General features: G+C 59.9%; 56 protein-coding genes and 1 tRNA gene (2 of these 57 cut by a window edge). 32 read left to right on the top strand and 25 right to left on the bottom strand.

The window, feature by feature from the left end; genetic code table 11:
* The 3 genes from ACEWPJ_RS12835 to lpdA form a co-directional block, all read left to right on the top strand.
* Nucleotides 1-6: the final stretch of a L,D-transpeptidase family protein gene (locus tag ACEWPJ_RS12835; RefSeq protein WP_416513495.1), read on the top strand. Its footprint begins 537 nt before the window's first position; only the last 6 of its 543 coding nucleotides appear in the window; the start codon falls outside the window, past its left edge; its stop codon occupies nt 4-6.
* Between the two features lie 9 nt (nt 7-15).
* Nucleotides 16-426, top strand: coding sequence for an MAPEG family protein (locus ACEWPJ_RS12840; RefSeq protein ID WP_416513496.1), 411 nt, complete (start codon nt 16-18; stop codon nt 424-426).
* A 183-nt stretch (nt 427-609) separates the two neighbouring features.
* Entirely contained in the window at nt 610-1,998 is a 1,389-nt protein-coding gene (lpdA, locus tag ACEWPJ_RS12845) for a dihydrolipoyl dehydrogenase (protein WP_416513497.1), read from the top strand.
* Between the two features lie 19 nt (nt 1,999-2,017).
* On the opposite strand, the gene ACEWPJ_RS12850 is transcribed toward lpdA, so the two are convergent.
* The 3 genes from ACEWPJ_RS12850 to ACEWPJ_RS12860 are packed head-to-tail and all read right to left on the bottom strand — an operon-like array spanning nt 2,018 to nt 3,879.
* Complete coding sequence (locus ACEWPJ_RS12850; protein WP_416513498.1) at nt 2,018-2,503, bottom strand: GNAT family N-acetyltransferase; 486 nt, start codon at nt 2,501-2,503, stop codon at nt 2,018-2,020.
* Between the two features lie 9 nt (nt 2,504-2,512).
* On the bottom strand, nt 2,513-3,163 hold the full coding sequence (locus ACEWPJ_RS12855) for a GntR family transcriptional regulator (RefSeq protein WP_416513499.1): 651 nt from the start codon (nt 3,161-3,163) through the stop codon (nt 2,513-2,515).
* Nucleotides 3,164-3,195: 32 nt separating this feature from the next.
* The gene (locus ACEWPJ_RS12860) at nt 3,196-3,879 is read right to left on the bottom strand and encodes a M48 family metallopeptidase (RefSeq protein WP_416513500.1); all 684 of its coding nucleotides are present in this window, start codon (nt 3,877-3,879) and stop codon (nt 3,196-3,198) included.
* Between the two features lie 170 nt (nt 3,880-4,049).
* Between ACEWPJ_RS12860 and ACEWPJ_RS12865 the strand changes: the two genes are divergently transcribed.
* Nucleotides 4,050-4,367: a TIGR02300 family protein gene (locus ACEWPJ_RS12865; RefSeq protein ID WP_416513501.1), complete on the top strand. Its 318-nt coding sequence runs from the start codon at nt 4,050-4,052 to the stop codon at nt 4,365-4,367.
* 75 nt (nt 4,368-4,442) lie between these two features.
* Nucleotides 4,443-4,518: transfer RNA gene (locus ACEWPJ_RS12870), tRNA-Ala, on the top strand.
* A gap of 133 nt (nt 4,519-4,651) precedes the next feature.
* On the opposite strand, the gene ACEWPJ_RS12875 is transcribed toward ACEWPJ_RS12870, so the two are convergent.
* Nucleotides 4,652-5,203, bottom strand: a complete 552-nt coding sequence (locus tag ACEWPJ_RS12875) for a PRC-barrel domain-containing protein (RefSeq protein ID WP_416513502.1) — start codon at nt 5,201-5,203, stop codon at nt 4,652-4,654.
* A 359-nt stretch (nt 5,204-5,562) separates the two neighbouring features.
* Between ACEWPJ_RS12875 and ACEWPJ_RS12880 the strand changes: the two genes are divergently transcribed.
* The 11 genes from ACEWPJ_RS12880 to ACEWPJ_RS12930 all read left to right on the top strand — a co-directional run bounded on the left by ACEWPJ_RS12880 (nt 5,563) and on the right by ACEWPJ_RS12930 (nt 16,001).
* Complete coding sequence (locus tag ACEWPJ_RS12880) at nt 5,563-6,462, top strand: LysR family transcriptional regulator (RefSeq protein ID WP_416513503.1); 900 nt, start codon at nt 5,563-5,565, stop codon at nt 6,460-6,462.
* A gap of 77 nt (nt 6,463-6,539) precedes the next feature.
* On the top strand, nt 6,540-7,388 hold the full coding sequence (locus ACEWPJ_RS12885; RefSeq protein ID WP_416513504.1) for a putative hydro-lyase: 849 nt from the start codon (nt 6,540-6,542) through the stop codon (nt 7,386-7,388).
* Nucleotides 7,385-8,422 carry a TRAP transporter substrate-binding protein gene (locus ACEWPJ_RS12890; RefSeq protein ID WP_416513505.1) on the top strand — a complete coding sequence of 346 codons (1,038 nt, stop codon included), beginning with the start codon at nt 7,385-7,387 and terminating at the stop codon, nt 8,420-8,422. The genes ACEWPJ_RS12885 and ACEWPJ_RS12890 overlap by 4 nt, the downstream gene beginning before the upstream one ends.
* 25 nt (nt 8,423-8,447) lie before the next feature.
* Entirely contained in the window at nt 8,448-8,996 is a 549-nt protein-coding gene (locus ACEWPJ_RS12895; RefSeq protein ID WP_416513506.1) for a TRAP transporter small permease subunit, read from the top strand.
* Nucleotides 8,993-10,276, top strand: a complete 1,284-nt coding sequence (locus tag ACEWPJ_RS12900) for a TRAP transporter large permease (protein WP_416513507.1) — start codon at nt 8,993-8,995, stop codon at nt 10,274-10,276. Before ACEWPJ_RS12895 ends, ACEWPJ_RS12900 begins: the two co-directional genes overlap by 4 nt.
* Nucleotides 10,273-11,019, top strand: a complete 747-nt coding sequence (locus tag ACEWPJ_RS12905) for a 5-oxoprolinase subunit B family protein (protein WP_416513508.1) — start codon at nt 10,273-10,275, stop codon at nt 11,017-11,019. The genes ACEWPJ_RS12900 and ACEWPJ_RS12905 overlap by 4 nt, the downstream gene beginning before the upstream one ends.
* Nucleotides 11,016-12,056, top strand: coding sequence for a biotin-dependent carboxyltransferase family protein (locus tag ACEWPJ_RS12910; RefSeq protein WP_416513509.1), 1,041 nt, complete (start codon nt 11,016-11,018; stop codon nt 12,054-12,056). The genes ACEWPJ_RS12905 and ACEWPJ_RS12910 overlap by 4 nt, the downstream gene beginning before the upstream one ends.
* Before the next feature lie 118 nt (nt 12,057-12,174).
* Nucleotides 12,175-13,038: an FAD binding domain-containing protein gene (locus ACEWPJ_RS12915; protein ID WP_416513510.1), complete on the top strand. Its 864-nt coding sequence runs from the start codon at nt 12,175-12,177 to the stop codon at nt 13,036-13,038.
* A complete protein-coding gene (locus ACEWPJ_RS12920; RefSeq protein WP_416513511.1) occupies nt 13,035-13,511 on the top strand; it encodes a (2Fe-2S)-binding protein in 477 nt (158 codons plus the stop codon). Before ACEWPJ_RS12915 ends, ACEWPJ_RS12920 begins: the two co-directional genes overlap by 4 nt.
* A gap of 1 nt (nt 13,512) precedes the next feature.
* On the top strand, nt 13,513-15,753 hold the full coding sequence (locus ACEWPJ_RS12925) for a xanthine dehydrogenase family protein molybdopterin-binding subunit (RefSeq protein ID WP_416513512.1): 2,241 nt from the start codon (nt 13,513-13,515) through the stop codon (nt 15,751-15,753).
* Between the two features lie 2 nt (nt 15,754-15,755).
* Nucleotides 15,756-16,001 (top strand): MoaD/ThiS family protein, encoded by a 246-nt coding sequence (locus ACEWPJ_RS12930; protein ID WP_416513513.1) that lies wholly within the window; start codon nt 15,756-15,758, stop codon nt 15,999-16,001.
* Between the two features lie 64 nt (nt 16,002-16,065).
* Here the strand turns inward: ACEWPJ_RS12930 and ACEWPJ_RS12935 are convergent, their stop codons facing one another.
* Nucleotides 16,066-16,251, bottom strand: coding sequence for a Flp family type IVb pilin (locus ACEWPJ_RS12935; protein ID WP_416513090.1), 186 nt, complete (start codon nt 16,249-16,251; stop codon nt 16,066-16,068).
* Nucleotides 16,252-16,291: 40 nt separating this feature from the next.
* Nucleotides 16,292-16,483, bottom strand: a complete 192-nt coding sequence (locus ACEWPJ_RS12940) for a Flp family type IVb pilin (RefSeq protein ID WP_416513514.1) — start codon at nt 16,481-16,483, stop codon at nt 16,292-16,294.
* 633 nt (nt 16,484-17,116) lie between these two features.
* Between ACEWPJ_RS12940 and ACEWPJ_RS12945 the strand changes: the two genes are divergently transcribed.
* Complete coding sequence (locus ACEWPJ_RS12945; protein WP_416513515.1) at nt 17,117-17,689, top strand: Hint domain-containing protein; 573 nt, start codon at nt 17,117-17,119, stop codon at nt 17,687-17,689.
* A 1-nt stretch (nt 17,690) separates the two neighbouring features.
* On the opposite strand, the gene ACEWPJ_RS12950 is transcribed toward ACEWPJ_RS12945, so the two are convergent.
* The 5 genes from ACEWPJ_RS12950 to ACEWPJ_RS12970 all read right to left on the bottom strand — a co-directional run bounded on the left by ACEWPJ_RS12950 (nt 17,691) and on the right by ACEWPJ_RS12970 (nt 23,322).
* Nucleotides 17,691-19,445, bottom strand: a complete 1,755-nt coding sequence (locus ACEWPJ_RS12950; RefSeq protein ID WP_416513516.1) for an AMP-binding protein — start codon at nt 19,443-19,445, stop codon at nt 17,691-17,693.
* A complete protein-coding gene (locus ACEWPJ_RS12955) occupies nt 19,438-20,244 on the bottom strand; it encodes a thioesterase domain-containing protein (RefSeq protein WP_416513517.1) in 807 nt (268 codons plus the stop codon). The genes ACEWPJ_RS12950 and ACEWPJ_RS12955 overlap by 8 nt, the downstream gene beginning before the upstream one ends.
* Complete coding sequence (locus tag ACEWPJ_RS12960; RefSeq protein WP_416513518.1) at nt 20,241-21,887, bottom strand: gamma-glutamyltransferase family protein; 1,647 nt, start codon at nt 21,885-21,887, stop codon at nt 20,241-20,243. Before ACEWPJ_RS12960 ends, ACEWPJ_RS12955 begins: the two co-directional genes overlap by 4 nt.
* Nucleotides 21,887-22,957, bottom strand: a complete 1,071-nt coding sequence (locus ACEWPJ_RS12965) for a ketopantoate reductase family protein (RefSeq protein ID WP_416513519.1) — start codon at nt 22,955-22,957, stop codon at nt 21,887-21,889. The genes ACEWPJ_RS12960 and ACEWPJ_RS12965 overlap by 1 nt, the downstream gene beginning before the upstream one ends.
* Nucleotides 22,958-23,124: 167 nt before the next feature.
* Nucleotides 23,125-23,322 (bottom strand): hypothetical protein, encoded by a 198-nt coding sequence (locus ACEWPJ_RS12970; protein ID WP_416513520.1) that lies wholly within the window; start codon nt 23,320-23,322, stop codon nt 23,125-23,127.
* Between the two features lie 171 nt (nt 23,323-23,493).
* Here ACEWPJ_RS12970 and ggt point away from each other — a divergent pair, with 171 nt between their 5' ends.
* The gene (gene ggt, locus ACEWPJ_RS12975) at nt 23,494-25,281 is read left to right on the top strand and encodes a gamma-glutamyltransferase (RefSeq protein WP_416513521.1); all 1,788 of its coding nucleotides are present in this window, start codon (nt 23,494-23,496) and stop codon (nt 25,279-25,281) included.
* An 18-nt stretch (nt 25,282-25,299) separates the two neighbouring features.
* On the opposite strand, the gene ACEWPJ_RS12980 is transcribed toward ggt, so the two are convergent.
* The 3 genes from ACEWPJ_RS12980 to ACEWPJ_RS12990 form a co-directional block, all read right to left on the bottom strand.
* Complete coding sequence (locus ACEWPJ_RS12980; RefSeq protein WP_416513522.1) at nt 25,300-26,007, bottom strand: DUF2161 domain-containing phosphodiesterase; 708 nt, start codon at nt 26,005-26,007, stop codon at nt 25,300-25,302.
* Nucleotides 26,008-26,082: 75 nt separating this feature from the next.
* Nucleotides 26,083-26,613, bottom strand: coding sequence for a hypothetical protein (locus ACEWPJ_RS12985; protein ID WP_416513523.1), 531 nt, complete (start codon nt 26,611-26,613; stop codon nt 26,083-26,085).
* 23 nt (nt 26,614-26,636) lie between these two features.
* Nucleotides 26,637-27,980: a hypothetical protein gene (locus ACEWPJ_RS12990; protein WP_416513524.1), complete on the bottom strand. Its 1,344-nt coding sequence runs from the start codon at nt 27,978-27,980 to the stop codon at nt 26,637-26,639.
* Between the two features lie 75 nt (nt 27,981-28,055).
* Between ACEWPJ_RS12990 and ACEWPJ_RS12995 the strand changes: the two genes are divergently transcribed.
* Nucleotides 28,056-28,712 carry a GntR family transcriptional regulator gene (locus tag ACEWPJ_RS12995; RefSeq protein WP_416513525.1) on the top strand — a complete coding sequence of 219 codons (657 nt, stop codon included), beginning with the start codon at nt 28,056-28,058 and terminating at the stop codon, nt 28,710-28,712.
* Here ACEWPJ_RS12995 and ACEWPJ_RS13000 read toward each other — a convergent pair.
* Nucleotides 28,709-29,455 carry a metallophosphoesterase gene (locus tag ACEWPJ_RS13000; protein WP_416513526.1) on the bottom strand — a complete coding sequence of 249 codons (747 nt, stop codon included), beginning with the start codon at nt 29,453-29,455 and terminating at the stop codon, nt 28,709-28,711. The genes ACEWPJ_RS12995 and ACEWPJ_RS13000 overlap by 4 nt on opposite strands.
* 136 nt (nt 29,456-29,591) lie before the next feature.
* Here ACEWPJ_RS13000 and ACEWPJ_RS13005 point away from each other — a divergent pair, with 136 nt between their 5' ends.
* A complete protein-coding gene (locus ACEWPJ_RS13005) occupies nt 29,592-30,254 on the top strand; it encodes a sugar transferase (RefSeq protein ID WP_416513527.1) in 663 nt (220 codons plus the stop codon).
* On the opposite strand, the gene ACEWPJ_RS13010 is transcribed toward ACEWPJ_RS13005, so the two are convergent.
* A complete protein-coding gene (locus ACEWPJ_RS13010; RefSeq protein ID WP_416513528.1) occupies nt 30,251-32,224 on the bottom strand; it encodes a polysaccharide biosynthesis tyrosine autokinase in 1,974 nt (657 codons plus the stop codon). The two genes, ACEWPJ_RS13005 and ACEWPJ_RS13010, sit on opposite strands and share 4 nt — an antisense overlap.
* Before the next feature lie 207 nt (nt 32,225-32,431).
* Here ACEWPJ_RS13010 and ACEWPJ_RS13015 point away from each other — a divergent pair, with 207 nt between their 5' ends.
* From ACEWPJ_RS13015 to ACEWPJ_RS13065, 11 genes are all read left to right on the top strand, one after another.
* On the top strand, nt 32,432-33,691 hold the full coding sequence (locus ACEWPJ_RS13015) for an O-antigen ligase family protein (protein WP_416513529.1): 1,260 nt from the start codon (nt 32,432-32,434) through the stop codon (nt 33,689-33,691).
* Entirely contained in the window at nt 33,684-34,949 is a 1,266-nt protein-coding gene (locus ACEWPJ_RS13020; protein ID WP_416513530.1) for a lipopolysaccharide biosynthesis protein, read from the top strand. Before ACEWPJ_RS13015 ends, ACEWPJ_RS13020 begins: the two co-directional genes overlap by 8 nt.
* Nucleotides 34,946-35,710, top strand: a complete 765-nt coding sequence (locus tag ACEWPJ_RS13025) for a class I SAM-dependent methyltransferase (RefSeq protein WP_416513531.1) — start codon at nt 34,946-34,948, stop codon at nt 35,708-35,710. Before ACEWPJ_RS13020 ends, ACEWPJ_RS13025 begins: the two co-directional genes overlap by 4 nt.
* Complete coding sequence (locus ACEWPJ_RS13030) at nt 35,703-36,842, top strand: glycosyltransferase family 4 protein (RefSeq protein ID WP_416513532.1); 1,140 nt, start codon at nt 35,703-35,705, stop codon at nt 36,840-36,842. Before ACEWPJ_RS13025 ends, ACEWPJ_RS13030 begins: the two co-directional genes overlap by 8 nt.
* Complete coding sequence (locus ACEWPJ_RS13035) at nt 36,835-37,992, top strand: glycosyltransferase (RefSeq protein ID WP_416513533.1); 1,158 nt, start codon at nt 36,835-36,837, stop codon at nt 37,990-37,992. The genes ACEWPJ_RS13030 and ACEWPJ_RS13035 overlap by 8 nt, the downstream gene beginning before the upstream one ends.
* Nucleotides 37,989-38,786 (top strand): glycosyltransferase family 2 protein, encoded by a 798-nt coding sequence (locus tag ACEWPJ_RS13040; RefSeq protein ID WP_416513534.1) that lies wholly within the window; start codon nt 37,989-37,991, stop codon nt 38,784-38,786. Before ACEWPJ_RS13035 ends, ACEWPJ_RS13040 begins: the two co-directional genes overlap by 4 nt.
* A 196-nt stretch (nt 38,787-38,982) precedes the next feature.
* A complete protein-coding gene (locus ACEWPJ_RS13045; protein WP_416513535.1) occupies nt 38,983-40,398 on the top strand; it encodes a mannose-1-phosphate guanylyltransferase/mannose-6-phosphate isomerase in 1,416 nt (471 codons plus the stop codon).
* 122 nt (nt 40,399-40,520) lie between these two features.
* Nucleotides 40,521-42,632: a YjbH domain-containing protein gene (locus tag ACEWPJ_RS13050; RefSeq protein WP_416513536.1), complete on the top strand. Its 2,112-nt coding sequence runs from the start codon at nt 40,521-40,523 to the stop codon at nt 42,630-42,632.
* Nucleotides 42,629-43,222 (top strand): YjbF family lipoprotein, encoded by a 594-nt coding sequence (locus ACEWPJ_RS13055; RefSeq protein ID WP_416513537.1) that lies wholly within the window; start codon nt 42,629-42,631, stop codon nt 43,220-43,222. Before ACEWPJ_RS13050 ends, ACEWPJ_RS13055 begins: the two co-directional genes overlap by 4 nt.
* 31 nt (nt 43,223-43,253) lie before the next feature.
* A complete protein-coding gene (locus ACEWPJ_RS13060; RefSeq protein WP_416513538.1) occupies nt 43,254-44,609 on the top strand; it encodes a polysaccharide biosynthesis/export family protein in 1,356 nt (451 codons plus the stop codon).
* Between the two features lie 60 nt (nt 44,610-44,669).
* Nucleotides 44,670-44,936 carry a hypothetical protein gene (locus ACEWPJ_RS13065; RefSeq protein WP_416513539.1) on the top strand — a complete coding sequence of 89 codons (267 nt, stop codon included), beginning with the start codon at nt 44,670-44,672 and terminating at the stop codon, nt 44,934-44,936.
* A gap of 20 nt (nt 44,937-44,956) precedes the next feature.
* Here ACEWPJ_RS13065 and ACEWPJ_RS13070 read toward each other — a convergent pair whose 3' ends face one another.
* From ACEWPJ_RS13070 to ACEWPJ_RS13085, 4 genes are all read right to left on the bottom strand, one after another.
* Nucleotides 44,957-45,811: an ABC transporter permease gene (locus tag ACEWPJ_RS13070; RefSeq protein WP_416513540.1), complete on the bottom strand. Its 855-nt coding sequence runs from the start codon at nt 45,809-45,811 to the stop codon at nt 44,957-44,959.
* A gap of 4 nt (nt 45,812-45,815) precedes the next feature.
* The gene (locus ACEWPJ_RS13075) at nt 45,816-47,378 is read right to left on the bottom strand and encodes an ABC transporter permease (RefSeq protein ID WP_416513541.1); all 1,563 of its coding nucleotides are present in this window, start codon (nt 47,376-47,378) and stop codon (nt 45,816-45,818) included.
* Nucleotides 47,379-47,465: 87 nt separating this feature from the next.
* Complete coding sequence (locus ACEWPJ_RS13080; protein WP_416513542.1) at nt 47,466-48,572, bottom strand: extracellular solute-binding protein; 1,107 nt, start codon at nt 48,570-48,572, stop codon at nt 47,466-47,468.
* A gap of 115 nt (nt 48,573-48,687) precedes the next feature.
* Entirely contained in the window at nt 48,688-49,788 is a 1,101-nt protein-coding gene (locus ACEWPJ_RS13085; RefSeq protein ID WP_416513543.1) for an ABC transporter ATP-binding protein, read from the bottom strand.
* A gap of 317 nt (nt 49,789-50,105) precedes the next feature.
* On the opposite strand from ACEWPJ_RS13085, the gene ACEWPJ_RS13090 reads away from it, so the two are divergent.
* A complete protein-coding gene (locus tag ACEWPJ_RS13090; protein WP_416513544.1) occupies nt 50,106-51,710 on the top strand; it encodes an ABC transporter substrate-binding protein in 1,605 nt (534 codons plus the stop codon).
* A 52-nt stretch (nt 51,711-51,762) separates the two neighbouring features.
* Here the strand turns inward: ACEWPJ_RS13090 and ACEWPJ_RS13095 are convergent, their stop codons facing one another.
* The 5 genes in view from ACEWPJ_RS13095 to ACEWPJ_RS13115 are tightly spaced (each overlapping or abutting the next) and all read right to left on the bottom strand, a layout consistent with a single transcriptional unit that may run on beyond the window.
* Entirely contained in the window at nt 51,763-52,485 is a 723-nt protein-coding gene (locus ACEWPJ_RS13095) for an SDR family NAD(P)-dependent oxidoreductase (protein ID WP_416513545.1), read from the bottom strand.
* Nucleotides 52,478-53,035: a DUF3833 domain-containing protein gene (locus ACEWPJ_RS13100; protein ID WP_416513546.1), complete on the bottom strand. Its 558-nt coding sequence runs from the start codon at nt 53,033-53,035 to the stop codon at nt 52,478-52,480. The genes ACEWPJ_RS13095 and ACEWPJ_RS13100 overlap by 8 nt, the downstream gene beginning before the upstream one ends.
* Entirely contained in the window at nt 53,028-54,185 is a 1,158-nt protein-coding gene (locus ACEWPJ_RS13105; protein ID WP_416513547.1) for a class I SAM-dependent methyltransferase, read from the bottom strand. The genes ACEWPJ_RS13100 and ACEWPJ_RS13105 overlap by 8 nt, the downstream gene beginning before the upstream one ends.
* On the bottom strand, nt 54,185-54,940 hold the full coding sequence (locus tag ACEWPJ_RS13110) for a DUF1365 domain-containing protein (RefSeq protein WP_416513548.1): 756 nt from the start codon (nt 54,938-54,940) through the stop codon (nt 54,185-54,187). Before ACEWPJ_RS13110 ends, ACEWPJ_RS13105 begins: the two co-directional genes overlap by 1 nt.
* Nucleotides 54,937-55,774, bottom strand: partial view of an NAD(P)/FAD-dependent oxidoreductase gene (locus ACEWPJ_RS13115; RefSeq protein ID WP_416513549.1) — the 3' portion only. It continues 443 nt past the right edge of the window; only the last 838 of its 1,281 coding nucleotides appear in the window; the start codon falls outside the window, past its right edge; it ends in the stop codon at nt 54,937-54,939. The genes ACEWPJ_RS13110 and ACEWPJ_RS13115 overlap by 4 nt, the downstream gene beginning before the upstream one ends.

The following is a 55,774-nucleotide window of genomic DNA, read 5'->3' on the forward strand; positions in this document are numbered from 1 at the left end:
AGTTGAGGTAGTCCAATGACCCCAGAACTCACCGCCCTCACGCTCGCAGCCCTTCTTCAAGTGATCCAGTATGTGCTGGTCATCGTTCCGGCCAATCTCGAACTCGGCACCGCCAAGACGCTCAGCCCGCGCGATCCCGAGCGGATGGGCGGTCGGATCGAGGATCTGGTGAGCATTCCGACAGCCCGCCTTTACCGCGCGCTCAACAATCACTTCGAAGGTCTGGCGCTCTTCACGATCGCGGTGGTCGTCATCACCCTTTCTGACCAGTCGACCTGGTTCACCACGACCTGCGCCTTCACCTATCTCGCCGCGCGGGTGCTCTACATTCCGGCCTATGCGCTTGGCTGGCGTCCGTGGCGTTCACTCATCTGGCTCGCCGGCTTCGTCTCGACGACCTTGATGCTTCTTGCCGCGCTGATCTGATCCATGCCACCAGTTTCCGAAAATATCCTCGGGGTGAATTGCGACGCAGGCGCAAGAGGGGCAGACAGCCCCTCAACCCGCTGGCAGAACGCAGTGGAACCCGATAAGACTTGGCAAAACACTGGCGATACGCGATCCGAACGCGAACCATAGACCCGAATTTCTGACCTGAGGGAGTCACCCATGGCACAATATGACGTCATCGTAATCGGCAGCGGCCCCGGCGGCTATGTCTGCGCCATTCGCTGCGCCCAACTCGGGCTGAAGACCGCATGCGTGGAAGGCCGCGACACCCTCGGCGGCACCTGCCTGAACGTCGGCTGTATCCCGTCAAAGGCGCTGCTCCACGCCTCGCACATGTTGCACGAGGCGGAGCATAATTTCACCAAGATGGGCCTCAAGGGCAAATCGCCCTCTGTCGACTGGAAAACGATGCTGGCCTACAAGGATGACGTCATCGGCCAGAACACCAAGGGCATCGAATTTCTGTTCAAAAAAAACAAGGTGGACTGGCTGAAAGGTTGGGGTTCCATCCCCGAGGCGGGCAAGGTCAAGGTCGGTGATGAGGTCCATGAGGCCAAGAACATCGTCATCGCGACCGGGTCCGAAGCGTCCTCCCTCCCCGGTGTGGAGGTAGACGAAAAGGTAGTCGTGACGTCGACCGGCGCGCTTGAACTTGGCAAGGTGCCAAAGTCGATGGTTGTTATCGGCGCGGGCGTGATCGGCCTTGAAATGGGCTCCGTCTATGCCCGCCTCGGCACTGAGGTCACGGTCGTCGAATACCTCGACCAGATCACCCCCGGCATGGACGGCGAAATCGCCAAAACCTTCCAGCGTACCCTCAAGAAACAGGGGCTCACCTTCGTCATGGGCGCCGCTGTTCAAGGCGTCGAAGCGCTGAAAACCAAGGCCAAAGTCACCTACAAGACCAAGAAAAAGGACGAAGAGGTGACGATCGACGCCGACATCGTCCTCGTCGCGACCGGTCGCAAACCATACACGGACGGCCTCGGCCTGAAAGACCTTGGCGTTGAGGTATCGGACCGCGGTATGGTCAAAACAGACGATCACTGGGCAACGAATGTCAAAGGTGTCTACGCCATCGGTGACTGCATCGACGGCCCCATGCTGGCCCACAAGGCCGAGGATGAAGGCATGGCCGTGGCAGAGGTCATGGCAGGCAAGAAGGGCCACGTGAACTATGGGGTTATCCCGGGCGTGGTCTACACAACGCCCGAAGTAGCCGCCGTCGGCAAGACCGAAGAACAACTGAAGGATGAGGGCCGCGCCTATAAAGTCGGGAAATTTTCCTTCATGGGCAACGGGCGGGCAAAGGCAGTGTTTCAGGGCGAAGGGTTTGTCAAACTCCTCGCGGACAAGGAAACCGACCGCATCCTCGGCTGCCACATCCTGGGGCCATCAGCGGGCGATCTGATCCACGAGGTTTGCGTCGCGATGGAATTCGGCGCATCCGCGCAGGATCTGGCGCTGACCTGCCACGCCCACCCGACCTATTCCGAAGCCGTCCGCGAAGCAGCACTTGCCTGCGGCGACGGGGCTATCCACGCCTGATCCCTACCCCGGTGCGGCGCTAGAAGGTCAGACCCATATAGCGCACACCGGGATACGGATTGTCATAGTAGGGTGGGATGTCGGTGAAACCGAACCGCTCATACAAGGCTTGGGCGGGCCGCATGATCCCGCCGGTATCAAGGACAACGCGCCGATACCCAGCGGCTTTGGCGATCGTTAGAATTTCTGCGACCAACGTCTTCCCAAGCGTCTGCCCCCGCGCGACGGGCGGCACATAAAGCCGTTTGATTTCACAGGTTTCATCGTCGAAGGGTCGCATGGCGATGCAGCCATAAGGCGCGTCATCTGGCCCGAATGCCAGCAGAGCTTCGCCCCGCGGCGGTGCGTATTTGCCCGGTAATCCGGCCAATTCCGCGTCGATCCCCTGAAACTCCAGGCTAATGCCGTGATCGTTCGACAGCCAATCGGCGTATTCCCGGAAGAGGTCACGCAGCACTGCGATGTCCTTTGACGAGCGCGCCGCTCGGATCGAGATGTCTGACATGATGTCCCCTCAGTTCGCCAGCAGCCGCAGCCCTTGTGTCACGTCCTTACGCACCGCAAGCCGCAACCCCGGTTCATCCCCGGCCCGCAGCGCCGCGATAATCAGACGGTGGTTCTGCGGCGGGTCGGTCTTGCTAAGCCGTCCGTAAAGCGCCCGCATCGTCGGCCCCAGTTGCAGCCACACGGTTTCGGCCATTGCCAGCATCGCGGGGGCCTGTGCGCGCAGATAGAGGGTTCTGTGAAACTCCAGATTGGTGCGGATGTAGCCAATCGCGTCCTGCTTCGCGACCGCCTCGGCAATGGTGCCGTTGATGGTCTGCAACCTCTCGATCAGCGCGATATGCGCACGCGGAAGGGCGCGGGTCGCCAGTTCCGTCTCGATAAGGGATCGTAACGCGGCCAACTCCTCCAGCCGTTCATTTGTCAGGGATGGCGTCGTGACGCGGCCCGACGAACTCAGCGTCAACGCCCCTTCCGCCGCAAGCCGTCGAACAGCCTCCCGCGCCGGGGTCATCGATACGCCGAAGGTCTTGCCAAGTCCCCGCAACGTCAGCGGCTCTCCTGGCGGCAATTCCCCATACATGATCTGCGACCGCAATTGACGGTAAACCCGGTCATGGGCCGCCGTCGCCGGTTCATTCTGGCGAGGCTGAATTAGCATAGCACATTGTGATCACAAAACGCAGGCAAAGGTCAATCGCCAAACCTGTAACGATGAAGCTCCGCCCCGTTGACGCGCAACCAGCGACGCGGCGCTTGGTAGTCCGGCAGCAGGCGCGTCACTACGTTCCAGTAGGCGGCCGAATGGTTCATCTCAACCAGATGCGCGACCTCATGCGCAGCGACATAGTCCAGCACCTCAGGCGGCGCGAGGATCAGTCGCCAAGAATACATCAGGTTGCCCTCGGACGAACACGACCCCCAGCGGGACCGCGTATCGCGCAACGTCACGCGCCCATAGCGAACGCCAAGTGCGTTGGCATATTTGTCCGATGCCGTCACCAAACGATCCCGCGCGAGAAGTTTCAGGAACGCGCGAACCCGTGCTGCAGCGGTTTCGGGTTGTCCGGGCACCAGCAGTCGATCGCCCTCAACCCGCGCACTACGCCCCTGCCCCGGAGCGATGCACAGCGTCTCCCCCTCAACGGTGATCGTGCCACCAAACTCAACCGGAACCACATCGGGCTGGCTATCCAATTGCCGCCTCAGCCACGATTCCTTTTCGCGGGCGAACGCCTCGGCTTCCGCCATTGGAAGGCGCTTCGGCAGGGTCAGCGTCACGCGCCCATCCAGCCGCGACACCCGCAACGAAAGCCGCCGCGCCCGCGCGGACCGCTTCAGCGTCACTTTAACCGGTGGTTTCCCCTCAAGGATCACGCTCTGCCCCTTCAACCCTGCCTGTCATAGCTCTAGCGCGTTCCACGAACAGGATCATCCGTTTTCGTCAAACCGACGCATCTTCTTCAAAAGCCTTTGACAGCCTTGGCCTGTTGTGGCAGTTGGCTGCGACTCCGAAAACATGATGTCGTAGATTGAAGGGAAAATTCATGCCCAAAGAAGAATGGGGTGTAAAGCGCCTCTGCCCGACAACCGGCAAACGCTTTTACGACCTGAACAAAGACCCGATCGTCAGCCCCTACACGGGCGAGACTGTGGTGCTTGATACAGGCAAAGGCTCTCGCACGATGGTTGCCGACAAGGCCGACAAGAAAACCGAAGACGCCGTCGAAGAAGAAGTCGTTCTGGAAGATGACGACGACGCAGATGTAGATCTGGGCGACGACGTTCTGGAAGACGATGACGACGGCGATGATGTCTCGCTTGATGAGATTGCCGACGTCGCGGCGGACGACGACGAAAGTTGATTTTCCGCGGGGTTTTCGCTTGATCTGAACCCCGCGACACCCTAGATAGCGGCTCACGGTTCGTGATCCGCGAACGGGGCCTTAGCTCAGTTGGGAGAGCGCTTGCATGGCATGCAAGAGGTCAGGGGTTCGACTCCCCTAGGCTCCACCAAACCCCGGAAAATACGCGCGAAGCAACGGCAGTTCGTCAGCCGATCACTCTCTTATCCAGAGATTTGTTCCGGCACGGCCGATTTTCGCAACGCAAAGGCCGCGGGGCTGACCGCGCCGCAAACGCGCCGCCGTCAGTTGTTGGCGGTTGCGGTATCCGCCGGCGCTATGCCTTCATCCAGTTGCTGTTGCATCTCTTCGGCTTGTGCTTCGGATTTTTGGTCAGCGGCGGTCTTGAACACCGGTGCCGCATCAAGATCTTCGCGCGTGGCGCTTAGCATCAGACGGACCGATCCAGTTTCGGCGTCAGTTGCGACGTTAAGCGCGCTCATCTCAACAGCCACGGCCTTTTCGCCCATGCCGAGGAAGCCGCCAACGCCGATCACGACACCGTCAACGGTGCCGTCAAGATTGACGATCAGATCGTTGATGTCACCGACGGTATCTCCGGCCTCTGAATAAACACGCGAGCCAATCAGATCATCGGCGAGTATTGTGTTCTCGCTTTGCAGTATGATCTGACCTTCGACAGGTGCCGGTGGAGCTTCGGCCTCTGGCGCGGCATCGGTCACCTCTGCGCCTGAATCAGTTGTCACATCCGGCTGATCGGCAGTCTGCGCGGCGATTGAACTCGGAAGGGCCGCGAGAAGCCCGACCAGCACAAGGTGTCTTGTGTTCGTAAGCATGGGTTATCTCCTGCGTTTTGGTTTCTGAAGATCGCTCGTAAGGGGTGTAGGGCGATCACTGTATCAACGCATGGTAGATTGACCTGTTCCCCGCAGGAAACGGCATCGGCCAAAGCCTGCCAAGCAATTTCAAGATGTTGACTTGTAAATTGAAAGTTCCGCTTGCCGTCTTGCACAGGCCGATCATCGCCGCGACCGAAGCATTGTTGACTGCAGAGCGCCACCACAAGCCGCCATGAATCAAACCAATCCGAACCGGGGTTTTTGGCCGAAGGAACGGCCAGATTGTGCGCATCGCAAACTCGGACCCCAAGAAGGCTAAGCGCTGACTTCGTTCGAAACTTCTGCAATGTTGCGGCATGAGTAGAATGAACCTTGAACACCTACGGACGTTTCTGGCGGTTGTGCGGCTGGGCGGCGTGCGCAAGGCGGCGGCGGGTTTGCATCTGACACAGCCAGCCGTGACCGCGCGGATCAAGGCGCTGGAGGAAACGATTGCAACCGACCTGTTCGACCGCAGTTCTGGCCGCATGAAGCTGACAAAACGTGGGGAGCTGCTGCTGTCCTACGCTGAGAAATTCGAAAACCTCTCGGAAATGGTGGCGCGCGACGTGATTCACCCGGATGGGATCGAAGGACGGTTGCGGCTTGGCGTGTCGGAGACCATCGCGCAGTGCTGGCTGCCGGAGCTGATTTCGCGCTTTCACACACGCTATCCGAACCTCGAAATCGAATTCAACGTCGATATTTCGATCAACCTTCGTGCCGCACTGCTAAGCGACGGGCTGGACCTCGCGATCCTGCTTGGTCCGGTTTCAGAATACTCCGTCGATAACGTCGTGCTGCCGGGTATCGCGCTAACCTGGTATGTATCCGCGCAAGCTCCGGTGCTGGAAAATCCCGCAGACTATCTGACCCGGCCCGTCCTGACCTACGCCCGCAACACCCGCCCCTACCGCGAAATCAAAGAGCTGTTGTTTGACCGTGTCGGACCGGGCGCGCGGATCTTTCCGTCCTCATCACTCTCCGCCTGCTTTCGACTGGTTGAGGCTGACCTTGGCGTTGCCGCCCTGCCCCGCGCGCTTGGACAAAGCTATCTTGAGGCAGGCACGATCCGCGCTTTCGATCCGGGCTGGACGCCAAGCCCGCTGGAATTCTCCGCCTCATACCGGGGCGAGCCGAAAAGCCATATGATCGAAACCGCAGCGCAGCTTGCTTATGAAGTTGCCACAGAATATCACAATGATAAAAATATCTGATCGAGTGTGACAAATTATTACGATTTGATTTTATAGGACACCACAGGCACGCTCTTCCTTGATGGAGGAGTCTGGCTGTGAGCACCGATTATCAGCGACTTAGAAAAAGCGCCCTACCGAATTTGCGTGGAGAGATTCGCTCCGGTCGCTATGAATCCCATACGGCCGGGTTGGGTGCTGGCTATCTTCAGACCAATCTGGCGATTCTGCCCGAATCCTATGCGCTCGACTTCATGCGATATTGCCAGCGCAACCCGAAGCCCTGCCCGCTGGTCGGTGTGTCCGATACCGGCAACCCCAGCATGTTCACGCTGGGCGAAGACATCGACATTCGCAGCGACGTGCCAGCCTACAACATCTACCGCGATGGTCGGCTTGAAAGCAGCGTTAGTGACATATCGGATATCTGGGCCGACGACCTAGTCGCCTTCGCGCTTGGCTGCTCCTTCACATTCGAACAAGCCTTGCAGAACGCCGGAATACCGCAATGGCACATCGACAATAACACGACCGTGCCGATGTTCCGGTCGAACATAGACACGGTTCCGGCCGGGCCATTTGCTGGCAAGATGGCGGTCAGTATGCGGGCGCTTGACCCACACCGCCTGAACGAAGTGATCGAGATTTGCCGCCTTTTTCCATTGGCGCATGGCGCCCCGGTCTATTGGGGTGATCCCGCCGGGATTGGCATCTCTGATGTCACCCGTCCCGACTGGGGCGATCCCGCGCCGGTCGCTGACGGACAGATCCCCGTGTTCTGGGCCTGTGGCGTCACGCCCCAAGTCGCAATTGAACGCGCCGGGGTGCCGCTCTGCATCACGCACAAACCGGGTCACATGCTGATTACCGACATCGCCGAAGACGCCGAAGTGCCCGTCCGCAACCCACAACAAACGACAAATACCCAACAAGGAGAGACAACATGAAATGCACACTCACAGCCCTCGCAATAACGACGGCAATGGTAACGCCCGCCTTGGCCGAAGACCTGTCCGTCGTCGGAAGCTGGTCGGGCCTGCCTCTGCACAAGCAATATGAAGCGCCGTTTTGGACAGAAACCCTGCCCGAAGCATCCGGCGGCAACATCAATGTCGCGCTGACCACCCATGACCAGATGAACCTTGGCGTCGGGGACGTTTACCGCCTGCTGGGCGACGGCGTCTATGACGTGGGCATGACCGTCGCAGACTACGCGGTTGCCGACGCGCCAGAACTTGAGGGGCTTGATGTGCCGTTACTGGCCCTGACAGCGGATGAGGCGCGGGCGATGGTCGACGCCGCCCGCCCGATGGTCGAAGACATCTACAACGCCCGCTTCAACAGCCACGTCCTTGCCATCGCGCCCTATCCGCCGCAGGTCGTGTTCTGCAATGCCGACATCGCAGGTCTTGATGATTTGGCCGGGCTGAAGGTCCGCGCCTCTGGCCGGATGACCGCGAAGTTCCTCGAAGCGCTGGGCGCCGAGGGCGTCAATGTCAGCTTCTCCGAAGTGCCCGGCGCACTTCAGAAGGGTGTCGTCGATTGCGCCGTGACTGGCGCGGGGTCAGGCTACAGCGCTGGCTGGTGGGAGGTTTCGACACACCTGCTGCCGATCCCGCTTGGCGGCTGGGACAGCGTCGTGACCGCGATTAACCTCGACAAATGGAACAGCCTTGATGCGGACACGCAAACGCTGATCGCGGACGAGGTCAAAGCCAAGTTCGAAGAGCCCGCATGGCAAACCGCGCAAGACGCGCTGGTGAACGACATCGCCTGCCTGACCGGCAACGGTGAATGTCCGTCGGGCGACGCACGTGGCATGACACTTGTCGAAGTATCGGAGGCCGATTTCGAAAAGGCCCGCGACGTGTTGGTGAACGAGGTGCTGCCGGATTGGGCGGAACGCGCAGGCACTGACTGGGCGACCCGCTGGAACGATTCCGTCGGCGCGGCTGTCGGCGTGAGCATCGCCACCAACTGATCCAAACCGCTTAGGGAGGTTCCCAATGGCCGAGATACTTCTGACACGAATGCGAAAGCTGAACGGCTGGCTCGCGATCCTGATCGGGATCATGCTGTTTGCCTGCGCCGCCTTCGTGCTCGCCGATATCGTGCTGCGGCAATTGGGCTCCTCCCTCGGTGGGACGGACGAAATCAGCGGCTACGTCATGGCCATCGCCACGTCTTGGGGGATGGCCTACACCCTGACCGAGTTAGGGCACGTCCGCATCGACATCTTGCGAAGTCGGGGCGGGCCGCGCAGTCGCGCGATTTTTGATCTGTTTTCGCTGCTGACCCTCGCGATCACGATCTCTTTGATCGCGTATTGGGCATGGCCGGTTTTGGAACGGTCGCTGGTAAACAGTTCGCGTGCAAACACGCCACTCGAAACACCGCTCGCGCTGGTTCAAGCGCCTTGGTTCGCGGGCTGGCTGTGGTTCGCAATTGCTGCGTGGCTCACGTTCATTGCCGCAATAACGCTTGTCATGCGGGGTGAGTTTGACGCCGCCGACACAGCGATCGGCACCCGTGGCGAAGCGGAGGCTTTGGAATGATCGGCTATCTCTCCATCGGCCTTCTTGGCCTGCTTTGCCTGTCGATCCCGGTCGGTATCGTGCTGTTCCTTCTGGGCTTCGGCATCGACGCGTTCTTCAGCCCCTTTCCCCTGATGAAGGGCTTGGGCAACCTCGTCTGGTCCACATCGAACAACGCCACGCTGATTGCCATTCCGTTCTTCGTCCTGCTCGGCGAAATCCTCGTCCGCAGCGGTATCGCGACGCGCACTTACGCGGCGCTCGACCGTTGGGTCAGCTGGCTGCCCGGTGGCCTCGTCCACGCCAACGTGGCAACGGCGACGATGTTCTCCGCCACGTCTGGATCGTCCGTCGCAACCGCCGCAACGGTGGCCACCGTCGCCATGCCGCAGGCAGAAAAGCTGGGCTATGACCCCAAGCTATTTTCGGGTGCCATCGCCGCAGGCGGGACACTTGGCATCATGATCCCACCGTCGATCAACCTGATCGTCTACGGCTTCCTGACCCAAACCTCGATCCCCCGGTTGTTTCTGGCCGGACTCGTGCCCGGTCTCGGCCTCGCGCTGGGGTTCGCGGTTATCACAATGATCCTGTGCATGATCCGCCCGAGCCTTGGGGGTGAGCGTCGGGTCTTCCCCTTCCCCGAAATGCTCCGTGCGCTGTTGCAGCTTATCCCGATCATCCTGCTGTTCACCGTCATCATCGGAACGATCTACAAGGGCTGGGCCACGCCCACCGAAGCCGCCGCAGTCGGCGTGGCGGGCGCCATCGCCATTGCCGTGGCGTTCGGGGGCGTCAGCCTTGATATGTTCCGGCAGAGCATCCTTGGGACGGTCAAGATCACCTCAATGATCATGCTTGTCGTGATCGGAGCATCCTTCCTGAACTTCACGCTCGCCTCCGCCGGGATCGGGCGGGAACTGCAGGCCTTCCTCGGCGGGCTGGGGCTGTCGCCACTCATGACGATCCTTGTCATCGTCTGCATCTACATCGTGCTTGGATTCTTCATCGAAACCCTGTCGCTGATGGTCGTCACCATACCGATCATCGTGCCGCTGGTCGTCGAATTGGGATATGACCCGATCTGGTTCGGCATCCTGATGATCGTGATGATTGAAATGGCGTTGATCACGCCACCTGTGGGGCTTAACCTCTACGTGGTTCAAGGCGCGAGGCAGAGTGGTTCGATGAGCGAAGTGATGCTGGGCACCATCCCCTACATCATTGCCATGCTGGCGATGGCAGCGGCGCTGATCGCCTTTCCGCAAATCGCGCTTTATCTGCCGAATGCCCTGCAATGACCGACGCCACTGCAAACGACTGGCCGCAGATCCGCAATGTCGGGATCGACGGGCTGCTTGTCAGCTTCGGCGACCGGCTGAACGAACCGGCGAACCGGGCCGCGCTGGCGTTCCTGGACGCGCTTGAACGTGACGGGCCGGAGGGGATTGAGGAAACATCGACATCACTCGTGTCAACCTATCTGCGCTTTGATCCGATCCATTGCGACCACGCAAAGATGCGTGCGGCGCTTGGAAAGATGCTGAAAGCGCGGGATTGGTATGATGCCGATCTACCAAGCGGGCGGCGGTTCTGGCGTATCCCGACCGTGTTCGGCACCGACCTCGCCCCCCAGTTGGAGGAGGCGGCGGAAGCCGCTGGAATGTCAGCCGAGGACGCGATCCGCTCAATCTCCGAAACCCGCGTGCGGGTGCAGACCATCGGGTTCGCCGCCGGGCAACCCTATCTGGGGGAGCTTCCACCGGATTGGGACATCCCGCGCCAGACGCAACTGACCGATAAGGTTCCGGCGGGTGCGCTGACCGTAGCGATCCGGCAACTTGTGCTGTTCTCGGTGTCGACCCCGACCGGTTGGCGTCACATCGGGCAAACTGCGTTTCAGCTTTTCCGCCCGGAAAGTGATACTCCTTTCGTCCTGCGACCGGGGGACGAAGTGCAATTCGATCCAACGACGCCAGAAAAACTTGACGCGATGAAGGCCGACGGCCCGGAAGGCGGCGCGGTATCGGAGACGTTGAAATGAGCCGGAGCCTTATCGTCCATAAGGTCGGCCCCGGCGTGACCGTTCAGGACACCGGGCGCCCCGGATACCTGCGCTTTGGCCTGTCGCGCGGCGGGGCCGCCGACCGGCTGGCGCTGGCGGAAGGCGCGGCTTTGTTGGTTCAGTCGGACAACCTCGCGGCCCTCGAAATGGCGGGCATGGGCGGGGAGTTTGAGGCGACCGAAGACACACGCATCGCCCTGACCGGCGCCCCGATGCGCGCCAGCATCGACGGCGCGCGCCTTGCTTGGAGCGCGAGCCATCTGTTGCCCGCGGGCGCGCGGCTATCCATCGGGGCAGCGCAATCCGGCACTTACGGTTACCTTCACGTTGGCGGGGGGCTGACGGCAGAAGAGCATCTTGGCGCGCGTTCTGCCCATCTTGCCGCTGGTATCGGCACGCCGCTATCAGATGGCGCACAGCTTGGCATCGGTGCGGACCCGCGCGCGACGAATTACGGACAACGGCTTGACCCCGATCCACGCTTTGACGGCGGAACGGTGCGCGTCGTGCCAAGCCTTCAAACCGCATTTTTCGCAGAGTCCGAGCGTAAAAGATTCGCCTCCACCGTGTTTCACCGCGACACGCGCGGCAACCGGATGGGCGTGCGGTTTCTACCGGATGGTGACGGGTTTGAAAGCGCGGCGGGCCTGTCTGTCTTGTCGGAAATCATCGTGCCGGGCGACATCCAGATCACCGGCGAAGGCACACCCTTTGTCCTGCTGGCCGAATGCCAGACGACCGGCGGCTATCCCCGTATCGGATCGGTCCTGCCTGCCGATCTGCCCCGCGTCGCGCAAGCGCCTGCTGGGGCAACCATGAAGTTCCAGTTCGTGAGCCTTGAGGAAGGATTGGAAGCCGAAGCCCGCGACCGTCGTCACCGGGAGTCGCTGCGCGGATCGCTCCGCCCCCTCGTCCGGCGGCTTGAGGACATCACCGACCTGCTTAGCTACCAGCTTATCAGCGGCGCGACGGCGGGGGATGATCTGGAACGGGATGAAGCGGAACACGCCCGATAATCCGCCGTCTGACTGAACGGCCCTTGATCTACCGCGCGGCAACGTCCACGCTGCGGTTGTGAACAACGCGGCTTCGCGCAATGCTGGGCCGACGAATCTAGGCAAACGGATTACCCAGATGAAATATGTGAAGCCGGACAGCTTTGATGCGGCCGCCGCACTGCTTCGGGATGAAGAAGGCACCGCCCGCATTCTGGCTGGCGGAACCGATGTGCTGGTGCAATTGAAATCGGAAATGGTCGAACCCGATCTGATCGTCGATCTGAAGCACCTTGCCGGTATGCGCAGCATCGTGGCCGAGGACGGAGGGTTTCGCATCGGCGCTGGTGTCTCCGGCGCGGAAATGGGAGAACATGACGGCCTAAAGGCGCTTTGGCCCGGTGTGGTTGAGGGGATGGAGCTGATCGGCTCGACCCAGATCCAAGGCCGCGCAACGATGGTTGGCAACCTCTGCAACGGCTCACCCGCTGCGGATAGCGTGCCGGGCATGGTCGCGGCCAATGCAACGGCCCGCATCCACGGACCGGATGGCACACGCGACTGCCCGGTGCTCAATATTCCGGTGTCGCCGGGTAGAACATCACTCGCCAAGGGCGAAATGGTGACGTCGATCTTCCTGCCCGCCCGCCCGGAAAACGCATCGGACGCCTATCTGCGCTTCATCCCGCGCACGGAAATGGACATTGCCGTGTCATCCGCGGGGGTCAGCCTTGAACTCGACCGTGACGGCACTTGCACAACAGCGCGGGTCGCGATTGGCGCAGTCGCACCGACCGTCCTGCTGGTCGAAGCGGCGGGAGCCGCGCTGACCGGAACCAAGCCCGATGCCGCAGCCATCGCCAAGCTGGTCGAGGCCGTCGAAGCCGCGTGCTCTCCCATCGACGACAAACGCGGGACCGTCGAATTCAGAACCAAAACCGCCGGGGTGCTGGCCAAGCGCGCTGCCCTCATCGCCTATTCCCGCGCCGGAGGTCAGACATGAAGAACGCCCACATCTCCACCACGATCAATGGCGACGAGGTTGATTTCATCTGCGCGCCTGATGAAACCCTGCTCGACGTTCTGCGCGACCGTTTGGGCATGACCGGTTCGAAAGAAGGCTGCGGCACCGGCGATTGCGGCGCGTGTAGCGTGACGCTGAACGGGCGGCTTGTCTGTTCCTGCCTCGTGCTTGGGGCCGAAGTCGATGGCGCGTCAATCGACACGATCGAGGGCATGGCGGAGGGCGACAACCTCCACCCCTTGCAACGTGTGTTCATCGACAACGCCGCGCTACAATGCGGCATCTGCACGCCCGGTATTTTGGTCGCCGCGCGGTCGTTGCTTGAGAAAAACCCGGACCCGACGGAAACCGAAATCCGCTATTGGCTTGCCGGAAACCTCTGCCGGTGCACCGGCTATGACAAGATCATCAAGGCGGTGCAAACCGCCGCGGCCGAGATGAGGAGCGCCTGACATGGCTTTAGACGCTGGAAACAAACGGGAATTCAAAGTCGTTGGGACGCGGGTCAGTCGCCCGGACGGCCTTGATAAAGTCACCGGCAAGGCGATGTATGGGGCCGACGCATCCGCCCCCGGCATGTTGATCGGGCGAGTGTTGCGCAGCCCCCACGCCCATGCCCGTATCGTATCAATCGACACCTCGGCCGCAGAGGCGCTGAAAGGCGTGAAAGCCGTCGTCACTTCCGCCGATTTCGGTGATCCGGGCGATGATTTTCACCGCGATATCCGCGACAACGTGCTGGCCCGCGGTAAGGTTCTTTACGACGGCCACGCGGTTGCCGCCGTGGCCGCCATCAGCAAATCCGTCGCGAAAGACGCGCTGCGGCTGATTGATGTGGTCTACGAGGAGCTTCCGCACGTCACCGACGTCGATGCCGCGATGGCCCCCGACTCCCCTGTGGTTCAGGAAGGCCGTGCGGATGAAAGCGTGCCCGAAGGCTGGTCGCAGAACGTCACGGGGCATTGTGAATTTGGCCACGGCGATGTTGAGGCCGGATTCGCCAAGGCCGACACCATCGTCGAACGCACCTTCAAAACCGCCGCGACCCATCAGGGCTATATCGAACCCCACGCGTGCCTTGCCACCCTCGGCAATGATGGCCGGGGAGAACTTTGGTGCTGCACCCAGGGTCCGTATCTGGTCCGCTCCGTCTGCGCCGCTATTCTGGGGATCGAGGCCAGCCAACTTCGCGTCACGGCCTCAGAAATCGGTGGCGGATTTGGCGGCAAGACTACGGTGTTCATTGAACCCGTCGCGCTGGCGCTGGCCCGCAAGTCCGGCAAACCCGTGAAGATGGTCATGCGCCGGGATGAAGTGTTCCGCGCCACGGGGCCAACGGTTTCGGCTTCTATGGACGTCAAAATCGGCATGACAAAAGACGGGCACATTACCGCTGGCCAAGCGAAATTGCGCTATCAGGGCGGCGCGTTTCCGAACGAAACGGTCGTGATGGGCGCGCAGTCTGCCTTTGCTGCCTACGATCTTGAAGCGGTGCAAACCCTCGGCTGGAACGTGATGACCAACCGCCCGAAGGAAGTCGCCTACCGCGCGCCGGGGGCGCCGATGGCGATCTACGCGGTGGAAAGCGTCGTTGATGAGCTTTGCCAGAAGCTGAAGCTCGACCCGCTAGAGGTCCGCCTGCAAAACGCCGCCCGCAAGGGAACGCTGTCGTCCTACGGGCCGACCTTCAACGATATCGGCCTCGCCGCAACCCTTGAGGCAGCCAAGGCGCATCCGCATTACAGCGCACCGCTTGGCCCCAGACAGGGGCGCGGACTGTCCTGCGGTTTCTGGTTCAACTTTGGTGGCAACACCTGCGTTTCGCTGAACTTGAACCCCGATGGCACCGTCGGCGTGGCTGAGGGGAACCCGGATATCGGTGGTTCTCGCGCATCGATTTCAATGATGGCGGCGGAGGAGCTGGGCATCCCTTACGATAAGGTCCGCACGGTCATCACCGACACGAACTCCCTCGGCTTCAACGACACGACCGACGGTAGCCGTGTCACCTTCGCGGTCGGCCTCGCCACCATCGAAGCGGCCCGCGCAGCGATCAAAGTCATGTGCGCCCGTGTCGCGAAAATCTGGGGCATCGACGAGGACGCCGTCGTTTGGGAAGACGGTGCGGCGAAACCCTCCGGCCCAAACGCGGGTGAGTTTCCTCCGATGAGCATCGCAGAAATCGCCGCCATTGCCGACAACACCGGTGGCCCCATCGCGGGCCATCACGAGGTCAACGCCGATGGCGCTGGCGTCAGCTTTGGCGTCCATCTTGTCGACGCGGAGGTCGATCCCGAAACTGGCGCGACCAAAATCCTGCGCTACACGGTGTTTCAGGATGCGGGCAAAGCTGTGCATCCCGACTATGTCGAAGGGCAGATGCAAGGTGGTGCCGTTCAGGGGATCGGCTGGGCGTTGAACGAAGAATATATCTACGGCGAAGACGGTCGTCTGCAAAACCCCGGCTTCCTTGATTATCGCGTGCCAGTCGCATCCGACCTGCCAGAGATTGATACGGTGATCCTCGAAATCCCCAATCCCGGCCACCCTTATGGAGTTAGGGGTGTCGGTGAAACACCAATTGTCCCACCGCTCGCCGCGATCTCGAACGCCGTATCCCGTGCGACCGGAGTGCGCATGACGGAACTGCCGATGTCCCCGCCGAAACTGCTGAAAGCGATGTCCGGGCAATAGCGATGGTGCGGGTAAAGCTTTGGGGGTCGCTGCGAAACCTTGTCGACGGGCAGGCGGTGATTGAAGTTGAGGCGAGCAACTTCAAAGAACTGCTCGACGCGCTCGAAACGCAATATCCCGCGTTGAAGCCGCAGATCGAACGCGGTGTGTCATTCGCCGTCGATGGGGTGATTTACCGGGAAGCGTGGTTCACGCCGATCAACGAAGAAAACGAAATCGTCCTTTTGCCTTATATGGTCGGCGGCTGAACCCCAGAAATGCGAAAAGCCGCGCCCATTTGGGCGCGGCTTTCCGTTTTGTATGACCGACTGATTAGTAGGTGTTGATCAGGTCAGATGTCAGCTCGCCCGAGATCAGGTCGCCGAGGTCTGCGGTGGACTGGCCAACCGAAGCCATGACTGCGATGCCGAGGCCAACGATGCCTGCGGTCAGAACAACCCAGTCAACGGTGACTGCGCCGGATTCGTCTTTTGCGAAGTTTTTGATAAAGTTAAGCATTGTATTCTCCGTATATTCTCTGTGTGTGTTTCTGTGTGACTTAGTAGGTGTTGATCAGGTCAGACGTCAGTTCGCCCGAGATCAGGTCGCCCAGGTCCGCTGTGGACTGGCCAACCGACGCCATGATTGCGATGCCGAGGCCAACGATGCCTGCGGTCAAAACAACCCAGTCAACGGTGACTGCGCCGGATTCGTCTTTTGCAAAGTTCTTTGCGAATGCGATCAGTTTCATTTTAGTTCCCTCGTAGTTCTCTAAACTCGTTTCCACTCACCGTGACGTCCCTAGAGGTTGCTCTCGCTGACCCATGTCGCCTTGGCATGAGACGATATAGCCCCCCGAATGGGGCAACACTTGGGCGCACATCGTACATTTTTGTAGTTCGTTAACTTTTCATGGAACGAGTGGATTTGCGTTTATTTACGGCAGTTTTTGCCTCTGACCGGGGCACGAAAGCTCTAGAAAATTCATTTATGACAGTGCGTTAGGAAAAATTATCCGAATTGGATACCAGACGCCGCTTATTGCGATAAAAAGCGCACCGCAGGCGAATCTGACCCGAATTTTTCATTCCTTGCGCCTGCGATGCCCGATTTTATCGACCCGCCATTTGCAAAGAATAGTGAAACAAACCGCCGAATTTTCACGGGTCGTCACCAGATGGCATAACAATCGGGCGATGTCGCCAATTGGTAAAGGTGCAGCAAAGAGAATCGGATTCCCGTTAACATACTGATTAAGTTATGAAATACTCCTAGACTCGTCAATTTCAACAACGGACTTGTCTAAAAGACCAAGTAGGTGCATCCGCCGAACTGCTTTAAATTTCAGGGATTGAAACCAAATACTTTGTTTGAGAGTTAGCAAATGGCAGTTCGCCACGATTTTGATGATGCCGCCGATCAATTGGCGGTTCTGGAAAACATAAAAAATGTGCTGCGAGCAGACGACGCGGGCAAAGCGCCCCCTATTGCGAAGGTGAAACCGAACCCCGTGCCGACGACAGATGTAAATCAATGGACGATTGACGGAATCGCGGGGCAGACCCGCGTTTCGACGTCTTTCGGGGATGTACCGTCTGAACTGCTGCGCAAAAACGACATGGTGCGCTCGATCTCGGGCGACTTCAAGCGGATCGTCTGGATTGATCGTATTCGACTTGATGAAGGTTTCATGTCCCGCCATCCAGAGGCTTACCCGATCCACATACGCGCCAACGCGTTTGGAAAGGGCATCCCGGCCCGCGATATTGAGGTTTCGCCGTGCCATCGTTTGCGCGTTGATCGTTTCACCAACGGAAGCGTCGTGGCGGAATCGCTACTGCATCGTCCGGGCGTGACTCGTGCGCCCCACCCACACGTCACCTACACGCAGTTCCATTGCGACGGCGACACTATGGTTAAGGTCGAAAACCTATGGGCGGAAAGCCGGAAGCGGTAAATCAGCCGGACCCTCCTGCCTTGATCAACGCCTCTACTTGGCCGAGTGATGTAATTTCCGCGATTTCACTGGCAGAAAAGACGACGTCAAACGCCTCCTCCAACTCCTCGATCAGTGCCATATGCGCGAGGGAGTCCCACCCTTCGGTGTTGAACGGTGTGGAGTCGGGATGAAGCGCACTGACCGGCACTTTGAAGCAAGCGGAAGCGAGCGAATAGACCGTTTCTTCGCTTGAATTGGTGTCTCCCCCCCCGGCGTGCACCAACTCCGCGACAATAACCTTGCCGGAAGCACCTCGCGGCAGTTTATCGACCATCCGTATCTCTGCCGGAACACGCTCTGGCGACAGGTTCTCGCGGCAGAACGTCCAGATGTCATCGCGTGCGACTGTGTCGCTGGAGACTGCGGCGACTAATCGTTCACCGCGGATGTCGTCCGGCTCTCCGAAAACGTAGGCTTCGCTGATCCCCACCATGGAGGAGATCACCTCGGCGATGCCTTCCGGGTAAATCGTGACCCCGGCCGAGACAATCGCGGTTTTCTTGCGCCCAGCAAATTCCAGCAGCCCGTCGTCGGCTTCCCGCACCAAATCACCTGTGTGAAACACCTCGCCTTTCAGCACTTCGGCGGTCAATTTGGGCGCGTTGAAGTAGCCGCGCATGATCGTCGGCCCGGACAGCGTCAATTCCCCAACCTGCCCATGCGGAACCCGATGCCCGTCCTTATCAACGATCCTGGCCTCGACCCTAACCGCGCGGCCAATCGACCCAATCCGGCGGGTGTCATCGGATGGGCCAGCAAAAACGGCGTCGCACACGACCTCACTTAGCCCATAGGCGTTTGCGACAGGGACGCCGAACGCCTCTTCGAACCGTGACCAAAGTGGCGTGTTCAGATGGTCGGCGCTCGATAGCAAGAACCGAAAGTTCGGTGTGTTGAACGCGGAGCGCTGGTCTTGCCCCACGCGGTCAATGATCCGCAACATGGCAGGGACGGTGATGAAATGCGTGATCCCGTCGATCGCGACAGAGTCCAGTATCATCGGCACGTTCTGAACCGAGAACTCTACCCTGCGATAAACTGTGCCGCCAAACCAAAGCGCCGTCAGCGGCCCGCGGATCAGCCCGTCGACATGGTGCAGCGGCAGCAAGTTCAACAGGCGCGTGTCCGTGTCAAAGCCGTAAACTTCCGCGAAAACCTCAAACTGTGCGGTCAAATTGGCATAGGTCAGCTCTACCGCTTTCGGCGCGGAGGTCGTGCCTGATGTAAAGATCATCAACGCGATTTCTGGCGGCGCAGTCCCTTCGGGCAGCCGTTTGCGCGGTGAGGCATCCACAAATAGCACCGCGTTGTCGACCTCGACCATTTGCCCCGACGGAATGTTGGCTTGCCCCCGGATCACCGCAAGCGTTTCACCGTCCGCAAAGATTGCCGCCGGGCGACAGGTTCCTAGCAGTTCCATCGCCTCTGAGGGTTTCGCATTCGCGTCACCCATCACCGGGGCGAGGCCTGCGCGAAGGGCGGCGATCACCAGCAGGATCAGCATTCGATCATCCCGGCAGAACAGCGCGATGCGATCACCAGCGATCAGGCCGAGCGCGGCGAAGCCGCCGATGAGCCGGTCAGTTTCTGTGACAACATCCTCTCGGTCCAGCAGCCCATCTTCCAGAACCGCCAGTGGCGCGTCGGTGCCATCCAGCCGCGCCTCTATCGCCTCGCGAAAGCGGGCGAAGTCGCTCTCCGAAAGCTCACCCATCCGCCGCCTCCCGCATCGCGGTTGCGATAGCGGCAACCGACGCAGGGCTTTTCAACAATCCAAGGTGGTCGCCAGCCAGTTCATGCACATCCAAGCCGTTATCAATCAGTCTGCCCCACCCCAGATCAGGCTCGGCGTCGACATTTGTGGGCTCATCGACAGCACGCAAAAGTGTCGCGGCACCGCCCTGCCACGAACTTGGTCGATAGGCCTCAAGCGCGTGATACATCGCCCGAACAATCGCGCGATGGCCTTCGGAATAGCCGCTTGTATCAAGCTCAATCAATCCAAACCCGCAGAGGAAATCGGGATCAGGCCGCAACCCCAGCACCTTACGCCAGTTCTTCGCGAAATACCGCGCGGCGTAGGAGAGTTCCGCGACAGGCGCCCGCAACAGCCTGCTGTCACGCAAATATCGGGCAACGCGGGTGTCAAACAGCCAAAGCCGGTCGAAGCCATGCCCGCCCGATTGCAAATGCCGCGCGGTTTCGTAGGCGAGATAGCCGGCAAAGGAAAATCCGGCGAGATGGATAGGCCGCGGCAGGTCGGCTTGCGCGATGTCCGACGCGAAACGCTCGCCCAGATCAGGCACGGAATGCTGGCCCAGTTGCGCCGAAATTTCCCGACCCAAACGGACGCCGATGCAATTGAAGTTGTCGGAAAGCTCCGCCACCAGCGGCTTGGCGTAAAGCACGTTGCCGCCGAGATCCGGCAGAAAAATGAGCGTCCCCCGGGGGGCTGCCCCGCCTATGCGGAACAGGGTGTCTGGCAGGTCGGTCGTGTGTTCCGCGCCATTCATCCTGCTACCTCTACCCTTTGCCCACTTTCGCGGCGGGGATCGCCGCAGGCCGAACGCGCGGACCCGTCGGCTTCTGTCGTCACCACACACATCGATGGTCGCCCAATACCCGTGGCCGATCCGCTGACCGCCTTGTGGCCCAGCGCGCTCAGCCCGTCGATCCAACCCTCTGGCGCGTCCTCCTCAACCGTCACCTTGCCGGGAAAGCACAGATGCGGCGCGGTTGATCCCGGTGCAGATTGCGTGAACGCTCGGGGTGCTGCGATGGCAGCCTCCAACGGCTCGCCGCACAGCAGATGCCGGGCCAGCACTTGCGCGCTGGCCTGAAGTTGCAAATCCGCCCCCGGACCGCCGCCCGCAATCAGGCGCCCGTCCGCCGCTTCAAACAAGAACGGACAGGCGCTGACCCGTGGGCGTTTTCCGGGCTGCAAGACTGCTGGGTGGTCCGGTTCCACGCGGCTTTGCGCCCCGCGTGTCGAGATGACGAAGCCAAGGCCGGGCACGACGGGTGCGTCGAACGACGTATCGCTCGGCGTCGCGACAAAGAGGTTGCCCGTGCCGTCGACGATACTGACCACCGAGGTATCAAGCGTCTTTTCGACCAAACGATCATCCACGCCCGGCACCCCCTCAATCGCCGAGGCGGGAGAGATACGCGCAGCCCTTTTCCGCGCGTGATCCGCCGACAGCAACGTGTTGAGCGGCGTGTCCACGAAATCAGGATCACCATAGAACGCATCCCGATCCGCGAAGGCAAGCTTCAAGGCTTCAAGCGCCCGGTGCATGAATTCTACACTGCTCGGGTCAAGCCCGCCAACATCTGATTGCTCAAGAATTTGCAATGCCTGCGCTAGGGCCGGGCCTTGGCTCCACGCGCCGCAGGTGTGAAGCGTGCCGCCGACCACGGTGGCCTGGGTTGCTGGAACCACGGGGGTCTGATGCGTGGCAAGGTCGCTCGCCCGAAGCCATCCGCCGCTGTCCGCAACATGCCGAACCATCGCCTTCGCAATATCGCCTTCGTAGAACGCAGCGCGCACTGCGTGCAGCCCGTCTTTGCGCCCCGAAGCGCAGCGATCCGCGTCGATCAGCGCCGCAATCGTTCGCGCAAGATCCAGTTGGGTGAACCACTCACCCTTCTCAATCGGGCGACCTTTCGGCAGCCAGATCGCCGCGTTCCCGGGAAACTTGCGATAGTCCCGCTCAAACTGCGCCGAACAGGACACGAGGTCATCATGCGCCGGAAAACCATCCTTCGCCAAGCACCACGCGGGTTCGGCCAGTTCGGCGAACCGCATCGTCCCGAATTGGGACAGGGCGACCAGCCATGCGGCGGGCGCGGCGGGCACAACCGTGCGCAGCACACCCTTCGGGATACGTCCGCGATGGTTCCGTTCAAACAATTCCCGATCAGCATTGGCGGGCCAACGTCCTGCCCCTTCCACGCAATGAACCGTGTCCTTTCCGGCCATGCGCAACAGCATCGGGGCAACGCCGCCCAATTGCACCTGCTCCGAATGAAGCACGCAAAGCGCGATTGACGCGGCCACCCCGGCATCAACCGCATTGCCGCCCGCCTTCAATACACCCAGCGCAATCTCTGCCGCTGCATCGTGTCCAACCGAAATCGCAACCGTCGACTGCACTATGCCGCGACCCCCCGGTTCTTGCGAAGCAGCGCATCGACCCGAGAAACCACATCGTCGATCAGACCGGTCTCAACCCCCCGCTGCCGCGCGATAAGCTGAACGAGGCGATCCACACGCTCAATATTCTTGGCCCCGGCATACAGCGCACGCGCGGCAGACGATGGCAGGATCAGCCCCTTCGCGGCCTTCGCGTATTGTTCAAACGGCACAAGATCGCCGTCCACCGCGCCAAGCCGCAGGATCAGTGCATTGACCCAATCATAAACCGCCCGGGTTTCATCACCATCTGAATGCACCGCATCGCAGATCGATCGGGGGCCATCCGCCGTGATGCAGCGGTAGTTCCCGGCCAGTAACATGCTCCACTTCGTCAGCGGCACAAAGGCGGAGTCGCTAACCTTCAGGCGCACGGGAACGGTGGATTGCCGACCATCGCGGGGCACGCGCGCCTCATTGATGCTCCGCGCGAGGGTTCGCAGCATCACGTCGGCGTCGGCGTCTTCAAACGCTGCGGTGCGGAAATTCGTGCCAAGGCCGACACGCAAGAAATTCTGCGGCGCGTCTGGCGGTCGGCTGGCCTGCGCGTCGGGGCTGCATAGGGTGAACTTGGCCGGATCAAAGCCCCGCCAAACATCTGGGGCGCTGTAGCAGGTATCGACATCGACGCCCGACAGGCCGGCAATCCGGTCAAGATACGGCGGCGGCGGCATGTTCATGATCGAAAGGCAGGGCGTGCCCGCAACGGCGACTTTCTGCGTTAAACGTCGAACGCCATCCTCAGCGAATTGCGGTTCCTGCATCGCCAATGCGACGAGATCAAAGCCTGTCCCTTCAACATCACTCGTCCTGCGCGCCACAATGGTTCCCGGCAGATTGCCGGATCGCAGATCAAACCCGGCGCCGGAGCGGCGCGAGGGGATGCGAACATGCAGCCCATCGCGGTTGATCGCGGCGACTTCTTCGGCCCGCCCGACCAGCGTGACCGTGTGGCCAGCCATCGCCGCCTTGATCGCCAAAAGCGCGCCATAAGACGCGCCGAGGATCAGAATATTATAAGGTTCGGCCACCAAATGACCTTTCTGCCTCACTGCCCGGTCGCGACCCGACACCCCACCCAGATGCGCAAAACGGTCGCTGATTGTCCGAAGGTTCCCGACCCGCGATGCAAAGTCAAATGTTCAACGGGCACTGCCCGATAATGTGCAGCCGCGTGCCAGTTATGGTTCAGATCAATCTAACGGTCGCGGATACGGTCGACTTCGTGGCCCAGATCGGCGTCGTAGGTTTCGTCGTATTCATCGTCCAGATATGCGAATTCGTCCCGTAGGGCAGACTGATGCGCGATCTCGGCTTCACCACCGGTTACAACAAAGCGGCCCGGCGGCAGCAATTTCCGCCATTCGTCGTCGGATATAATATTAACGTTACTCATGAATCCCTCCATTGCCCCATCTTTCACAGGCGATTGAGGCGGGAGTTCGGCGGCAGTTTGACAATACTGCGTGCGGTGATGGCGCAAAGGCACATAGCCGCCCCAATCGTTAAGGTTGCACCGACTCGCCCAGCGCGTGCATGCTGGCGGAATAATAGAGAGGTTTTTGCCATGCAGTCCAAGATATCCGTGATTTCAGCCGCCCTGCTTTTCGCCACAACCGCCGTCGCACAGGAAACCGCCGATGCTGTCGCGCCAGAGGCGGCAACGTCCAATCAAGCGGTCGCCTATTCGCAAGCCGCCCAAGACGCGCTGGACAAGAAGGCTGCCGGGCAACCGGTGACGGCGGACAACTGGATGGTCGCCGCTGCAAACCCGCTTGCTGTCGAAGCTGGCGCGCGCGTGCTGCGCGAGGGTGGATCAGCGGCCGACGCAATGGTCGCCGTGCAAGCCGTGCTTGGGTTGGTGGAGCCGCAATCCTCCGGCCTTGGCGGTGGCGCGTTCCTTGTCTGGTATGACGCCGAAAGCGGAGAGATCACAACGCTCGATGGCCGCGAAACAGCGCCGCTGACCGCGACCCCGCAGATGTTTCAGGATGAAAACGGCGAACCGATGGGTTTTTTTGATGCCGTTGTCGGGGGGCTATCCGTCGGCACGCCCGGCACCCCTGCCCTGATGGAAGAAGCGCACCGCCGCTGGGGCCGATCCAACTGGGGCAGCCTGTTTGACGAAGCGATCACCCACGCTGACGACGGTTTCGCAACCTCCGCCCGCCTTGCGGAGCTTGTGGCGAACGATGCGGAGCGGCTTGCAACCTCACCGCAAACCGCCGCCTATTTCCTGCCGGACGGGGAACCGATTGCAGAAGGCACCACGCTTATCAACAAGCCCTACGCCGCAACCCTGCGCGCATTGGCAACCGATGGCGCGGACGCGTTTTATAAAGGTCGGATCGCAGAAAACACCGTTGCCACGGTGCGCAACGCCACAACGCCCGGCGCACTTTCGACGGTCGATCTGGCGCTCTACCGTGTGGTCGAACGAGATCCGGTTTGCGTTGAATATCGGGAACATGACGTGTGCGGGATGGGGCCGCCATCGTCGGGCGCGCTGACCGTCGGCCAAATCCTCGGGCTGCTGCGGGGAAGTGACCTCGCCACCCTCGGGCCGGACAACGCCGAAACGTGGCGCTTGATCGGCGATGCCTCCCGCCTCGCCTTCGCGGATCGCGGGCGCTACATGGCGGATAGCGACTACGTGCCGATGCCGACAGAGGGGCTGGTGGCCGATGATTACCTGTCTGAACGGGCCACGATGCTAGAGACAGACGCGGCCCTCGAAACCGTTGAGCCGGGGAGCCCCGAATGGGACCACGCGATGCTCTGGGCCGATGACCAAGCGATAGAGCTTCCGTCGACCAGCCATATCTCCATCGTTGATAGCGATGGCAACGCGCTGTCGATGACCACCACGATTGAAAACGGCTTTGGCAGCCGCCTGATGACGCCGGACGGGTTCCTTCTGAATAACGAGCTGACGGACTTCTCGTTCCGCACCCATTCGGATGGTTACCCGATTGCGAACCGGATCGAACCGGGCAAACGCCCCCGGTCGTCGATGTCACCGACCATTGTGATGCAAGACGGAAAGCCGGTGCTGGTCATCGGCTCCCCCGGCGGCAGCCGGATCATCGGATATGTCGCGCAGGCGATTATTGCCCATCTTGATTGGGGAATGGACGTGCAACAGGCCGTCGCCATGCCGCATCTGGTGAACCGCTTTGGCAAATATGATCTGGAGGCTGAAACCACGGCCGCCGACTTTGAAACCACCCTGACCGAAATGGGGTTTGAGGTTGGTGTCCGCGACCTGAACTCCGGCCTGCACGCCATCGCGATTGGCGAAACACTGGAAGGGGCCGCCGACCCTCGCCGCGAGGGGATCGCACTCGGAGAATAAGCACTTCGGCATCCGGCGCTATTCTGGCCCGGATGCCTCTTTGATATTCGCGATCTCATGCGCGTAGTCTTTCAGCGCTGCGTTGCCGTTCGGGCTTAGGCCGTAAACGCCACGCTCAACCCGCTGAAACCAGCCATAGTGGTTGTCGGCCATGATCCGTTGGGCGACCGATACGCCCGATCCCTCTGCCACGAGCTTTGCCTTCATCGGCCCGTTCGCATTAAGGATTGCGACACAGCGAAGCGCATCTTGGCGATAGGCCGTGATGAGCCCTTGCCGGGTCGCCCCGCCCATATTCGGGTCGCCAATACGTTTCGCAAATTCCTTCAGCAGATTTTCTTTACGGCGGGCAGAGCCGCGCGGCTTATAAGGCGCCGGGTCAAGATGCACCTGCACAAAGCCATCTTTCAGCCGGACCGTCATCAGCCCAAGTCCCAAACGTCGGCAAAGCGTCATGTTGTTCTTCAGCGACTTTTGAAACGGCCGCCCCACCCCGCGCGGCACAGCTATATAAACGTCATCAGTGATCGACTGCCGCGCGATTGCCTGATGAAAGACCGACAGCGAAAACCCCGCTTTTAACTCGACGATCACCGGATCGTCCCCGTCACGAAGCGCAACGACATCGGCGGCGCCAACCTCCCCTTTCACGTCATAGCCCTGCCCTTCGAGAAGGGATTTGATCGGGCCATAAAGTTCCGTCTCGCGATCGGGTTTGGATGTCATGGAATCGGTGTAGCGCGAAGTCGGGGCGATCTCAATTCGCGCGGTCGTGCCGTGCTTATTTTCAGCAGGGGTAGATCACTCACACGATCCGGTCAGATTCTCAATCGTGCCCGGCAGGATCGCCATCGTATCCGGCGTATGCACCTGAAACATCCGCCGTTTGCTGAGCAGACTCCAATCGTCCGGTGTCGCCGGAAGCGCTGACGTTTCCAGCGTCAACGGAGCCGCATAGAGGGTGACGAGCATCGGGTCCTCGTAAGACCCCACCCCGCCAAGGTTCCCGGTCACGCCCGTTGCATCTATCGAGATATAGTCAGCCGTATAAGGCGTTCGCACCACATGAACCACGCCAATATTACCGGTGACCTGCGTGCCGTCCGCTGCCGTCAATTGGGTCGTGCCATTGGACAGGTAAGACAATGTTTCGACGTCCTGTCGATATTCCTCGTTCGCGGTGAAGGTCACCGTGCCTTTAAGCACGCTGCCCGCGGCGATCGCGCCGTGGTCTTTCGCGGTGATGACGTCAAAGCTCACCGTGCAGTCGGTTTGGGCAGCGGCACTGCTCGCCGTGATAAGCGTCGCGATAATCGGGCCAATCAGTTTCATCTTATGGCTCCTCCGGTTGGGTTTCAGTTCACGTCGCGCAGCAGAAACGTGAAGTTTGCATCGTGCCCGGCGGCGGTTTCGGCGTCCGCATGACAGCCGAGGCAGGTGCCGTCGTCCGCATCCTGCAGGAAGGTTTCCATCGTCGTGTTGGTCAGGAACCGCGGCACTTCGCCATGTTCGAACAAGGGGCTGATGTTCGCGCCGCGCCATTGGGATGAAATCAGGATGTAGTTCTCAAGCCCCGACCCGGCGACCCGGTCGTGCCACAGTCGGCTGACACGCTGGGTTTCTTCAAAAACCTCCCAGCAGCGCACGATCTGCGATGGGGATGCGGGGACGCCGCCGACCAATGCGAAGGGTGCTGTGCTGGCCCATTGCCAAGGCTGGCTGGTCGCTGTGTTGGTTTTGCAATCGGGACAATTGACGTCGAAGAATGAGTGAGTTTCAGAGAGGGTGCCTTCGGGCGCTTTGCATCCTCCGGGGAACAGATCGTTCGCGTATATACTGTTGATATTGCGCGCATTTGCTGCCGTTGGCGCATTCCGTCGATGTTCAAACGTAGACCAAATCCATTCGTCACCATTCCCGCTGCTGACCCGCGCCACAATATGCATCCCGACAAGGGCGAGCATTGCGTCGATGCACATCGCCTGCCCGTCCGCCGCGCGGTCTGGCGGGACGTAGATCAAACCGTCAGATTGGATGAAATCGGTGGCATCCTTCAGGTCGGTCAAAACCCGCCACGCGGTTTTGATAAGAACGCTGGCAGGCTCCACCCCAATGCGACCAAGCGGAAAGGCGACGGGGCTGTCGCCACGTGCCTGCTGACCCGCGAGCGTCTGAAGCGCATTGTCGAGGATATACCCCTCCGCCGCTGGGTTCAGGCGTGTTTCGTAAACGACGAAGTTGCCCGATTGGTCGATCAAAACGGACCCATCCGCCTGCGCTAAATCCTGAACAATCACAGCGGCGGTTTCGGCTTTGCTCCCACAGTGTTCCGCTGCCGTATCCTGCGCCAACACCTCTTCACGTCGGCGAAATTGCTGCCACGCACGACGGTCGCCGGGATCACTCAGCGACGGTAACGCCTCTCCCGACGCCGAAACTGGCCAGTTCAATGCGACAAACGCCTGCCATGAGAAGAAATCGAACGGCTCCTGCGCGGCGCCAGAGACGACCATGTATTCAAAACTCGCGCTGAAATCCGTCTGATCGTCAGGGAACACCGCGCAGATTTGGTCGTGTGGAGGGGTGATGCAGAACTGCGGCAAAAACCGCGATTGTTGGGCAAGCGCCGCGAATGGCAGCAGGAGCACCCCGAACACGGTGGCGCGAACACCCCACAAAATCGTAAATTTGCATCCCATAATATATATTGGATACAAATTAATTGTTTTGTCAACAAAGGTGATCCGCTACACTCACCTCGCGGAGGGAAAGCGATGGCGGATGGAACGGAACGAAGCGGCCAGGTTGTTGCGACAATCGTTGAAACGCTGCGGCAGGAAATCATCTCGGGGAAACTAAACCCAGATGAACCGCTGGGGCAGGAACAGCTCGCGACCCGGTTCGGGGTCAGCAGGATGCCCGTGCGCGAAGCAATCCGGCAGTTGGAAACGCTTGGCTTCGTGACGGTTGAGCCAAACAAAAGCGCGCGCGTTGCCCCAGTCAGCTTGGCGGATTTTCTTGAGATATACGACATGCGCATCGCCGCCGAATGCCTCGCCATGAAAAGCGCGATACCGGAGCTGACCAACACCCGGATTGATGAGGCCGAGGCGATTCAGGATCAGATTGAAGCCGCGCCGATTGGGGCGTTTGGCGATCTCAACATCCAGTTTCACATGACGCTTTATCGCGCGTCGGGGCGGCATAGGCTGCTGGCCCATGTGCAAGCCTTGGGCAACGCGGCGGACAGATATCAGTGCATGACCGTCGCCGGACCGGAAATCCGCCGGAAATCCGATCTGGAGCACCGCGCCATACTTGAACACTGCCGCCAGCGGGATTCTGACGCAGCTGTCGCGATGGTCGCGCAACATATCAGCGACGCGCGGGATCACCTGTCTGGATTGATTGGCGATTTGGAAGACCGCTAGGTCGACAGGAACCGGACCGATCCGCGTTCGATGACGGCGGCGGTCAGACGCTCTGTAAACCACGCGCCGGTGTCGACGGCGATCCGGCCACCCTCCACCCCCGGTTCATCATCCGGGTAGTGGCCATGTGCAACCCACAGCCCATCCGCGCGCGGCTTGCAGCGGAAATCCGGGTGACCCCAGATCAGCGACCGGACGTTTTGATCGTCAGGGTCTGCGGAGGGATCCAGCCCGGCATGGGCGCACACGACATTTCCACTTTGATAGAGATGCGGCAGGTTCCGAAGCCACGCCTCCGCCTTCTCCCCCAGCGCATCGCGGAACGCGGCGCTGGCCTTGGTGAGTTCGGACGCGTGAGAATATTCCGTGATCCGCCCGACGCCAAAACTCGCCAGCGTTTGCAGCCCACCATTGCGCAACCAGCGCGGGCCCTTGGCTGTCGTTTCATCGAAGAAGTCCAGCAGCATCTTTTCGTGATTTCCCATAAGGAAAACGGCTGGCGGCCCGGCCTCTGACGCGATGCTTTGCAGGCGGGCCAGAACCTCAGCACTTCGGTCGCCGCGGTCGACGTAGTCCCCGACAAAGACCAGCAGCGGGGTCGCGATCTGACGATAGGCGATGTCGGTCGCGATGATTTCCAACATACGATCAAGTAAATCCGCCCGCCCGTGGATGTCGCCGACGACGTAGAGCGTCTCCTCCGGAGCTATCGTAGCGATATCGTATTTCGGCTGGGGTTTCATCGCCGCCTAGGTTTCCAGAAAGCGCGGGCGAGGTCAAAGGCGGAAACTCACGCGATCTGCAACTTTAAGTCGATTTTTAACCGATAATTAAACGCTTAACGGCAGCTTAACCCTGATTTCTGATGACGGGGGCTGCATGTTTGATCTGGAATTTGCGCGGCTGGACGATTTTGATGCGGGCACCGTCGGTTTGCCGATCCGGCGCCGAAGCCGGTCCTATTACTGGCGCGCAAAACGGGGGTTCGACGTCGGGATGAGCCTTGTGCTGCTTCCGCCCCTAATCGTCGGAGGTGCAACGCTGCTGATGCTGAACCCGTTCCTTAACACCGGGCCGCTGCTGTTCGTTCAGACCCGGATGGGGCGCGGCTGCAAGCCGTTCGGGGCGATCAAATTCCGCACCATGCGGCGCGAGGCTGCCAAAACCCGCGGCCCGGATGACCCGCTGGAAGTCGAACGCATCACCGCGCTGGGGCGTTTTTTGCGCTGTTCCCGATTTGACGAACTGCCACAGATCATCAACGTCTTGCGCGGCGAGATGAGCCTGATCGGACCCCGCCCCGACGCCTACGACCACGCGATTGCCTATGTCGACGCGATCCCCGAATACCGAATGCGTTATGCGGTCAGACCGGGGATCAGTGGGCTTGCCCAGACGCAGCTTGGCTATGCCGAAGGGATCGACGCCACCCGGCGCAAGGTCGAGGCCGATCTTGAGTATATCCGCAACGTCGGGTTCATGCTGGAGGCGCGGATTTTCTGGGCAACGGTGCTAACCGTGCTGGGCAGGAAAGGCGCTTAATTCACGTAATACGCGCTACTTAGGCCGACATACGCGCTGTCTTTACCGCCGTAGCCATAGCGATGCAGTTCCCCGGCGTTCACCTGGCTTAGGATCAAGCCCGCCGGGGTGATGTTGACGGCGCTCAACATCGAAAGCCCCTCCTCCACCTGCGCGCGGGAAGTTGAGTTCCACTTCACCGCAAACAGCACCGCATCAGCGTTTTTGCCGATCACGCGGGCGTCCGGCACAACAAGAACCGGCGGCGTGTCGATGAGGATAACGTCATAGCAGCGCCGCGCCTCTTCAACGAACTTGGCAAACTGGGCGGAGGAGAACAGATCGGCGGCGTTCACTTGCGACTGATCCGCCGTCAGGATATCGGTCCCGACGCGGCTATCCTGCACCACGGCGTCAGCCAGCGGAACTTGCCCCAACAGCACCGAAATCAAGCTATGACGCGGGCGAATGCCAAGATAGTCACGGAAAACTCGCCGCCGGATGTCACCTTCGACAACCAAAACCTTCTTACCCATGCCAACAAAACTTTGCGCGAGCGCGAGGGAGAGCGTCGTTTTCCCCTCTCCGCGCAGGGTGGATGTCACCACGATGACCTGCGGCGGCTTGTTCAATGCAGAGAGCAGAATCGTCGTGCGAAGGTTCCGCACCGCCTCGGCCACTGCCGACGTCGGGTTGTCCGCAATATATGACAGCGGGTCGGCGCTGTCTTTGCCCGGAACATTTGGGATTTGACCCAAAACCGGGCGGCCGGTGATCTGACCCAGCTCTCGCCCCGTGCGGAATGCGCTTTGCCGCATCTCACGGAATATCGTGATCGCCGCGCCAACCAACATGCCAAGCAACCCCGACAGCCCAAGCACCATCGCCTTGCGCGGCTTTGACGGGCCACGCGGCACGACCGCGGCGGACAAAACGCGGCTGTCGGCCTGCTGGATACCTTGCTGCACCGCCGTTTCCTTCAGCCGGGACAGGAAATATTCGTAAAGCAACCGCGACGCCTCCGCCTCTCGCGTCAATTGCTGAAGGGTGATGAGGTCGCTGCCTTGCGCTTCGATCTGTTCGGTCAGCGCGGCATGAGATCCTTCAAGCGCCTGCAATTGCCGGGTCGCTCTTTCATCCGCGGGGCGCGTATGGGCCGCATCGTCGGCAGTGGCCGTCACCGCGTTTCTTGCCGCACCAATCCGCTCTCTCAGATCTTTCGCCTGACGTTCCAGCGCTCGCAGAGTTTCCGCGCTAATTAGGTCCGCCCCCGCATTGAAATCGGCCAAACGCCCCTCTGCCGCTTCCAATTCGCCCTGCAACTGCGCGACACGCTCTGTCAGCCACGAGGTCGCCTGCTCCGTCGCATCAAATTTGAATTCGAGTTGGTTGAGAATGTAGAGCTCCGCAATCGCATCCGCAATTTCCGCGGCCTTCTTAGGGCTTTTGCTTTCGACCGTGATGCGAAACACCAGACTTTGCCGGATGTTCTGGATGTTGAGTTTGCCCAGCAAGGTATCGATCGTAGACTGAATCTGCGCCTGTTCGTCAGCGCGCGCGCCACCAGACCCGCCAAAACTCCAGTTCTTGACGGTCCGAACCAACCCCGGTTCGCGCAGGGCGGGATTGAATTCAGGGTCATCTGTCAGGCTTAGATGGTTCACAACCTTTTCCATCAAGCCGCGTGATCGCAGCACCTCAACCTCCGAATTCAAAACAAGCGTATCGCCGGACAAACCGCTGATAACGCTTGTCAGATCAACGACTTGCTCCTCCCGACTTTCGAGCATGACGACGGATGAGGCGCTAAAAAGCGGCGTCGCAATCCCGTAAACGTAAACCCCACCGAAAAGCAGGCTGAGCACAACACAAACCGCAACCAACCGCCAACCGCGCCACGCAATAGCGAGCAGCGTCATCAGCTTGACGGCATCGTCATCGCCACCCCGAATGATCGGATCGAACGACGCTCTTCCCGGCGTTTTGTTCATAAGGGTTCTCCTGCCGCGCTCGACTACAAGATCGGATTCCGGGGTCGGTTATCGCCCTTAATAAATGAATAAGTTGTTAACTCTCTTTTAAGACGAATTTGAAAGAACCCGCGAAAGGCCTTCGGCGTCAGGAGCTTCGCCCGCGATGAAAGTGAACAACACGATGCCGAACCAACGGCACGACTCTGCGGGACGCGCTTCTAAGGTATGATATCGACGCCCGATCAGATTGGCGGTGACGGACGCCCTGATAGCGGCTGGTCCGCCTTGCCGTTGATTTTGGCGCTTTACGGATATGAAATCGTGGCGCCGTTTCTCGAATTCGTCGGCGCGGGGCGCGGGGTATCATCCATCCTGCGGTTCGGCATCCTTGCGATGACACTCTGCTTACTACCACGCCTAGGGTTCCGTCTGTCGCGGGCGAGCTTCCTCCTGCTGCCTTTCCTTTGCTTTGCGTTGCTCTACGCGCTGCGACTGATCGAAAACCACTACCTGCGGGGGCTGGTCTGGGCCGATGACCCGGTGCGGGGGCTGTTTTTGTTGGTCGGCGCAGGGGTCGTTCCCGGAGTGATCCTAGCGACTTACAGCCTGCGAATATCCGAAACCAGGCTGTTCCGAGCAGTTCTAACCTGCGCCGCAGTCTACTGCGTGGGGTTAACGCTCAACCTCGATACGCTCGCCGCGCAGGTGGAGTTCGGGCAGGCGGCGCTTGGCAAATTGAACCCAATTTCGCTGGGCGCGCTGTCGGTGTCATTCGCGCTATGCCTGCTGCTGTTGCCCGCACAAGGACAGGCAAGCGCCATAACAAAGTGGTTGGTGATCGGCGTGCTTTTGGCTGCGACGGCGTATTCGCAGGCGCGCGGGCCGCTCGTGTCATTTGGGGTGACGCTCGCGCTGATGGCCATTCTGATGCGGACAAAGGATCGGCGCGCGATACTTGGCGCGACGGTTTTGCTGTTCGGGTTGGTCGCCATTCTGTCCGCCGTTTCCGGGCAGGATATGATCGGGCGGGCCATCGGGCGGTTCCTGTTGTCATCGCACGATTTTATCTCTGCCGATCACGATACTGCATCCTTAAGGCTTGTCAGTTGGCATGTCGCGTGGGCGCAATTCCTGGATCACCCATTCGCCGGAGACATCGTCTATTCGCGGTTTCTTAACCAATACCCGCACAATTATCTGCTGGAGTCTTTGATTTCGGTCGGCGTGCTCGGCACCACTGTCTTGATCGTGTATCTCGGCCTGTGCGGGCGGGCGGTGCTCCAGATCATTCGGTCACACCAAGTGTCGCGGGTCGACATCGTCCTGATCGCGCTGCTGATAAAGGAGTTCACCGCGCTCCAGTTCTCCGGCGCGATTTGGAGCGGGACGGCCTATATCGTTCTGTCCTTCGCAGTATTAGTGCGGTCCGCCTACTACCGCGTGCCGGTGACCGAACGCGCGACCCGGAACTTCCGATATGCGTAGCGGCACCGCAATCGTGCTGGGCGGCACCGTGGGCGCACAGGTGATCGGCTTTGCTGCGCTCCCGATCCTGTCGCGGCTGTATGACCCGGCGGCCTTTGGGCAGTTCCAGACCTTCATGTCCGCACTGCTTGTCATCATGCCGCTGGCGGCGTTGCGGTATGAATACGCGATCTTGCGGGTGCGGTCGGGCGTTGGTTTGGTGACGGCAATAGCGCTTTGCCTCGGGCTAAATCTGCTGCTCCCGCTGCTGTTGCTCGGTCTGACCTACGGGGTCCGATATCTCGCACCCAACATGCTGCCGGACATCCTCGGGGTCGGGCCGTGGCTGGCCGTCGGCGCCTTGGCGGTCGGGCTGCTTCAAACCGCCAGTCAATTGCCGGTGCGCCAGAAAAATTACCGCATGATCGCGCTCAGCCGGGTATCGCAGACATCTGTGTTTCAGGTCAGCGCGATGATCGCCGGAGCAAACTCCCACACGCCATCGGCGCTAATCCTAATCCTGTGCGACGTGTTGGGCCGCCTGCTTGCTGCGGCGCTTTTATTCGTAAGCTGGCTACGAAGCGCACCTGGGCTGGCCGCACCTTCCCTACGCGGCACCCGGCGGATCGCCCGAACCTATCGCAGCTACCCGTTTTTTTCGGTTCCATCCAGCCTTGTCAGCGCGCTCAGCGCGGCGGTCCCGTTCTTTGCAATTTCGCTGATATTCTCCGCCGAAGCGTTGGGGCAATTCGCGATGGCATGGCGCGTCGTGTTCATGCCAATCGGACTGGTCGCCTTCGCCCTATCGCAAGTATTGAACGCAGAGCTTTCGCAGACATTGCGCGGAGCAAACGACGGCGACGCACGGCCAATCCGACAGCTCGTCAGCAAAATGGCTTTGCTCGCGATCGTCCCTTCTGCGCTGATATACCTCGCTGCGCCCAGCGCGTTTTCCATCGTTCTGGGGGCGGATTGGGTTGAGGCCGGGCAAATCGCAGCGGCGATGGCGCCGCTGGTGTTTTTCATGGGTGTCCACAGCCCGATCAACACCGTGCTCGTCGTCATCGGGCACCCACATCTGCAACTGGCGTGGGAGGCGGCGCGGCTTTGCCTTCTGCTGATGTTCTGGGCAGCGACTGACGCGAGCGCCGCGCCTGACCTGATCCATACAACAACACAATTCGGCGTTTTGATGAGCGGTTGTTCCGCCGCCTATCTCGCCCTCGTGTTTTACGTCACTGAGAGGGGCCGCCTATCGACATCGAGGGTTGCCACATGAGCGGTCTGCTGACGAAATTCGTTGCCGCCAATCGCAGGGCCGCCAAATGGTGCGAGCGTCAATTTCCGTCAATTTTCGCCTCCCCAAGCTATAAGGCAGAGCTTGAACGCCGTATTCAGAGCGATATCGCGAGCCGCGCCCCCAAAACCATCCTCGAAATCGGAGGCATTGATCGCCCGTTGCTCGCCCGGGGCAAAGGCTTTGACTATGTCGGCCTCGATATCGAAGAAAAGCCGCGATGCGCCGATATTTACGACCGTTTTCTGGTCCAATCGGTTGAAGAAACCACCGACCTTCGCGCCGATATGGCAATCTCAATCACCGTGCTGGAACACGTGCCAAACAATACCGCCGCCGCTAGAACGATCTTTCGTGCCCTAAACGAAGGCGGGACCACGCATCATTACATCCCGTCGAAATGGCACCCCTATTCGGTCGCGTTGCGTGTGGTTGGACCGACGTTGCAGAAAAAACTGATCGCGCTTCTTCGCCCGGCTGCGAAGGGTGTTTCGGGTTATCCCGCTTATTTTGACCACTGCTCGCCCTGCGCGATGGAGCGGTTATTCCGCAACGTTGGCTACGACAATATCGAGGTGCAGGCGTTCTACCGGGCCAGCGATTACTTCGCGTTCTTCCTGCCTATCTATGTCGTCATCGCCCTGTTCGAAAACCTTTGCCGGGGCCTTCGGCTGCGCGGCGTCGCCTCTGGCTTTGTCATCAGCGCGGAACGTCCTGCCGTGAAAGGCCCGGCGGATGCGTAGCGTATCGGAACGGCGCATCATCGTGGTCCAACCGGCCCTGCCCGCTTATCGGTTGGATTTCTTCGACCGTTTGGCGACGTCGCTCGGCCCTCTGTTCAGGGTCTATGCGTCACGTAGCGAGATGAGCGGCCTTTCGATCCGTCAAACCCCACCGTGGTTGAACACGTTAGACCAGATGCGCAACCCGATACGGGGGATGGAGTGGCAACCGGGCGCGATCAGCATTGCGATCCGACGCGGCGATATCCTTATTGTGTGCGGCGCGCCGCGATGCCTCAGCACGCTTGCCCTGATGATCAAAGCGCGGCTGATTGGTGCCAAGACGGTTTGGTGGGGCCATTATTGGAGCGCGACGAGCATCGCGTGGCGGCATCGGTTTCGACTACTGTCGATGCGCCTCGCGGATGCCGTTCTTTTCTATACGGATCAAGAGGTTGAAGCCTACCGACAGAAGGAAAGTCGCCACGACGGTCGGGTGATTTCCGCGCTGAACAACGGCATCAATGTCGCGCCTATTAAACCGTTGCGCCTGCCCTATGACGCCGGGATGAGGCCCAATCGCCTGCTGTTCATCGGGCGGCTGACCGAAAAGGCGCGGCTTGATCTGTTGCTAGGGGCGTTGGCCGATCCGCATCTATCGGGTGTCGACCTTCAAGTGATCGGCGATGGTCCGAATGCCGCCACGCTAAAGGCGCAAGCCGACGCTCTGGGCCTCGACGCTCGCGTCACGTGGCACGGCGCACAAACCGACGAAGCTCAGGTCGCCGCTATCGCGAACACCTGTCGCCTGTTCGTCTACCCCGGCGCCGTCGGGCTAAGCCTGCTCCACGCGGCCGCTTATGGCCTCCCGGCCATCGTCCATAAGGATCGCGCCACGCATATGCCAGAGATTGCGGCGTTTGAAGGCGGACGAACCGGGGGGGCGTTTTCAAAGGGTGTTGTCGCGTCATTGGTCGAAACGATCACCGATGCGCTCAGCAGTACCCAAGTGCTCAACAGATGGTCGGCGGCGGCGATGCAGAAAGCCGATGAGGAGTTCAACACCGAACAGATGGCGGCGCGGTTTTTGACGCTGATGGCCAAACTTGCCCCGTTGCCGGATGCTAAGCCCGCCGAGGTGTGCAATGGGTAGCCGCCCGATGAAAGTCGCGCTTGTCACCTCAGCCGTGTCGACCAACGGCGGTGGAGTCACGACGGTCGTGGAGGCTGCTTCGGCCGCATTGCAACGTCGCGGGCTGGATGTGCGGGTCTTCGGCCTCGCCGATGCGAAGTGGCTTCACGAAGACGAAACGGCGTGGAAGGGCGCGCCAGTCCGCGCCTATCAAACGCGCGGACCACGAGCATTTGGATACGCGCCGGGCATGTTGCGCGACCTGGTCGATTGGAATCCCGACATTGCACATACCCACGGGCTTTGGATGTATCCATCCCGCTGCGTAACCCAATGGGCGGCGCGAACCGGTATGCCCCACATCGTCAGTCCGCACGGAATGCTGAGCGGTTGGGCGCGGCGGCGATCACGTTGGAAAAAGACAGTTGCGCTCGCGCTCTATGAAGGGCGGCACCTGCAAACCGCCGCCTGGGTTCAGGCCCTATGCGCGCCGGAACAAGCCGACATCCGCGCCGCCGGCGTTAGGGCGAAAATCACCCAGATCCCAAACGGTGTAGAGCGGGTTGTTCATCCCGTTACCGACCCCGCGCCGTGGGCGGATATGATTTCGCCCGACAAGAATGTAATGCTATTCCTCGGCAGGCTCAGCCCGCAGAAGAACCTACTGCCGTTTTTGCAATGCTGGAAAGATGCAACTGAAGACGGCGCCGGGCGCGGCTGGCACTTGGCGATCGCGGGGTGGGATCAGTTCGGCTATGAACGCGCTTTGCAGGGTGACGTCGCAAATTTAGGGATCGAAGACCGCGTGTCGTTCCTCGGCCCGATCTTCGGCGCACGGAAAGCCGCCGCCTATGCGAACGCCGACGCGTTCGTCTTGCCATCGGTGAGTGAGGGGCTGCCGATGAGCGTTTTGGAAGCCTGGGCGCATGGTTGCCCGGTATTGATGACCGAAGCGTGCAATATCCCCGAAGGTTTTGCGACAGGCGCTGCTTATAAAATTTGCACAAATCGAACAACAAAGCGCGATAATCTAAGCGTTTTTCTCGAATCATCTATAGATTATCGAATATCTTTCGCGAAAGCGGGCCAAAAACTCATCGAAGACCGTTTCGACTGGGATCGCGTCGCAGAACAGCTTCAATCCAGCTATGAGGAGTGCGTGTCAGAATGACAATATGCAGCTTTGAACGCCCACAAACGGCGCAGTCAACAAACGCGGACATTCCCACTATTTCGGTCATCACGGCGGTCTACAATCGGCACGCGACCGTCGCGCAGGCCATCCAAAGTGTGCAGGAACAAACGCATCCGAAGGTGGAGCACATCATTCAAGATGGCGGATCGAATGACGGAACGCTTGATGTCATCTCAGGCGTTGCGACGCCCCAGACCCGTGTGGTCAGCGCGCCGGATCACGGTATCTACGACGCGCTGAACCGGGGGATTGCACGGGCGACCGGCGATGTGATCGGGGTGATGCACGCAGATGATTTTTTCGCGTCGGACTCCGTGCTTCAGCAGGTTGCCGACGTCTTCACCGACCCGGATATTGACGGTGTTTACGGCGACCTTGATTACATTTCAGCCGCCGACCCCCCGCGCGTTATTCGGCGTTGGACGTCCGGCCCGTTTCACCCCGGCCTACTCCGGCGCGGATGGATGCCACCGCACCCGACGCTTTACCTGCGCCGCCGGGTGTTTGAGCGGTTGGGCAACTACGATACCCGCTATCAAATCTCGGCCGATTACGATGCGATCCTGCGATGGCTACGGGGCGGCCAGTTGCGGCTGGCCTACATTCCCGATGTGCTGGTCAAAATGCGCGTTGGCGGCGAAAGCAACCGATCGCTTGAGCGGATCATCCAGAAAAGCCGCGAGGATTATGACGCAATCCGCCGTTGCGGTGTCGGGGGACTTGGCACGTTGTTTTTGAAGAACGTCAGTAAAATCAGCCAATTCACCTGAAGGACGGGATTCGCCACCGATGTCACGCAGTTCGAAAAAACGGGCGGGCAGGCAAAAATTTCGCTCGAACAAGGTTTGCGCCATACTTATGCTTCGTTTGTGAAAGAAATAGACGTGTTAAGATTGTAGGGTCTGGGCCATTTCCGGTTTGATCCGTTTGTTTTGTTGGCCGAATATTCTCGGAAAAGGACGATAGATGATTCATCCAGTCATTTTGTGCGGCGGTTCTGGCACGCGACTTTGGCCCCTGTCGCGGAAGAGCTACCCGAAGCAATTTGCGAAACTCGCGTCGTCAGACACGCTTTTTCAAGCAACGGCCTTGCGGTTGTCGGGTGAAATCTACGCTGCGCCAACGATCATCACGGGGTCCGACTTCCGCTTTATCGTGACGCAGCAATTGGCCGAAGTGTCCGTCGATCCTGGCAGCGTGCTAATTGAACCGGAGGGGCGCAACACCGCGCCCGCTGTTCTGGCCGCTGCGCTGCATATCCACGCGCAAGACCCGGATGCGCTGTTGCTCGTCGCGCCGTCGGACCACGTTATCACCGATGACGCCGCCTTTGCTGCGGCGATCCAAGCGGGCGAAACCGCCGCGCGGGACGGCACACTCGTGACCTTCGGGATCACGCCGGATCGGCCGGAAACAGGCTACGGCTACCTCGAACTCGCCTCCCTCAGCGCAGAAGGCGGGCCGGTCCCGCTGAAACGGTTTGTCGAAAAACCGGACCGGAAACGCGCGGAAGAGATGCTGAGCGCAGGCACATTCCTTTGGAACGCCGGGATATTCCTGTTCTCGGCCAAGGCAATCCTCGCAGCATTTGAAACCCACGCACCGGAGTTAACCAAAACCATTCGCAGCGCGGTTGACGGGGCGAAGGCCGATCTGGGCTTTCTGCGGCTTGACCCCGAAGCGTGGGCCGAGGCGGAGAATATCTCAATCGACTATGCGATCATGGAAAAGGCCGACAACCTTAGCGCGGTTCCATTTTCCAACGGATGGTCAGACCTCGGCGGCTGGAACGCGGTTTGGCGTGAACAATCGCCGGACGATAATGGCGTCGCGATGTCAGGTCCGGCGACGGCGATTGACTGTAACAACACCTTGCTGCGGTCCGAGGATGAGGATCTGGAGCTTGTCGGCCTTGGCCTGAACAACATTATCGCGGTCGCGATGCCTGATGCGGTTCTCGTCGCGGATATGGACCGCGCACAAGATGTGAAAGAGGCCGTCGCGGCGCTGAAAAAGAAGAAAGCGATTCAGGCCGAACAATTCCCCCGCGATCACCGCCCGTGGGGGTGGTTTCAGTCGATTGCCATGGGCGACCGATTTCAGGTGAAGCGGATCGTCGTTCACCCCGGAGCAGCGCTAAGCTTGCAAAGCCATGTTCACCGATCAGAACACTGGATCGTCGTTGAAGGCAGCGCGCTTGTCACCATTGGCGAGGACAAGCAGTTGGTGAGTGAAAATCAATCCGTTTACGTGCCGCTGGGGGCCGTGCACCGCATGGAAAACCCCGGCAAGGTTCCGATGGTGTTGATCGAAGTGCAGACCGGCAGCTACCTCGGCGAAGACGATATCGTTCGCTACGAGGACGTCTACGCAAGGGGGTAGTGGCGCATACGCGAACACTGGTCACGAAAAGCACTTTTAGGTTGTTTTTAGGGCTTCATATTCCCGTATAAGGCTGGCAAAGTCGGTTCGACACTGACGCCGCCTTCGGAATACTGCCTTAAATGTTAACGACTTATGTACGAACTGCGGTGTCAGTCCTTGGTTTCGCCGCGGCCATCCTGCCCGGTCCATCTCACGCTGACAAACACGACCGAACAACCCTATCCTTCTACGGAACCCCCGGCCTGATCGAAACACCGACAGCCGATGCGCTGCCCGACGGCACGTTGGCCGTCACGACCTCCCATTTCGGCGCAACGCTCCGCAACACGCTCACGTTTCAGATCACACCACGGCTTTCGGGCAGTTTCCGATACTCCGTCATTGATGCGTTCAACTACGGCGGCACTGAAGATCGACTTGACCGAAGCTTTGACCTCACCTTTCGCCTTCAGGACGAAGGCGCGGTCCGCCCCGCGATCAGCATCGGCCTGAGGGATTTTATCGGCAGCGGCATCTACAGCAGTGAATACGTGGTCGCGAGCAAATCTATCGGAGACCGCGTGCGGATCAGCGGCGGCATCGGGTGGGGGCGGCTTGGCAGCAAGAACGGGTTCGCCAATCCGTTCGGCCATCTTTGGGGCGGCTTCAACACCCGCCGGCCCTTTCAGGATGGCGTCAACAAGGGCGGAGAGATCGAGGCAAACCAGTGGTTTCGCGGCGATGCGGCGCTGTTTGGCGGGGTGGAGTGGCGGGCAACCAACCGGTTGACCGTATTGGCGGAGTATTCGTCAGACGCCTACGTGCCGGAAACGGATCGCGGTTTGGCAGCGCATCGCTCGCCATTCAACTTCGCGGTTAGTTACCGGATGTCGGATCGGCTGACCCTCGGCGGATATTACCTTTACGGCACCGACATCGGCCTAAGCCTGTCCTACAATCTGAACCCGAAACATGCCCGACTGCCCTCCGGTCGCGAGGCTGCACCGCCACCGATAATCACTGGCGGCAACAGGCAGGCGGCGCGAGGCGACAAACTGTGGGAAACCGTCAGCAGCGGATTAGTGGGCCAACATTTGCAGTTGGACTCCCTGACGTTGCGCGGTCGCGAAGCAACCGCCCGCATCCAGAACGCCCACTACGACGCCGCGCCGCAAGCAATCGGGCGGGCGGCGCGGGTTTTGGCAAACTCTCTCCCGGCATCAATCGAAGACATCACTATCGTGCCCGTCGAAAACGGGCTGCCCCTATCCGCAATTCGGCTGCGCCGGTCGGACTTGGAGGCGTTGGAATTTGCACCTGATGGAGCGTGGCAATCCTATGTCCGCGCCGATATTCTTGACGCCTATCCGCTGCGAGTATCCACGACGGACTTTACTAAAGACGCCTATCCCAAGCTCGATTTCGGCCTGCGCGGCTATATCGCCCCCAGCCTTTTCGACCCCGACAGCCCGATCCGCGTCGATTTGGGTGCGGAGCTGTCACTTCGCTACTCGCCAGCACCGGGCGTCGTCGTATCTGGCGCGCTGCGGCAACCGGTGATCGGCAATCTGGATGATGCGACCCGCGTGTCGACCTCCGTCCTTCCGCATGTCCGCTCCGACGCGACGCGATATGATGCGGAGTCGGACCTCGCCATTCCCTACCTGACAGCCGCCTATTTCTTCCGCCCCGCGCCAAACCTTTACGGCCGCCTGACCGGAGGCTGGCTTGAGCGGATGTATGGCGGCCTATCGGCTGAACTGCTTTGGAAGCCCGTCGATAGCCGGATCGCCTTTGGGGCAGAGCTTAACTATGTCAAACAAAGGGATTTTGACGGCGGGTTTGGGTTTCGCGACTACGACATCCTGACCGGGCACGGTTCAATCTACTATGAAATGGGCAACGGATTTCACGCCCAAATCGACGCGGGGCGATACCTCGCTGGCGATTGGGGTGCGACGCTGACCCTTGATCGGGAGTTTGACAACGGCTGGCGGATCGGCGGGTTTCTGACGTTGACCGACGTGCCGTTCGATGACTTCGGTGAGGGATCGTTCGATAAAGGCATCCGCATTCAAGTGCCGCTGTCTTGGCTGACCGGAGAGCCGTCGCGCCGCGGCTTTGCCACCACGATCAGACCCGTCACGCGGGACGGTGGTGCACGGCTGAACGTGAACAATCGGCTTTACGAACTGACCCGCGGCTACCACGACCCACGCCTGAACGCGCGTTGGGGACGGTTCTGGCGATGAGGTGGTTTGCATTGATCCTGTGCTTCGGGCTGTTTGGTTGCGGAGCCGACGCGCCCGAGAACCCGGCGGCTCAGGCAGCGTTTGAACGCCGGGTTCAAACCGGGCATCCGACGATTATCGCATCTGTTGAAGAGGATGGCCGAGTCAGTTCCTTTGCCCGCGCCGCGCAGAACAAGAACGTTGAGACTTGGATCGGTGGCGATGGCGTGTCGCTGTCCTTCCGACACGGGTTACTGACGACAACGCGCGGGTTCGGGTGGGATCTGATGACGACCGACAATGCAGAGAGCGTGGCACTGGTCCGGCAACGGCAAATCGGCACTGCCATTCGCATCCATCGTTATTTGAACGGCGAAGGGCATCTGATCGCACGAAGCTTTGTCTGCGATGTCCGGTCGCGTGGGAAGCGAGACATCGAAATCAGCCCCGAAACCGTCCAAACCGTGCTGGTCGAGGAAGCCTGCACCGGAACGGATGACAGCTTTCGCAACCTTTATTGGATTGACACGCGGAATCACACAATCCTGCAATCCCGCCAGTGGGTTGGGCCGGAAATCGGCGCGCTCGCATTAAGGCTCACCAAGCGATGATCCAGCACCCAAATTACCGGAGAACCCCACGATGCGGATTTTGACAAGCGTCCTGCTAACCCTCTCGCTGTTTGGCTGCGGCGTCGCATATCAAAGCCCCGCCGTGCGGTCTGGTGCAAGCGACGGCGCCAAGGTTCGGGTGATTCCGTTGACGCCAGAATCCGTGCTTATCGCCAACCGATCGACCTATCGCCCGCAATCCCTGCCCGCCGCTTTCCGCCAAACCGCAGGCAACGGCGGCGCAGTTCGCGGGGCTGGCGCGCTGCCGTCACCCGCCTCTGCACCACAAACCCGCCCTTTGGAGGTTGAGGCCCGCTTGCCACCCCCGCCGTCCCCCGGCCCCTATCACATCGGTGTCGGCGACGTCGTGCTGCTGTCGACCCCACAGACCGGCACAACGGTCGAGGAACTTGCCGGCCTGCTCGCCGCGCAGAACCGCAGGCAGGGCTACACGGTGCAAGATGACGGCGCCATCGCGATCCCCGACGTGGGTCGCATCGCCATTGCCGGGATGACGCTGGAGGATGCAGAAGCCGCCCTGTTCCAGCGCCTCGTGGAACATCAGATCAGCCCGTCTTTCAGCCTCGAAATTGCGGAATTCAACTCTCGTCGTGTATCCGTTGGTGGTGCGGTGAAATCCCCGGCGGTGGTGTCCGTGACGTTGACCCCGCTTTATCTGGATGAGGCGCTGGCGGCGGCGGGCGGCCTGACCGCGCGGGATCGCACCCATGTCACGATCAGATTGCTCCGCGACGGCACGCTATATCGGATTCCGGCGAGCAATCCGGACGGCCAGCAGGATCGCATCAGGTTGATCGACGGGGACCGGGTGTTCGTCGATACGGGCTATGACCTTGAGCAGGCGCAGACCTATTTTGAAGAGCAGATCAGGTTATCCGAACTGCGCCAATCCGCGCGGCAAACGGCCCTGCAAAACCTCTCAACCGAAATCGCATTGCGCCGGGCGGAATTGGCCGAACGTCGTGAGACGTTTCAAGATCGGATCGAGCTTGACGCGGTGGGGCGGGATTACGTCTACCTCACGGGTGAAGTCGGGCGACAAAGCCGCGTCGCCCTTCCGTTCGACAACCGGGCAAGCCTTGCCGACGCGATCTATGGTGAGGGCGGTGGCATACCGACGGAAACGGCGAATGTCGGTCAGATATACGTGCTGCGCGGCTCAACCGACCCCCGAGAGTTTTCGGCCGTCACCGCATGGCATCTTGACGCGAGGAACGTCGCGAACATGCTGCTTGCCACGCGGTTTGAGCTGCGCCCCAACGACATCGTCTTTGTCGCCGAACAGCCCGTGACGAAGTGGGGGCGTGTGGTACGGCAGATCACGCCATCCCTGATCACAAGCCCGATTGTCGCAGCTGCGGATTAGCGTTCAGGACTTCTTAGGAAATTTCACGGACCGTGCCAGCGTATTGAGAGAGGTGCCGATATGATCGCGAAACTAAATCTGGTTGGTGTGCTTGCCCTGTTTGCGACGGCCGCAACTGCGCAAGAGGCAGCACCATGCGTCAGCCCTGCGACTGGGGCCGTCCTGCCAGCAGATGAGTGTCTGAACCTGCCCGACCAGACGCAGGCGACGAACTTCGTCGGCGGCCTCGCCCCAGCGGCCCTTGCGGGCAGCGGCGCAATCGCAGCCTTGGCGGGGGCAAGCTCCACCAACAACACCACCAGCACGACGGGAACAACGGCGCAGTAACGCGTGGTTCGAATTTTGGGTTAGGTCGGGCTCATCCCACGTAGGCGTTCTGAACGGCGACGGAGGAGTTCGACCACCGTCAACAGGATGATCGACACGCCCACAAGGATGGTCGCAACCGCCAAAATGGTTGGGCTGATCTGCTCTCGCAGTCCGGTGAACATCTGCCACGGCAGTGTTTTCTGACCGGATGACCCGACAAACAGCACTACGACAACCTCATCAAACGAGGTGATGAACGCGAACAATCCACCAGAAATCACACCGGGCAGGATCAGCGGCATCTGAACCTTGAAGAATGTCCGAACCGGCCCCGCCCCCATATTCGCCGCCGCGCGGGTCAGGCTTTTGTCGAACCCGACAAGCGTCGCGGTCACGGTGATGATCACAAACGGAATACCGAGCGCCGCGTGCGCCAGCACAACACCGACATAGGTGCCCTGCAGTCCAATCCGCGAATAGAAGAAATACATCCCAGCAGCCGAGATGATCAGCGGCACGATCATCGGCGAAATCAGGATCGCCATGATCGCACGACGGAACGGAACGTGCGACTGCGACAATCCAATCGCCGCCAGCGTCCCAAAGCTGACCGACAAGAGCGTCGCCGCAGGCGCAATCCGAACGGAGTTATAGAGGGCGCCCTGCCAATCGGAATTGGTAAAGAAATCCTCATAGTGCTTCAGCGAATAGCCTTCGGGCTTCAGCGACAGCATTTCGGGAGTAAAGGTAAAGAAGTCTTCGGCATTGAAGCTGAGCGGGATGATCGTGATGATCGGTGCAATCAGGAAAAAGAAGATTACCCCGCAGATAACGCGGAAGGCGTAGAACCAGATCCGCTGGCCCGTCGTTGCATATGGCGGCAAGCTGTTCATTGGTTCACCCTAGTTTCACGTTGTCGATGCCGACGATTTTGTCATAGGCCCAGTAAAGGATCAGAACCGCGGCCAGCAGGATCGTTCCGAGCGCGGCGGCCAGTCCCCAGTTCAGCGAACTTGAGATGTGGTAGGCAATCCGGTTGGAGATAAAGACACCCTTGGTGCCGCCTACCAGTTCCGGCGTGATGTAGTAGCCAATGGCGAGAATGAAGACGAGGATACACCCCGCCCCGATGCCCGGCACCGATTGCGGGAAGTAGACCCGCCAGAAGGCCGTCCAGTTCGTCGCGCCCAAGGATTTTGCGGCGCGGACATAGGTGACTGGGATCGTCTGCATCACCGAATAAAGCGGCAAAATCATGAACGGCAGCAAGATGTGCGTCATCGCGACGATCGTGCCGAACTGGTTGTTTATCATGATCAGCCTGTTGCCATCGGCCACGATGCCCAGCCAGACCAGAATGTCGTTGATCACCCCTTGCTGCTGCAACAGCACTTTCCAGGCCGAGGTTCGCACCAGAAGCGATGTCCAGAACGGCAGCAGGACGAGGATAAGCAGCATGTTTGAGGTCTTCGCCGACAGGTTCGCCAGCAGGAAGGCGATGGGGTAGCCAAGCAGGATACAGCTGAACATGATGGTCAGCGACATGAAGATCGTCCGCGCGAACAGCGTGATGTAGATGCGCTGCCCTTCGTCCTGCGCCTCAATCCCATCGGGGCCGAGTTGCAGATCAACGGAATTCAGGAAATATCCGGGCGTATAACGCGCCGCGTAGGTCTGGATTGTGCCCCAGACATTCGTGTCGCCCCAATCGTCGTCAATGTCGAGGAAAGCTTCTTTCAAGCTGATCGTTTCAAACCCGGAAACTGCAGCGTCGGCGGCAGCGACCAGTGACGCTGTTTCGCCCTCAAACTCCGGCGCGCCTTCGGCGGCAAGGTCCGAATAAAGCGCGGTGTAAACGAAATCCCACGGTTGTTCTGCCGCCGGATCGTCGCCCTCTTCATCGGTCATGATCCGGGCCCAGCCATCATAGGCGGAGCGCGTCTTCGGCAGGGCCTTTCCGGCCTCATCGATCAGCGTCACCCATGTGCCGGGGTCTTCCCATTTCGGGTCGAGCGCGACGAATTGGTCGGTGTAGACATCCGTGTCGATCCGTCCAACCCCACGGCCAGATTTACGGAACAGGGACGAAATGCCCGTGGTTTCATAGTTCAAGCGCGACCCAAGCCGGGTATGGGTCTTGAATTCGGTGGCGATCACAAGGTCGGTATAAAGCGCCTCATACACTACTTCGTCGGGCGCTTCTTCGCTATCCGCGTCCCAATCCCTAAGGGCGGTCACGGTGCGGGGCAATGTTTCTGACACGATCTGGTTTTCGACAGATCGGAACAGCATGTCGGCAATTGGTGCGATGAATGTGACCAGAATGAAAACCAACAGCGGCGCAATCAGCATCAGGGCGCGCATCTTTTCGCGGCGAAGCGCGCGGCGCAGGCTTGATTTCAGGGGTCGGCCATCTGCGGCCAGAACCGGGCCTGCATCTGCTTGGGTGGCGTCGCTCATGGTCATCCCTTCGGTCAGTTCACGTCATCGTCTTAGACGGTCGATAGGGTGGAGAGCGCCGCGAGGCGCCCTCCGAGTTTCGATGGCTTACTGAGACAGCCAAGCCTGGAATTTTGCATCCAGATCGTCGCGATAGTCAGCCCACCATTCGTAGTTGTAGAGGAACGTGTTGGTGGCGTTGTTCGGATCGGTCGGCATATGGGGTGCCATGTCGATACCAAGCTCTGCATGCTGACCGACCAGCGGTGCAGAAGACGCACGTGCCGGGCCGTAAGAGATGTATTTCGCCTGATCCGCAAGACGCTGCGTATCGGTTGCGAACATGATGTAGTCCAGCGCCCGCGCTTTGCGGTCGTCCGGCAGACCGGCCGGGATGATCCAACCGTCAAGGTCAAACACCTGCGCATCCCACAGCATGGCGACGGGCTGGTCCTGTTCTTCGATCAGGCTGAACAGACGACCGTTATAGGTCGAACCCATGATGACTTCGCCGTCCGCAAGAAGCTGCGGCGTGTCAGCACCAGCCGACCACCAGATCACGTCGTCCTTGATGGTGTCGAGCTTGGCAAAGGCTTGCGCCTGGCCTTCTTCGGTCTCAAGCACGTCGTAGACATCTTCAGCCGCGACCCCGTCGCACAGAAGCGCCCATTCCATGTTGTTGATTGCGCGCTTTTCAAGCGAACGGCGACCCGGATAGGTTTCCGTGTCAAACACGGCGCAAACGTCGGTCGGCGGATTGTCCCCAACCATGTCGGTGCGATAGCCGAACGTGGTCGAATAAACGATCTGCGGAATGAAGCAGTCGGAGACCAGCAGGTCGCCGAAATCTTCAGACGCAGGCGTGCCGTCCGGCGCTGGTGCCAGCATTTCGTCGTGGTCGATTTCCATCGCCAGACCTTCGTCGCACAGACGGATCGCGTCCGACGCAACAACGTCAACGACGTCCCATGTGATGTTGCCCGCTTCGTTCATGGCACGCAGTTTTGCGACAGCCTCGGCGGAGCTTTCATCGTTGATGATATTGACGCCCGTCTTTTCCATATAGGGGTTGTGATAGGCATTCTGCTGCGACGCAGAATAGGCTCCACCCCAGGACACGATCGTCATCTCATTGGCCATATGGCCGTCGGCAAACGCCGTGCCCGCCATCGCGGTCAGGGCAGTCATTGCCAGTAGAGATTTGGTTGGTTTCATTCTTGTTTCTCCCTAGTAGTCTCGGATCATGAAGTGTCAGCTCTGCGCGCCGAGACACGCGCGGGAACTCATACGAGGCTCTGTCAACGGTGACAGAACACCAAGGCAACTACCCCTAGGCATCAAGTGCCCGACAGTCTTCGGGTAGCCAGCCAATTTCGATCTCTTCACCCGGTTGCAGGCGCCGCTGGTCGGGCGCGTTACGGGTCTTGATAATAAAGTTGTCGTTTCCGGCGACGCGCAGGCGGGTGCGGAAAATGTCACCCATATAGATGAACTCCAGCACTTCGGCTTTGAGCGTGTGCGCGTCTTCGTGCAACCGTTCCTTGTTGTACTCCACCCGCTCGGGCCGAATGGAAACGCGGGTGCGTTCACCGGCTTCGGTCACGTTGACGGGCTTTGCATCGATCAGCCCGCCGCCATCGAGTTGAACCAGCGCGACGCCGTCCTTGATCTCTTTCACGACGCCTTCCATCGTGTTGTTCTCACCGATGAACTGCGCGACAAAACTGTTCTCCGGCGCTTCATACAGCTGATCCGGCGGCGCGAGTTGTTGAATCCGGCCATCGTCGAACACCGCGACCCGGTCTGACATCGTCAACGCTTCGGTCTGGTCGTGGGTGACATAGACAACAGTGATGCCAAGATTGTCGGCGATATGCTTAATCTCAAACTGCATATGTTCGCGGAGCTGTTTGTCCAGCGCGCCAAGTGGTTCGTCCATCAGAACCAACTCAGGCTCAAACACCAAGGCGCGGGCCAGTGCGATTCGCTGCTGCTGCCCGCCCGAAAGCTGCGCCGGACGGCGACCGCCAAACTCGCCCATCTGCACCATATCAAGCGCGCGTTGCACCTTATCGTTGCATTCGGATTTGCTGAGATTACGCACCTCAAGCGGAAAGGCGAGGTTTTCGGCAACCGTCATGTGCGGAAACAGCGCGTAGTTTTGAAAGACCATGCCGATCCCGCGTTTATGCGGCGGAATGTTGTTGATCGGCTGTCCACCAAGGCGAATATCGCCATGCGTTGCGGTTTCGAACCCGGCAAGCATCATCAGACAGGTCGTTTTGCCAGACCCCGATGGGCCTAGCATTGTCAGGAATTCGCCCTTTCCGATGGACAGGTTCAGGTCTTTGACGACAAGCGTTTCGCCATCATAGCTCTTTTGGACGTGCTCAAATACAACAAAGCCATCCGCCTCGGCGGTATCTGTCAAATTCCAGTCTCCCCTGTCTGTGTCCGACATTTCCAGTCGGTTTTGCATAGGCAAACATACCTCGTGTTACATATCAACAGGCGTGTTTGCATTTTTTGACACTCGGTTTCAGTGTTGGGTCGCCTGAAAGGCGCTCCTGACATCCGATCCGCTCTATACACAAAAATATTCTTTCACGTTTTGCAGAAAGCGATGTAGCCTCTCGACCGGAGAATGCTGAACGTTGCTTATCATAGATGCACCGATTTTCACGCGGCAGCCTGTCTGTCGTGTGATTCACTAATCCAAATCACAAAAGAAACTCAGGGAGAACAAACATGAAAAGCAGAAAAGATGCTTTTATCCAAGACCAGAAGATGCGCTTTGCATCAAAGCAGATTTCGCGGCGGCGCTTTATTTCGTCCGTCGCAGCGGCGGGCGTAACGATTCCGACCGCGCTGTCTTGGGCCGCACAGGCCGAAGCGGCGACGCCGGTCAAAGGTGGCCATTTCCGCGTGGGGACGGGGAACGGTTCGACCACGGATTCGCTTGATCCTGCGACATATGAAAACGATATGACCGCAACGCTGGCTTTTGCTTTCGGCAACCACCTGACCGAAGTTCGGCCCGACGGCAGCCTCGCCGGCGATCTGGCGGAAAGCTACGAATCCGACGATGCGAAAACATGGGTGTTCAACCTGCGCCAAGGTGTGGAATTCCACAACGGCAAGACCCTGACGCCGGAAGACGTCATCGCGTCGCTGAACTATCACCGCGGCGAGGATTCGAAATCCGCAGCGAAGGGCAATATCGAAAGCGTTACGGACATCCGGGCCGATGGAAACTCCGTCGTGTTTGAGCTTTCGGCGGCAAACGCCGACTTCCCGTTCCTGATCAGTGACTATCACTTCCCGATCCTGCCGGCCGAAGATGGCAAGATCGATCCGACCTCGGGCATCGGCACCGGCCCCTACGCAATTGATGAGTTCGAACCCGGCGTGCGCTTCCGCGGAACGCGGAACGCCAACTACTATAAGGACGGCGCTCATTTCGACTCTGTCGAGTATCTGTCGATCGTCGATCTGACCGCGCGGCAAAACGCGCTGTTGAACGACGAAGTGGATGTGATCGACCGTGTTGATCCGAAAACCGTTGCGCTGCTTGAACGTGCGCCGCACATCAACATCCTCGAAACCACGGGCACGCTGCACTACACCTTCCCAATGCGGGTCGATGCGGCACCCTTTGACAACTACGATCTGCGGATGGCGTTGAAACTGGCGATCAAACGTCAGGAACTTGTGGACAAAATCCTGCTTGGCCACGGTGCGCTTGGCAACGACCACCCGATTTCGACCGCCAACCAGTTCCACGCATCCGACCTTCCCCAGCGGGAATTCGATGCGGATTTGGCGCGCAGCCACTACGAAAAATCCGGTCACAGCGGCACGATCCAGCTTTCCGCATCGGACGCAGCCTTTGCAGGTGCGGTTGATGCGGCCCAGCTTATCGCGGCCTCCGCCGCCGAAGCCGGGATCGAAATCGAAGTGGTGCGCGAGCCGAGCGATGGTTACTGGTCCAACGTCTGGAACAAGAAACCGTGGTGTGCGTGCTACTGGTCCGGTCGTCCGACCGAGGATTGGATGTTCTCATCCGCCTACGTCGCGGGCACCGAATGGAACGACACCGCATGGCGGACCGGCGAAGCGGCAGAACGCTTCAACGAGGTCGTTGAACAGGCCCGTGCCGAGCTTGACCAAGCCAAACGCCGCGAAATGTATTTCGAGGCGCAGCAGCTGCTGAACGACGATGGCGGCGCGATGATCCCGATGTTCGCCAACTACATCGCGGGTCTGAACACCCGCGTTGCCCATGACGAAGCGATTGCGGCGAACTGGTCGCTTGACGGCAACAAGGCGATGGAACGTTGGTGGTTCGCATAAGTCAGCGATAGCCGGAAGAACACGGAAACGGCGGGGCAATCCCCGCCGTTTTCTATTTTGCGCCCCCGCCAAACACCCAGCGCGGCACAAGATGGCGAAGCCGGAACAGCCACGCGAACGGCGCGGGAAAATTTGTTTGAAACCGCCCGCTTTCCATCGCGCGCATGACGGTCCCTGCCGCCTTTTCGGCCGACATAAGCTGCGGCATGGCAAAATCGTTCTTCTCGGTCAGGCGGGTCTTGATGAAACCGGGGTTCATCAATTGCACTTTCACACCACTATGCCGCAGGTCGGCGTAAAGCGTATCGGCAAGGTGCATCAGCCCCGCCTTGCTCGCCCCGTAGCCGATCGCACCCGGCAAACCCCGAAACCCGGCGAGGGAGCCGATCAGAACGATATGCCCCGCGTTTTTCGAAACGAAATCCGGCACCACATGGCCAAGAACGTGAACCGCGCCCGTGAAGTTGGCGGCGCACATCGCCTCCACCTGCTCCGCGTTCCATTCCTGCGCGGTCATGGGTTGGTAGAGGCCGACGCAATAGATCACTCCGTCGATTTGCCCGACTTCGGAGGCCGCTTGCGCAACCGACACCCTATCGGTCACGTCCATCGGAACGACCAGCGGGTCACTGAGGGTCTTCGCCAGCTCCTCCAAACGATCCCTTGAGCGGGCAGAGATCACAAGGCGCGCGCCCCGCGCGTCAAGCGCCATCGCAAGCGCGCGACCCAGCCCCTCACTCGCACCGATGATCCAATACCGCTGCCCGTCAAACATCGGGGTGGGCGGGCCGGATCGTTGCGACCAGTTCCGCCACCTTGATCCCAAATTTGCGCATGACCGATTTGTTCATAAACGTCCCGTTTTCCATCAGATAGAGCCAGTCGGTCACATTCAGAACATGCCCGCCGGCATCCTCATCTAGCCGAATCCTATACCGCATACGGACCGTCGCGCCGGATTGCTGCCCCTCCGCAACCCCGATAATGTCTGACGCCGTCGCGGTGAACGCCCCGTTCTGGCCCATCTTGAGGTTCCATTGCCGTTCTTGCGTGGCACCGGTTGCATAATGAAACGTCTCGGCCAAAGTGCCGGTGTCGCCATCCCAATCCCCCTGCATCGGTGCAATAAATCGGGCGACGACATGCCCGCGCGGGCCATAGATGATCCCCTCGGAAAGCAGGGGGCCGGACAGGTGTTTCTGTATATCGACGACGGGCAGCGTGTCTTTGTAGTCCTCAGGCGATTGCGCGGTGAACCCAATGAACCGCCGAGCCAAAAGCACGCCGCCGATGAGGACTAGCAGAAGAAGCGCGAGTTCACTCATGACTCAACATCACTTGAACGACATTCGTTTGGCCGACCTCAAACGACGCGGCACATATGCCAAGGTAGAACTGCCAATTGCGGAAGAACCCCTCGCCAAATCCAAGGCCCATCACGCGTTCCCGGCTGGCGGTCAGGCGGTCGGCCCACAGCCGACAGGTTTGGGCGTAGTCTTTTCCGAAGGCAAAACTCTCCTGCACCGACAGACCAGCGCGTTTCGCTTGATCCGCGATCGCGCCATCCGACATCAGCATACCGCCCGGAAAGGTATAATGCCGGATATAGTCAGAGCCTTTTCGGTAAGTCTCCAGGTAGGAATCCGACACCGTGATCGCCTGAAGCATCGCCTGCCCGCCCTCGGCCAGTCGGTTCTTGAGGGTCGCGAAATACGTGGGCCAGTAACGCTCGCCCACCGCCTCAATCATTTCAATCGACACGATGTTGTCAAAACGCCCATCAGTCTGGCGGTAGTCCTGCAACCGGATATCGGCGCGACCATCAAGCCGCGCATCGGCATACCCCTTCTGCGACGGCGAAATGGTCAGCCCGGTCACATGGCGCCCTTGATCCGCCGCCCGTTCGGCGAACCCGCCCCAACCGCAACCGATTTCAAGCACGCGGTCGCCCTCGGGCAACCGGTCGAGGATGCGGTCGTATTTGCGGTTCTGCGCCCGCATCAAATCCGTATCGCCCGGCGCGAAAATCGCGGAGGAATACGTCATCCCCGGATCGAGCCAGAGCTGGTAAAACTCGTTCCCGACATCGTAATGCGCGCGGATGTTGCGCGACGCCCCACGCGGAGAATTCGCGCGCATGATCCGGTCGACCAAGCGAAACTTCAGACTGCTCCAGAAATTCGGGTAGGCGTAGGCGTCAAATTCGTCGAGGTTCAGCAGTGCGATGCGGGCAATGTCTTCAATCGAAGGCGTGTCCCAGCGGCCATCGACATAGGTTTCACCTAACCCAATGTCGCCCCGCGCCGCGCAAGCAGTCACGACTGACCAGTCGTGGATCACCATCTCGGCCTGCGGAGCGCCGGTGCCGAAATCGTGGATTTCGCCCTCAGGCGTGCGAATGCGAAGGCTGCCGCGTGTGATCCCGGCGCAGGTGTCGAGAAAATCCGCTTTGACCCGGTTCGTCAGAAAAAACATCAAGTGACCTCGTTACTCGGTGGCGCTGGCCGCGTGCGGTACCGCGCGCCTTTCAATTTCAAGCGCAAGGCTTGCCAGTGTATCAGAATGATCGTGCGAAGCGCCCCCAGCGGGCGGCGCACACTCGCCCCCAGAATGGCGCGATTGGTAAGCGGTTTTCGCTCACCCGTCAGCGTTGCGACAACACCGATGTTATCGTTGCGATGATCAATGCGGATCGCAATACGGTCGGGGTGGATGTTGAACGAAAAGACGTAATCCCCGGCAACGTCCTGAAACGGCGAGACGTGCATCACCTTGTCGGCGGTGATGCGATCCGTCGGCGAAATGACCGCGAAATCCGGTTTGCGGCAGATATAACTGTGACGGTCGCCAAACGTGTTGTTCACTTCGGCGATCACGACCTCTAGGTCATCGCCAGAAACCACCAGCCAGAAACTTACGGGGTTAAAGATGTAGCCCAGAAAGCGCGGCTGGGTCAGCAGGCGAATTTCCGATGACGCATGGCCGTCATATCCGTGGTCGCGCAGCACATCCCGCACCCATTCAACGCCCCGCCCCTGCCCCGGCAAACCGCCATGGTTGCGATCACGAACCGAGGTCAGATTGAACCCGTTTCGGCTAAACAAGGCGGGTCCAAGTTTCGCCTCTGGGTCGATCAAAACATAATCGACGCCATAGCGAAACGCATGTTTCAGCGCCCCTTTTCGGCCGTGCCATGTCTGACCCGCGATGTGTTCTGGCCAAACGCTCATACGAATTGCTTGTCCATCTGGCGGGCGATACGGACGGCGCTGGCAAAGCCGTCTTCGTGGAAGCCGTGCCGCGTGTAAGCGCCTGCAAACCAGGTGTTGTTCGCGCCTTGGATGGCGTTCAGGTCTGCCTGGGCGCGAAGGGCCGCATGGTCAAAGACCGGGTGGCGGAACGTCGTTTCATCATAGATCTTGGCGCTGGGCACGTCGTCAATCGGGTTCAGCGAAACAAACAGCGGATCGCTGTCCGGGATATTCTGCAACCGGTTCATCCAATAGGTCACGCCGATGGCGCTTGAGGGGCGTTTGTGATCGGCCTTGTAGACCCAGGACGACCAGCAGTCCTTGCGGCGCGGCATTTGTGTTTCGTCACAATGAAGAACCATCCGGTTGTCCTGATAGCGCAACGCGGAAAGGGCGCGGTGTTCTTGCGGAGTCGGTTGCGCCAACAGGCGCAGCGCGTCGTCGGAGTGACAGGCAAAAATCACCTGATCGAAGCACTGCCGCTCTCCGTTACCGAAACGAACCGTGCTTTCGACACCATCCCTCTCTACCCCATGCACGGGGGTTGCGGGTTTCAGAACCGCCCCGCAAAGTTCGAGGTGCTTGGCTAGACGCGAGACATACTCGATGCTGCCGCCATCGACCGTCCACCACTGATGCTGCCCGGTATGGCTAAGAAGCGCGTGGTTTCTGAAGAACTGGATCAGGGACCGCGCCGGAAACGCCCGGATTTCATCCGGTGGCGTCGACCAGATCGCGCCGCAAATCGGCATCAGGTAATAGCGCTGGAACCAATCGCCGAGGTTCATGTCGTCGACCAGATCGCCAATACTG

The sequence above is a fragment of the Aliiroseovarius sp. YM-037 genome (assembly GCF_048060095.1).
Classification (GTDB): domain Bacteria; phylum Pseudomonadota; class Alphaproteobacteria; order Rhodobacterales; family Rhodobacteraceae; genus JBLUOA01.

Excerpts from the sequence above, each read along its gene's own strand:
- ACEWPJ_RS12840 (WP_416513496.1), top strand. The coding sequence starts at position 16 with ATGACCCCAGAACTCACCGCCCTCACGCTCGCAGCCCTTCTTCAAGTG.
- lpdA (WP_416513497.1), top strand. The coding sequence starts at position 610 with ATGGCACAATATGACGTCATCGTAATCGGCAGCGGCCCCGGCGGCTAT.
- ACEWPJ_RS12850 (WP_416513498.1), bottom strand. The coding sequence starts at position 2,503 with ATGTCAGACATCTCGATCCGAGCGGCGCGCTCGTCAAAGGACATCGCA.
- ACEWPJ_RS12855 (WP_416513499.1), bottom strand. The coding sequence starts at position 3,163 with ATGCTAATTCAGCCTCGCCAGAATGAACCGGCGACGGCGGCCCATGAC.
- ACEWPJ_RS12865 (WP_416513501.1), top strand. The coding sequence starts at position 4,050 with ATGCCCAAAGAAGAATGGGGTGTAAAGCGCCTCTGCCCGACAACCGGC.
- ACEWPJ_RS12875 (WP_416513502.1), bottom strand. The coding sequence starts at position 5,203 with ATGCTTACGAACACAAGACACCTTGTGCTGGTCGGGCTTCTCGCGGCC.
- ACEWPJ_RS12880 (WP_416513503.1), top strand. The coding sequence starts at position 5,563 with ATGAGTAGAATGAACCTTGAACACCTACGGACGTTTCTGGCGGTTGTG.
- ACEWPJ_RS12890 (WP_416513505.1), top strand. The coding sequence starts at position 7,385 with ATGAAATGCACACTCACAGCCCTCGCAATAACGACGGCAATGGTAACG.
- ACEWPJ_RS12895 (WP_416513506.1), top strand. The coding sequence starts at position 8,448 with ATGGCCGAGATACTTCTGACACGAATGCGAAAGCTGAACGGCTGGCTC.
- ACEWPJ_RS12900 (WP_416513507.1), top strand. The coding sequence starts at position 8,993 with ATGATCGGCTATCTCTCCATCGGCCTTCTTGGCCTGCTTTGCCTGTCG.
- ACEWPJ_RS12905 (WP_416513508.1), top strand. The coding sequence starts at position 10,273 with ATGACCGACGCCACTGCAAACGACTGGCCGCAGATCCGCAATGTCGGG.
- ACEWPJ_RS12910 (WP_416513509.1), top strand. The coding sequence starts at position 11,016 with ATGAGCCGGAGCCTTATCGTCCATAAGGTCGGCCCCGGCGTGACCGTT.
- ACEWPJ_RS12915 (WP_416513510.1), top strand. The coding sequence starts at position 12,175 with ATGAAATATGTGAAGCCGGACAGCTTTGATGCGGCCGCCGCACTGCTT.
- ACEWPJ_RS12920 (WP_416513511.1), top strand. The coding sequence starts at position 13,035 with ATGAAGAACGCCCACATCTCCACCACGATCAATGGCGACGAGGTTGAT.
- ACEWPJ_RS12925 (WP_416513512.1), top strand. The coding sequence starts at position 13,513 with ATGGCTTTAGACGCTGGAAACAAACGGGAATTCAAAGTCGTTGGGACG.
- ACEWPJ_RS12930 (WP_416513513.1), top strand. The coding sequence starts at position 15,756 with ATGGTGCGGGTAAAGCTTTGGGGGTCGCTGCGAAACCTTGTCGACGGG.
- ACEWPJ_RS12935 (WP_416513090.1), bottom strand. The coding sequence starts at position 16,251 with ATGCTTAACTTTATCAAAAACTTCGCAAAAGACGAATCCGGCGCAGTC.
- ACEWPJ_RS12940 (WP_416513514.1), bottom strand. The coding sequence starts at position 16,483 with ATGAAACTGATCGCATTCGCAAAGAACTTTGCAAAAGACGAATCCGGC.
- ACEWPJ_RS12945 (WP_416513515.1), top strand. The coding sequence starts at position 17,117 with ATGGCAGTTCGCCACGATTTTGATGATGCCGCCGATCAATTGGCGGTT.
- ACEWPJ_RS12950 (WP_416513516.1), bottom strand. The coding sequence starts at position 19,445 with ATGGGTGAGCTTTCGGAGAGCGACTTCGCCCGCTTTCGCGAGGCGATA.
- ACEWPJ_RS12955 (WP_416513517.1), bottom strand. The coding sequence starts at position 20,244 with ATGAATGGCGCGGAACACACGACCGACCTGCCAGACACCCTGTTCCGC.
- ACEWPJ_RS12970 (WP_416513520.1), bottom strand. The coding sequence starts at position 23,322 with ATGAGTAACGTTAATATTATATCCGACGACGAATGGCGGAAATTGCTG.
- ggt (WP_416513521.1), top strand. The coding sequence starts at position 23,494 with ATGCAGTCCAAGATATCCGTGATTTCAGCCGCCCTGCTTTTCGCCACA.
- ACEWPJ_RS12980 (WP_416513522.1), bottom strand. The coding sequence starts at position 26,007 with ATGACATCCAAACCCGATCGCGAGACGGAACTTTATGGCCCGATCAAA.
- ACEWPJ_RS12985 (WP_416513523.1), bottom strand. The coding sequence starts at position 26,613 with ATGAAACTGATTGGCCCGATTATCGCGACGCTTATCACGGCGAGCAGT.
- ACEWPJ_RS12990 (WP_416513524.1), bottom strand. The coding sequence starts at position 27,980 with ATGGGATGCAAATTTACGATTTTGTGGGGTGTTCGCGCCACCGTGTTC.
- ACEWPJ_RS12995 (WP_416513525.1), top strand. The coding sequence starts at position 28,056 with ATGGCGGATGGAACGGAACGAAGCGGCCAGGTTGTTGCGACAATCGTT.
- ACEWPJ_RS13000 (WP_416513526.1), bottom strand. The coding sequence starts at position 29,455 with ATGAAACCCCAGCCGAAATACGATATCGCTACGATAGCTCCGGAGGAG.
- ACEWPJ_RS13005 (WP_416513527.1), top strand. The coding sequence starts at position 29,592 with ATGTTTGATCTGGAATTTGCGCGGCTGGACGATTTTGATGCGGGCACC.
- ACEWPJ_RS13010 (WP_416513528.1), bottom strand. The coding sequence starts at position 32,224 with ATGAACAAAACGCCGGGAAGAGCGTCGTTCGATCCGATCATTCGGGGT.
- ACEWPJ_RS13015 (WP_416513529.1), top strand. The coding sequence starts at position 32,432 with ATGATATCGACGCCCGATCAGATTGGCGGTGACGGACGCCCTGATAGC.
- ACEWPJ_RS13020 (WP_416513530.1), top strand. The coding sequence starts at position 33,684 with ATGCGTAGCGGCACCGCAATCGTGCTGGGCGGCACCGTGGGCGCACAG.
- ACEWPJ_RS13025 (WP_416513531.1), top strand. The coding sequence starts at position 34,946 with ATGAGCGGTCTGCTGACGAAATTCGTTGCCGCCAATCGCAGGGCCGCC.
- ACEWPJ_RS13030 (WP_416513532.1), top strand. The coding sequence starts at position 35,703 with ATGCGTAGCGTATCGGAACGGCGCATCATCGTGGTCCAACCGGCCCTG.
- ACEWPJ_RS13035 (WP_416513533.1), top strand. The coding sequence starts at position 36,835 with ATGGGTAGCCGCCCGATGAAAGTCGCGCTTGTCACCTCAGCCGTGTCG.
- ACEWPJ_RS13040 (WP_416513534.1), top strand. The coding sequence starts at position 37,989 with ATGACAATATGCAGCTTTGAACGCCCACAAACGGCGCAGTCAACAAAC.
- ACEWPJ_RS13045 (WP_416513535.1), top strand. The coding sequence starts at position 38,983 with ATGATTCATCCAGTCATTTTGTGCGGCGGTTCTGGCACGCGACTTTGG.
- ACEWPJ_RS13050 (WP_416513536.1), top strand. The coding sequence starts at position 40,521 with ATGTTAACGACTTATGTACGAACTGCGGTGTCAGTCCTTGGTTTCGCC.
- ACEWPJ_RS13055 (WP_416513537.1), top strand. The coding sequence starts at position 42,629 with ATGAGGTGGTTTGCATTGATCCTGTGCTTCGGGCTGTTTGGTTGCGGA.
- ACEWPJ_RS13060 (WP_416513538.1), top strand. The coding sequence starts at position 43,254 with ATGCGGATTTTGACAAGCGTCCTGCTAACCCTCTCGCTGTTTGGCTGC.
- ACEWPJ_RS13065 (WP_416513539.1), top strand. The coding sequence starts at position 44,670 with ATGATCGCGAAACTAAATCTGGTTGGTGTGCTTGCCCTGTTTGCGACG.
- ACEWPJ_RS13070 (WP_416513540.1), bottom strand. The coding sequence starts at position 45,811 with ATGAACAGCTTGCCGCCATATGCAACGACGGGCCAGCGGATCTGGTTC.
- ACEWPJ_RS13075 (WP_416513541.1), bottom strand. The coding sequence starts at position 47,378 with ATGAGCGACGCCACCCAAGCAGATGCAGGCCCGGTTCTGGCCGCAGAT.
- ACEWPJ_RS13080 (WP_416513542.1), bottom strand. The coding sequence starts at position 48,572 with ATGAAACCAACCAAATCTCTACTGGCAATGACTGCCCTGACCGCGATG.
- ACEWPJ_RS13090 (WP_416513544.1), top strand. The coding sequence starts at position 50,106 with ATGAAAAGCAGAAAAGATGCTTTTATCCAAGACCAGAAGATGCGCTTT.
- ACEWPJ_RS13095 (WP_416513545.1), bottom strand. The coding sequence starts at position 52,485 with ATGTTTGACGGGCAGCGGTATTGGATCATCGGTGCGAGTGAGGGGCTG.
- ACEWPJ_RS13100 (WP_416513546.1), bottom strand. The coding sequence starts at position 53,035 with ATGAGTGAACTCGCGCTTCTTCTGCTAGTCCTCATCGGCGGCGTGCTT.
- ACEWPJ_RS13105 (WP_416513547.1), bottom strand. The coding sequence starts at position 54,185 with ATGTTTTTTCTGACGAACCGGGTCAAAGCGGATTTTCTCGACACCTGC.
- ACEWPJ_RS13110 (WP_416513548.1), bottom strand. The coding sequence starts at position 54,940 with ATGAGCGTTTGGCCAGAACACATCGCGGGTCAGACATGGCACGGCCGA.